Annotated in this window: 48 protein-coding genes and 1 pseudogene (1 of these 49 cut by a window edge); 20 read left to right on the top strand and 29 right to left on the bottom strand. The window is 36.6% G+C overall.

Features of this window, described 5'->3' with window-relative positions:
- The coding region (locus BW724_RS22070; protein WP_205160379.1) for a hypothetical protein at positions 1–602 on the top strand (602 nt) is incomplete at its 5' end.
- 5 nt (positions 603–607) lie between these two features.
- Here the strand turns inward: BW724_RS22070 and BW724_RS22075 are convergent.
- On the bottom strand, positions 608–1,960 hold the full coding sequence (locus BW724_RS22075; protein ID WP_088077238.1) for an aspartate kinase: 1,353 nt from the start codon (positions 1,958–1,960) through the stop codon (positions 608–610).
- 283 nt (positions 1,961–2,243) lie between these two features.
- On the opposite strand from BW724_RS22075, the gene BW724_RS22080 reads away from it, so the two are divergent.
- From BW724_RS22080 to rnz, 5 genes are all read left to right on the top strand, one after another.
- The gene (locus BW724_RS22080) at positions 2,244–2,825 is read left to right on the top strand and encodes a kinase (protein ID WP_235849045.1); all 582 of its coding nucleotides are present in this window, start codon (positions 2,244–2,246) and stop codon (positions 2,823–2,825) included.
- 36 nt (positions 2,826–2,861) lie between these two features.
- Positions 2,862–3,416, top strand: a complete 555-nt coding sequence (locus tag BW724_RS22085; protein WP_088077242.1) for a hypothetical protein — start codon at positions 2,862–2,864, stop codon at positions 3,414–3,416.
- Positions 3,417–3,508: 92 nt separating this feature from the next.
- Complete coding sequence (locus BW724_RS22090) at positions 3,509–4,246, top strand: alpha/beta fold hydrolase (protein ID WP_088077244.1); 738 nt, start codon at positions 3,509–3,511, stop codon at positions 4,244–4,246.
- 103 nt (positions 4,247–4,349) lie between these two features.
- The gene (locus tag BW724_RS22095) at positions 4,350–4,859 is read left to right on the top strand and encodes a phosphoribosylanthranilate isomerase (RefSeq protein ID WP_088077246.1); all 510 of its coding nucleotides are present in this window, start codon (positions 4,350–4,352) and stop codon (positions 4,857–4,859) included.
- A gap of 123 nt (positions 4,860–4,982) precedes the next feature.
- Positions 4,983–5,903, top strand: coding sequence for a ribonuclease Z (gene rnz, locus BW724_RS22100; RefSeq protein ID WP_088077248.1), 921 nt, complete (start codon positions 4,983–4,985; stop codon positions 5,901–5,903).
- 2,014 nt (positions 5,904–7,917) lie between these two features.
- Here the strand turns inward: rnz and BW724_RS22105 are convergent.
- A complete protein-coding gene (locus tag BW724_RS22105; RefSeq protein WP_088077250.1) occupies positions 7,918–8,718 on the bottom strand; it encodes an RDD family protein in 801 nt (266 codons plus the stop codon).
- A gap of 139 nt (positions 8,719–8,857) precedes the next feature.
- Here BW724_RS22105 and BW724_RS22110 point away from each other — a divergent pair, with 139 nt between their 5' ends.
- Positions 8,858–9,841, top strand: a complete 984-nt coding sequence (locus BW724_RS22110) for a stage II sporulation protein M (protein ID WP_088077252.1) — start codon at positions 8,858–8,860, stop codon at positions 9,839–9,841.
- A gap of 170 nt (positions 9,842–10,011) precedes the next feature.
- Here the strand turns inward: BW724_RS22110 and BW724_RS22115 are convergent, their stop codons facing one another.
- The 5 genes from BW724_RS22115 to BW724_RS22135 form a co-directional block, all read right to left on the bottom strand.
- A complete protein-coding gene (locus BW724_RS22115; RefSeq protein WP_235849046.1) occupies positions 10,012–11,370 on the bottom strand; it encodes a DUF58 domain-containing protein in 1,359 nt (452 codons plus the stop codon).
- Positions 11,321–12,298 carry an AAA family ATPase gene (locus BW724_RS22120; RefSeq protein ID WP_088077254.1) on the bottom strand — a complete coding sequence of 326 codons (978 nt, stop codon included), beginning with the start codon at positions 12,296–12,298 and terminating at the stop codon, positions 11,321–11,323. Before BW724_RS22120 ends, BW724_RS22115 begins: the two co-directional genes overlap by 50 nt.
- The gene (locus BW724_RS22125; protein WP_088077256.1) at positions 12,250–13,380 is read right to left on the bottom strand and encodes a DUF4350 domain-containing protein; all 1,131 of its coding nucleotides are present in this window, start codon (positions 13,378–13,380) and stop codon (positions 12,250–12,252) included. The genes BW724_RS22120 and BW724_RS22125 overlap by 49 nt, the downstream gene beginning before the upstream one ends.
- An 11-nt stretch (positions 13,381–13,391) precedes the next feature.
- Positions 13,392–14,036 (bottom strand): DUF4129 domain-containing protein, encoded by a 645-nt coding sequence (locus BW724_RS22130; RefSeq protein ID WP_088077258.1) that lies wholly within the window; start codon positions 14,034–14,036, stop codon positions 13,392–13,394.
- Positions 14,037–14,591: 555 nt separating this feature from the next.
- Positions 14,592–15,512: a hypothetical protein gene (locus BW724_RS22135; protein WP_088077260.1), complete on the bottom strand. Its 921-nt coding sequence runs from the start codon at positions 15,510–15,512 to the stop codon at positions 14,592–14,594.
- A 225-nt stretch (positions 15,513–15,737) separates the two neighbouring features.
- Between BW724_RS22135 and BW724_RS22140 the strand changes: the two genes are divergently transcribed.
- The 3 genes from BW724_RS22140 to BW724_RS24190 all read left to right on the top strand — a co-directional run bounded on the left by BW724_RS22140 (position 15,738) and on the right by BW724_RS24190 (position 18,814).
- Positions 15,738–17,375, top strand: a complete 1,638-nt coding sequence (locus BW724_RS22140; RefSeq protein ID WP_235849047.1) for a putative polysaccharide biosynthesis protein — start codon at positions 15,738–15,740, stop codon at positions 17,373–17,375.
- A gap of 216 nt (positions 17,376–17,591) precedes the next feature.
- On the top strand, positions 17,592–18,125 hold the full coding sequence (locus BW724_RS22145; RefSeq protein WP_088077262.1) for a YcxB family protein: 534 nt from the start codon (positions 17,592–17,594) through the stop codon (positions 18,123–18,125).
- 278 nt (positions 18,126–18,403) lie between these two features.
- Positions 18,404–18,814 carry a VOC family protein gene (locus BW724_RS24190; RefSeq protein WP_088077264.1) on the top strand — a complete coding sequence of 137 codons (411 nt, stop codon included), beginning with the start codon at positions 18,404–18,406 and terminating at the stop codon, positions 18,812–18,814.
- Here the strand turns inward: BW724_RS24190 and BW724_RS24490 are convergent.
- Positions 18,810–18,854, bottom strand: a pseudogene (locus BW724_RS24490) (hypothetical protein); the annotation flags it as partial. The gene BW724_RS24190 and the pseudogene BW724_RS24490 sit on opposite strands and share 5 nt — an antisense overlap.
- 163 nt (positions 18,855–19,017) lie before the next feature.
- On the opposite strand from BW724_RS24490, the gene BW724_RS22155 reads away from it, so the two are divergent.
- Both BW724_RS22155 and BW724_RS22160 read left to right on the top strand, forming a co-directional pair.
- A complete protein-coding gene (locus BW724_RS22155) occupies positions 19,018–19,701 on the top strand; it encodes a hypothetical protein (RefSeq protein WP_088077266.1) in 684 nt (227 codons plus the stop codon).
- Positions 19,702–19,745: 44 nt separating this feature from the next.
- Positions 19,746–20,036, top strand: a complete 291-nt coding sequence (locus BW724_RS22160) for a hypothetical protein (protein WP_088077268.1) — start codon at positions 19,746–19,748, stop codon at positions 20,034–20,036.
- A 220-nt stretch (positions 20,037–20,256) separates the two neighbouring features.
- Here BW724_RS22160 and BW724_RS22165 read toward each other — a convergent pair whose 3' ends face one another.
- The gene (locus BW724_RS22165) at positions 20,257–21,870 is read right to left on the bottom strand and encodes a mannitol dehydrogenase family protein (RefSeq protein WP_088077270.1); all 1,614 of its coding nucleotides are present in this window, start codon (positions 21,868–21,870) and stop codon (positions 20,257–20,259) included.
- Positions 21,871–22,328: 458 nt separating this feature from the next.
- Here BW724_RS22165 and ahpC point away from each other — a divergent pair, with 458 nt between their 5' ends.
- The 3 genes from ahpC to rluF all read left to right on the top strand — a co-directional run bounded on the left by ahpC (position 22,329) and on the right by rluF (position 26,442).
- Positions 22,329–22,892, top strand: a complete 564-nt coding sequence (gene ahpC, locus BW724_RS22170; RefSeq protein WP_088077272.1) for an alkyl hydroperoxide reductase subunit C — start codon at positions 22,329–22,331, stop codon at positions 22,890–22,892.
- A gap of 12 nt (positions 22,893–22,904) precedes the next feature.
- Entirely contained in the window at positions 22,905–24,461 is a 1,557-nt protein-coding gene (gene ahpF, locus BW724_RS22175; RefSeq protein ID WP_088077274.1) for an alkyl hydroperoxide reductase subunit F, read from the top strand.
- A gap of 1,273 nt (positions 24,462–25,734) precedes the next feature.
- A complete protein-coding gene (rluF, locus tag BW724_RS22180) occupies positions 25,735–26,442 on the top strand; it encodes a 23S rRNA pseudouridine(2604) synthase RluF (protein WP_088077276.1) in 708 nt (235 codons plus the stop codon).
- Positions 26,443–26,497: 55 nt separating this feature from the next.
- Here the strand turns inward: rluF and BW724_RS22185 are convergent, their stop codons facing one another.
- Both BW724_RS22185 and BW724_RS22190 read right to left on the bottom strand, forming a co-directional pair.
- Positions 26,498–26,704, bottom strand: a complete 207-nt coding sequence (locus BW724_RS22185; protein WP_235849048.1) for a hypothetical protein — start codon at positions 26,702–26,704, stop codon at positions 26,498–26,500.
- A 120-nt stretch (positions 26,705–26,824) separates the two neighbouring features.
- Positions 26,825–27,706 (bottom strand): LysR family transcriptional regulator, encoded by an 882-nt coding sequence (locus tag BW724_RS22190; RefSeq protein WP_088078166.1) that lies wholly within the window; start codon positions 27,704–27,706, stop codon positions 26,825–26,827.
- A gap of 127 nt (positions 27,707–27,833) precedes the next feature.
- Here BW724_RS22190 and BW724_RS22195 point away from each other — a divergent pair, with 127 nt between their 5' ends.
- Entirely contained in the window at positions 27,834–29,024 is a 1,191-nt protein-coding gene (locus BW724_RS22195; RefSeq protein ID WP_088077278.1) for a coenzyme F420-0:L-glutamate ligase, read from the top strand.
- A gap of 78 nt (positions 29,025–29,102) precedes the next feature.
- On the opposite strand, the gene BW724_RS22200 is transcribed toward BW724_RS22195, so the two are convergent.
- The 11 genes from BW724_RS22200 to BW724_RS22245 form a co-directional block, all read right to left on the bottom strand.
- A complete protein-coding gene (locus BW724_RS22200) occupies positions 29,103–32,006 on the bottom strand; it encodes a glycosyl hydrolase 115 family protein (RefSeq protein WP_088077280.1) in 2,904 nt (967 codons plus the stop codon).
- 1,258 nt (positions 32,007–33,264) lie between these two features.
- Positions 33,265–33,999, bottom strand: coding sequence for a glucosamine-6-phosphate deaminase (gene nagB, locus BW724_RS22205; protein ID WP_088077282.1), 735 nt, complete (start codon positions 33,997–33,999; stop codon positions 33,265–33,267).
- Positions 33,990–35,174 carry an N-acetylglucosamine-6-phosphate deacetylase gene (gene nagA / locus BW724_RS22210; RefSeq protein ID WP_088077284.1) on the bottom strand — a complete coding sequence of 395 codons (1,185 nt, stop codon included), beginning with the start codon at positions 35,172–35,174 and terminating at the stop codon, positions 33,990–33,992. Before nagA ends, nagB begins: the two co-directional genes overlap by 10 nt.
- Before the next feature lie 39 nt (positions 35,175–35,213).
- Positions 35,214–36,053, bottom strand: coding sequence for a MurR/RpiR family transcriptional regulator (locus tag BW724_RS22215; protein ID WP_088077286.1), 840 nt, complete (start codon positions 36,051–36,053; stop codon positions 35,214–35,216).
- A gap of 18 nt (positions 36,054–36,071) precedes the next feature.
- A complete protein-coding gene (locus BW724_RS22220; protein WP_088077288.1) occupies positions 36,072–36,971 on the bottom strand; it encodes an ROK family protein in 900 nt (299 codons plus the stop codon).
- 65 nt (positions 36,972–37,036) lie between these two features.
- Positions 37,037–38,317: a TRAP transporter large permease gene (locus tag BW724_RS22225; protein ID WP_268876166.1), complete on the bottom strand. Its 1,281-nt coding sequence runs from the start codon at positions 38,315–38,317 to the stop codon at positions 37,037–37,039.
- Positions 38,318–38,785, bottom strand: coding sequence for a TRAP transporter small permease (locus tag BW724_RS24195; RefSeq protein WP_216943359.1), 468 nt, complete (start codon positions 38,783–38,785; stop codon positions 38,318–38,320).
- 25 nt (positions 38,786–38,810) lie between these two features.
- The gene (locus BW724_RS22230; RefSeq protein WP_235849049.1) at positions 38,811–39,812 is read right to left on the bottom strand and encodes a sialic acid TRAP transporter substrate-binding protein SiaP; all 1,002 of its coding nucleotides are present in this window, start codon (positions 39,810–39,812) and stop codon (positions 38,811–38,813) included.
- 121 nt (positions 39,813–39,933) lie between these two features.
- The gene (locus BW724_RS22235) at positions 39,934–40,803 is read right to left on the bottom strand and encodes an N-acetylneuraminate lyase (RefSeq protein ID WP_088077290.1); all 870 of its coding nucleotides are present in this window, start codon (positions 40,801–40,803) and stop codon (positions 39,934–39,936) included.
- Between the two features lie 22 nt (positions 40,804–40,825).
- Positions 40,826–41,527: an N-acetylmannosamine-6-phosphate 2-epimerase gene (locus BW724_RS22240; RefSeq protein WP_088077292.1), complete on the bottom strand. Its 702-nt coding sequence runs from the start codon at positions 41,525–41,527 to the stop codon at positions 40,826–40,828.
- A gap of 344 nt (positions 41,528–41,871) precedes the next feature.
- Positions 41,872–43,794, bottom strand: a complete 1,923-nt coding sequence (locus BW724_RS22245) for a right-handed parallel beta-helix repeat-containing protein (protein ID WP_088077294.1) — start codon at positions 43,792–43,794, stop codon at positions 41,872–41,874.
- A gap of 119 nt (positions 43,795–43,913) precedes the next feature.
- On the opposite strand from BW724_RS22245, the gene BW724_RS22250 reads away from it, so the two are divergent.
- Complete coding sequence (locus BW724_RS22250; RefSeq protein WP_088077296.1) at positions 43,914–44,669, top strand: AraC family transcriptional regulator; 756 nt, start codon at positions 43,914–43,916, stop codon at positions 44,667–44,669.
- A gap of 226 nt (positions 44,670–44,895) precedes the next feature.
- On the top strand, positions 44,896–45,804 hold the full coding sequence (locus tag BW724_RS22255; protein ID WP_088077298.1) for a nuclease-related domain-containing protein: 909 nt from the start codon (positions 44,896–44,898) through the stop codon (positions 45,802–45,804).
- Between the two features lie 1,068 nt (positions 45,805–46,872).
- Here BW724_RS22255 and BW724_RS22260 read toward each other — a convergent pair.
- Positions 46,873–48,630, bottom strand: a complete 1,758-nt coding sequence (locus BW724_RS22260; protein WP_088077300.1) for a restriction endonuclease FokI recognition domain-containing protein — start codon at positions 48,628–48,630, stop codon at positions 46,873–46,875.
- 175 nt (positions 48,631–48,805) lie between these two features.
- Positions 48,806–50,896: a Dam family site-specific DNA-(adenine-N6)-methyltransferase gene (locus BW724_RS24015; RefSeq protein ID WP_205160380.1), complete on the bottom strand. Its 2,091-nt coding sequence runs from the start codon at positions 50,894–50,896 to the stop codon at positions 48,806–48,808.
- Positions 50,897–51,026: 130 nt separating this feature from the next.
- On the opposite strand from BW724_RS24015, the gene BW724_RS22275 reads away from it, so the two are divergent.
- Together BW724_RS22275 and BW724_RS22280 are read left to right on the top strand one after the other, a co-directional pair.
- Positions 51,027–51,569, top strand: a complete 543-nt coding sequence (locus tag BW724_RS22275) for a hypothetical protein (protein WP_088077302.1) — start codon at positions 51,027–51,029, stop codon at positions 51,567–51,569.
- A gap of 212 nt (positions 51,570–51,781) precedes the next feature.
- Positions 51,782–52,825 (top strand): flavin-containing monooxygenase, encoded by a 1,044-nt coding sequence (locus BW724_RS22280; RefSeq protein ID WP_088077304.1) that lies wholly within the window; start codon positions 51,782–51,784, stop codon positions 52,823–52,825.
- Between the two features lie 306 nt (positions 52,826–53,131).
- On the opposite strand, the gene BW724_RS22285 is transcribed toward BW724_RS22280, so the two are convergent.
- The 5 genes from BW724_RS22285 to BW724_RS22305 all read right to left on the bottom strand — a co-directional run.
- Complete coding sequence (locus BW724_RS22285) at positions 53,132–53,995, bottom strand: DegV family protein (protein ID WP_088077306.1); 864 nt, start codon at positions 53,993–53,995, stop codon at positions 53,132–53,134.
- A gap of 342 nt (positions 53,996–54,337) precedes the next feature.
- Positions 54,338–55,348: an LLM class flavin-dependent oxidoreductase gene (locus tag BW724_RS22290; protein WP_088077308.1), complete on the bottom strand. Its 1,011-nt coding sequence runs from the start codon at positions 55,346–55,348 to the stop codon at positions 54,338–54,340.
- A gap of 305 nt (positions 55,349–55,653) precedes the next feature.
- Positions 55,654–56,055, bottom strand: coding sequence for a hypothetical protein (locus tag BW724_RS22295; RefSeq protein WP_088077309.1), 402 nt, complete (start codon positions 56,053–56,055; stop codon positions 55,654–55,656).
- A 415-nt stretch (positions 56,056–56,470) separates the two neighbouring features.
- Positions 56,471–56,947 carry a CarD family transcriptional regulator gene (locus BW724_RS22300; protein WP_088077311.1) on the bottom strand — a complete coding sequence of 159 codons (477 nt, stop codon included), beginning with the start codon at positions 56,945–56,947 and terminating at the stop codon, positions 56,471–56,473.
- 362 nt (positions 56,948–57,309) lie between these two features.
- Positions 57,310–57,671: the end of a MocR-like pyridoxine biosynthesis transcription factor PdxR gene (locus BW724_RS22305; RefSeq protein WP_328588743.1), read on the bottom strand. It continues 721 nt past the right edge of the window; 362 of the gene's 1,083 nt are visible here — the last part of the coding sequence; its start codon lies beyond the right edge, outside the window; it ends in the stop codon at positions 57,310–57,312.

Raw genomic sequence — 57,671 nt, forward strand, 5'->3', positions numbered from 1 at the left:
CCTTGCTCTATTCGACAGTTTTGCGTTTTCATACATCAAATCTGTCGGTATTCCTTGCTCTATTCGACAGTTTTGCGTTTTCATACATCAAATCTGTCGGTATTCCTTGCTCTATTCGACAGTTTTGCGGTATCATACATCAAAACTGTCGGTATTCCTTGCTCTATTCGACAGTTTTGCGTTTTCATACATCAAATCTGTCGGTATTCTGGTATGAGTTTGGGGATTCCAAGATTCTCATACCTGATCAAGGGCTAATCTGGTATGAGATTAGGAATTTCTTGATTCTCATACCGGATCAAGGGCCGATCTGGTATGAGATTGGGGATTCCAAGATTCTCATACCTGATCAAGGACCGATCTGGTATGAGATTAGGGATTTCTTGATTCTCATACCTGATCAAGGACCGATCTGGTATGAGAATAAGGTTTTATTAAATCTCATACCTGATCAAGGGTCAATCAGGTATGAGATTGAGGAATTGATGAATCTCATACCCGATCACGGTGTTCAGTCCCCATTCCAAGAAAATGGAGACTCAACTCGAGTTTTCCAAAGAGTTCAGTCCCCATTCCACAATCATGAGCATCAAGTGATTTAATTAGATTAATTAAAATAAATGCTATATAAGCTTTGTACGGCTAAATCTACATGTTTACCCTCTACCCCAAACATCATGCTCACTTCAGATGATCCTTGGTTGATCATTTTAATATTTACACCTGTCTCGGCAAAAGCAGCTGTCGCCTTTGATGCTACGCCTACTGCCTGCGCCATACCTTCACCAACAACCATGACAAGAGCAAGGTTTCTTTCAATGTTTACATCATCGACCTCTAGCTCTTTCCTAATCCTTTCAATGACTCTTTCCTCTTTACCATTAACCAACTGGTGCTCGCGGATAATGATGGACATGGTGTCAATTCCCGAAGGCGTGTGTTCATAGGATATATGCTCATCCTCGAGAATTTCTAATAGATGCCTTCCAAAGCCAATTTCTCTGTTCATTAAGTATTTAGTAAGGTTAATGCTGCAGAAGCCTTTGTCACTAGCGATACCTACTACAGGTTGCTCTGCTGGCTGACGCTCTGCCACGATTCTAGTACCTGGCGCTTCAGGACGGTTTGTATTTTTTACAACAACAGGGACCTTCTTTTTAAAAACAGGTTCCAGTGCTTCGTCATGGAAGACTGAAAAGCCAGCATAAGCTAATTCTCTCATTTCTCTATAAGTGAGCTCCGTGATCTCCCGCGGATTGGAAACGAGATTTGGATTCACACTGTAAATCGAGTCTACATCTGTGAAATTCTCGTACTCCTCTGCCCCAATGCCTGCTGCCAAAATCGCACCAGTAATATCAGAGCCCCCTCGTGGAAATGTTACAATATCTCCTTGGTGGGAGTACCCAAAGAACCCTGGTACTACGAGAACGCCATCTCGATTTTTGAGTTCAGCTATTTTTTCATAAGACTCTTGTAAGATTCTCGCATTTCCCGGTTGAGCTGTTACGAAAAGTCCCGCTTCCTTCGGCGAAACATAATGAGCTTTTTCCCCTCGGCCATTTAAGTATGCAGCCATCAGCTTCGCATTATTATCTTCCCCGCTAGCCTTTAAAGCATCCATCAATCTTTCCTCGTCATCCTTATATGCATTGATTAGAGTGAGTAAAGAATCTTTAATGTCCTCTATCAAGCCTTCCTGTGAAAAATCTAGTCCCGTAATAATTTCCTCGTAACGGTCCAATACAACGCTTAAAGCCTCTTCTACTCCATCTTCCTTCAAAACACAACTTGTTAAGTTAATTAAGAGGTCAGTCATCTTTACATCTTGCTCGTGTCTTTTCCCCGGTGCAGACACTACGACAACTTTTCGATCCTTATCTGACAAAATAATGTTTGCTACCTTTTTAAATTGTGTTGCATTTGCTAAAGAGCTTCCTCCGAACTTTACAACTTTCATATCAGTACCCTTCTTTCTCTAACTGTTTCCACACAGTGTACATTTGTTTGCATTAGTATACTAAAATGTACTCCAATTGTCATTTTAATTTTTTCCAATAAGGGCGTGCTGATTCATATGTTTGGTAAAGAGGTGATCTTTGATATCAATTTAATAATAGTTAATACAAAGTGAGTAAGTTCGCACTGGATATTTATGTTAAAATTTGAGGTGAGGGAATATTCAGATGTTATTAGTGCCCTTAGGGAAGTTTTGCAGCTATTAGAAGTTGGGAGGCCTTTTGTTGGAAGAGTTGTTTGATAAGAATTCTAACTTTGAAAAAGGTAAGATATTCATTCTTGGGATTGACGGATTAAGCCGTTCTGGAAAAACTACATTTGTTAAGAAACTTATAAATCACCTCAGTGAAATTGATATTCCAATCTGCATTTTTCATATCGATGATTATATTGTGGAGAAGAAAAGGCGTTACAACACTGAATATGAACAGTGGTATGAGTACTATCATTTACAATGGGACGTCGAATATTTAAAAGAAAACTTGTTTATGAAGCTAAATAAATCTAGTGAGATAAATTTATATAAATATAATTACAGCACTGATCAACAGGAGTTACAGGTGGTGAAAATACCTAAAACCTGTTTCATTATAATTGAAGGGGTTTTTATTCAAAGGGGTGAATGGAGGGACTTCTTTGATTATATAATTTATTTAGATTGCTCTAGAGAAAAAAGGTTTTGTCGTGAAAGTGCCGACACTCAAAGCAACATTGAAAAATTTAAAAATAGGTACTGGAAAGCAGAAGATTATTACGAAAAGGTCGTAAAGCCAAAGCAACAAGCTAATTTAGTTATAGAGAATTGACATTAAATAGGGCTTGTGGATAGTTAGGGGGATATTATGAGGACTTCACTCAAAATTTTACTATTACTTTTCATTTTTTCCATATCAACAGCTTGTTCAAGTGATGATGCTGCAGAAGATCATATTATAGCAATCAAAGATGATGATGTAGTAGCTGTTGTGAAAGGGAAAGAAATTACATTAAAAGATATTCGTTCATTGTACTTTGTAGAAGATGAAGATATACCGATAATGGTGGAAAAGTTTGTACAAGAAGAAATCATGGTATTAGAAGCAAAAAGTATTGGAATTGATGTATCTGAAGATCTTGAATGGAGTATGGAATTAGTATTCCCACTTGGTAACAGTGGTAATAATGAGGAGTTTTTTGAAATTCAGGCAGATTATTTAAATATTACTGTTGAAGAGTATTACGATCAATACTTTAAGGAAAAAATTGAACGAGATGCTTATGTAAACCAATTAATTAACGAGAGACTAGATTTTTCAAATTATGATATTGATGATTCAGATTTAATAGAAAAAGAAATTTACGACTTTATTGCTAGTCTATTAGAGGAATATGAAGCGGATATAGAGATACTACTATAGCAAAATTGCTATGTTATGTTAAGCAGCCCACACTGAGAATAGTTTGAACTATAGATGATATTGATATTTAACATCTGAGAGGAACGAAGTAAATGTCAAAGGAAATGTTTGTGAAAATAAATAGTGAATATAAACTATATGCAAATTTTTTGGGAGAAAATCACGACGGAAAGCCAACAATTATAATGGACGCTGGTTATGGAGATGATTCGAAAGCTTGGGGTTCAGTAATTGAGGATATTTCAAAGCTTTCTAACGTACTCATTTATGATAGAGCTGGACTAGGGAAAAGTGAATCAAGTTCAAAGCCTAGAACTAGCTTTGAGATGGTACAAGATTTGAAGACGCTACTAATTGAGGCTAAGATTCATCCGCCCTACATATTAGTGGGTCATTCATTTGGTGGAGTTAATATGCGAATTTTTGCAACTGAATATCAAAAAGATGTTAAAGGTCTCGTCTTGATTGATTCTACACCAGAAGATTACAGAAAAAGATTTCTCCCGACCATGCCGCAAGATTTTCAACAAGCATACAACAAGCAATTCACCTCTGAATGTAATTATGATGATTTTATGGAAAGTTTGAAGCAGTTAAAAGAAACAAAAATAGAATTAAATATACCTCTTATTGTTCTTTCAGCAGGCAGCAAAACTCATTATTCACAGGAATCACAAAAGCTATGGAATGAAATGCAGAGAGAGATTCTTGAAATATCATCTGAAGGAGAATTGGTTATTGCAGAAAACAGTACCCATTATATACAAAATGACCAACCGGAAGTGGTTATCAGTGCAATTAAAAGCTTAATTGATAGTGTTGATGATTAGGTTGCGTGAGTTTCACTTCAATGAGGATTTCAGAAACAGGTTAGGATTAACAGTGTTTATATTTTGAAGTTCTTGTTTTGAATAGGAAAAGGTGGAAGATCACATGCATAATAATAAGTTTGATGAATTTATAAAAATAGCTAAAAAGCTCAATGGGATCAATATAGTTCCATTGTTAATGGGTTCAGTTGGTTTAGAGCTAGTTACAGGGAAGAGTTGGAATGCCCAAGACTTAGATATTCATGTGCCAGGTGATAAGAGAGGATGGGAAGTACCACCGGAACTATCTATATTTAACTGGAATGAAATAATGCAACTTATGGATTCGATGGGATATAGCCTGATAGATTTACATGAGCACGAGTTTTTCAAGGAAGGCTTATTTTCAGTTGAATTTGGTATTATTGATACTTTGCCAGACTTTGCGGGAGTACAATTAGAGGATCTAGAATTACACCGAAAGGGAGAAGTAGAGTATTATCTGCCAAATCCTGAGCAATATCTAGCTGTTTACAAGTCTTCATCAGTTGATAGTTATCGAGCCAATAAGAACAATAACAAAGACTTACTTAAAATAGATTTCTTAAAAAATATGATCGCGAGTAACATGTAAAGGCACGGAAATCTCCGTGTCTTTTTTATTGATTGTTTTTCCATATCTAATATAACTCACTTTGCAATTTACTTTTCCCTTCCCTAATATGATAGGTAGGATTATTAACAGGAGGGGTATGCGATGAAAATCACTTTTCTCGGGACAGGTTCAGGAGTCCCAGCCAAGCATAGAAACGTTTCATCTTTCGCATTACAATTAATGAACAAAACGGGATCCATCTGGTTATTCGATTGTGGAGAAGCAACACAGCACCAAATTTTACATACCCCAATAAAAACACGAAGAATTGAAAAAATATTCATTACTCATCTCCACGGAGATCACATCTATGGCTTGCCAGGTTTATTGGGAAGCCGATCTTTCCAAGGCGCAGAAGAACCATTAACCGTGTATGGTCCACGTGGAATTGAGGAATTCATCCAAACCTCATTAAACGTTAGCCAGACTTGTTTGAAGTATCCATTAGAAATCAAAGAGCTGCGTGCTGGGGACATTCTGATGAATGACGAGGAGTGGTGTGTACGCTGCGAACAGCTTGAGCATGGCATACCATCCTTTGGGTTCAGACTCGAACAAAAGGATACACCAGGTCCACTACTTATTGAAAAAGTGAAGGAAGCAGCCATTCCCACTGGGCCCCACCTCAAACTTCTTAAAGAAGGAAAAGACATTACGCTAGAGGATGGTAGAGTGATCCGTGGCAAGGATTTTGTTGGTCCCCCTAAGCCTGGGATGATAATCGCCGTTTTAGGAGATACGAGATTTTCGGAAAAATCTATTCAGTTCTGTATCGGTGCCGACCTAATTATCCATGAAGCCACCTTTAGAAAAATGGACGAGCAGCTCGCCAACGATTATTTCCATTCCACCACTGTGCAAGCTGCTGAAGTGGCTCTGAAGGCAGATGCGAAGATGCTAATCCTCAACCACATTAGCTCAAGATACCAATCACCTGATATAGAAGAACTCCTTCATGAAGCAAGGGAGATCTTTCCAAATACTTTCATTGCAGAGGACTTTAGTACTTTTAATATAGGTTGATGAAAATTAGTGATTAGTAAATTAGTAACGACAGTTTTGATCCTTCAAAACAAAAAACTGTCGATTAGAACATGGATTATCGGCAGTTTTGATCCTCGATAACGCAAATCTGTCGATTAGACCATGGATTATCGGCAGTTTTGATCCTCGATAACGGAAAGCTGTCGATTAGACCATGGATTATCGACAGTTTTGATTCTCCAAAACAAAAAACTGTCGATTAGAACATGGATTATCGGCAGTTTTGATTCTCCCAAACGAAAATCTGTCGATTACAGCATGGATTATCGGCAGTTTTGATCCTCGATAACGGAAAGCTGTCGATTAGACCATGGATTATCGGCAGTTTTGATCCTCGATAACGGAAAGCTGTCGATTAGACCATGGATTATCGGCAGTTTTGATCCTCGATAACGGAAAGCTGTCGATTAGACCATGGATTATCGGCAGTTTTGATCCTCGATAACGGAAAGCTGTCGATTAGACCATGGATTATCGGCAGTTTTGATCCTCGATAACGGAAAGCTGTCGATTAGACCATGGATTATCGGCAGTTTTGATCCTCGATAACGGAAAGCTGTCGATTAGACCATGGATTATCGGCAGTTTTGATCCTCGATAACGGAAAGCTGTCGATTAGACCATGGATTATCGGCAGTTTTGATCCTCGATAACGGAAAGCTGTCGATTAGACCATGGATTATCGGCAGTTTTGATCCTCGATAACGGAAAGCTGTCGATTAGACCATGGATTATCGGCAGTTTTGATCCTCGATAACGGAAAGCTGTCGATTAGACCATGGATTATCGGCAGTTTTGATCCTCGATAACGGAAAGCTGTCGATTAGACCATGGATTATCGGCAGTTTTGATCCTCGATAACGGAAAGCTGTCGATTAGACCATGGATTATCGGCAGTTTTGATCCTCGATAACGGAAAGCTGTCGATTAGACCATGGATTATCGGCAGTTTTGATCCTCGATAACGGAAAGCTGTCGATTAGACCATGGATTATCGGCAGTTTTGATCCTCGATAACGGAAAGCTGTCGATTAGACCATGGATTATCGGCAGTTTTGATCCTCGATAACGGAAAGCTGTCGATTAGACCATGGATTATCGGCAGTTTTGATCCTCGATAACGGAAAGCTGTCGATTAGACCATGGATTATCGGCAGTTTTGATCCTCGATAACGGAAAGCTGTCGATTAGACCATGGATTATCGGCAGTTTTGATCCTCGATAACGGAAAGCTGTCGATTAGACCATGGATTATCGGCAGTTTTGATCCTCGATAACGGAAAGCTGTCGATTAGACCATGGATTATCGGCAGTTTTGATCCTCGATAACGGAAAGCTGTCGATTAGACCATGGATTATCGGCAGTTTTGATCCTCGATAACGGAAAGCTGTCGATTAGACCATGGATTATCGGCAGTTTTGATCCTCGATAACGGAAAGCTGTCGATTAGACCATGGATTATCGGCAGTTTTGATCCTCGATAACGGAAAGCTGTCGATTAGACCATGGATTATCGGCAGTTTTGATCCTCGATAACGGAAAGCTGTCGATTAGACCATGGATTATCGGCAGTTTTGATCCTCCAAAACGAAAATCTGTCGATTACAGCATGGATTATCGGCAGTTTTGATTCTCCAAAACGAAAATCTGTCGATTACAGCATGGATTATCGACAGTTTTGTTCCTCGATAACGCAAATCTGTCGATTAGACACACGCAATAACGACATTACTAGTTCTTCTTGCTTCGGTTTTGTCGTTAAAACACTCAAACTAACAACTTTATTAGATTAGTTGCTATAAAATCCCCCAGCAAACATAAAAAAGCTGATCTAAGGATAGGAAAGCATCACACCTCAGATCAGCCGTCAGCCTTTAGCTGTCACCCATCAAGCACCAGCCAAAACACATATCAATATCAAAACCCCATCAACCAATTACCCTACCAACCAATTATCCCATCAAAAATCCCTTCTTCAACAAACCGCGCCTTCTATAAATCGTATTCCCACTCTTCCCTCATTCTCAAATAAAGAGCTAACAGAGTGTTTTCCAACTCTTCAATACTTTTCCCTTCATACACAAGACCGATTTTTTCAAAAAGGACCTTAGCCATCTTATTGGTAAATTCCCATCTTTCCCCAGTAGGTAGCTGACAAAAGCGATCACTATATACTTTCAGAAGCTTCCATTCCTTTGAACCGAGTGATTTGATCGCCCATTCGTCCACTGCAATGTCATCTTTAGTTATTCCTCTGCGAGCGATCTCTAGATCTAGTTTGGATTCCTTCTTCACCTTCTGTTTACCACGCTCGTGCACGACTAATGTGCCCGCTACAACGTCACCAAGTCGTTTATGGTCTGGGTGGAAAAAAATCATTAAAATCCCTAACAAATAGGAGGTTGGCAATGAATCTATGAGTCTCATGAAATTACGAATGAAACTCGATAATAGGGTGATGCTATGTCCATTGTCTTGGATTACTCTTATTTTCAGCACCTTTTTTCCGACTGTTCTGCCACCTGTATAATATTCTAAAACTAAGAAGTAACCAACATTAATAAGAAAAATAAGTATAATTGCAATTGCTATAGGTACAGCTGGTGGTGCACCGATCATGAGGCTTTCTAGAGCCGCCATGGAAGCAAATGCAAGTAATAATACAATAATGCTCAAGACAATCATGATCACTTGATCAATCATGAAAGCTAAGGCTCTGCTGCCTAACCCTGCAGGTTGAAACTGCAAAGATACATATTCAGGTGTTTTAATCGAAATATTCTTATCTTGCATTTATTTGCACCTCAGTTATTGGATAATATTTACTACAGTGGTAGTATAATAGTATCACAGACTTATATAATAATTAATATATGTAACGACTTCACCACAAAGCACAAACATACCAATCTTAATTGAAGGAGGACTATTAGTGAACGTTAGTCAATTTGTTAAGAACCATCGCGAAGATTGGAATCAATTAGAAGACTATATCTCCACGCTACATAAAAGAAAAACCAACTTAAGTGGTGAAGATATTGATACATTCCATAAGCTTTATTTAAAAACAGCGCAACATTTATCTTACAGTCAAACTCATTTTAAAGAAGAAGATGTGACTGCATATTTAAACGGACTTGTTGCTAAAGCGCATAACCTTTTATATAAAGATCAAACGACTAGTATGAAACAAATGAGATACTTCTTTAGTACAAAATTCATTGGGTTGCTTGGTGCCCAATGGAAGTTTTCCGTCACGGCCATGCTCTTGTTCATTCTCGGTGGCGTTGGAGGATTTATATCCGTCATGATAGATCCACTTCATTTATATTCTGTTGTACCTGCTGAAATGGCACAAGGCGTGGTGGATCCTGAACAGCTTGGAGCAAATCACGACATGATTGATGCCTCTCTTATGTCCACGAGTATTATGACCAATAATATACAAGTAGCTATCTTGGCTTTTGCTGGAGGAGTAACCTTTGGCCTGTTAACCGTCTATATACTCATTTTCAATGGACTATTAGTAGGTGCCTTAGCAGCCCTTTTCTGGCACTATGACATGACATATGAATTTTGGGCATATATTGTTCCCCATGGCATGATAGAACTTGTTGCGATTTTTATTGCTGGAGGAGCAGGCTTGCTAATGGGATATAAGCTATTCGTACCTGGATCATATTCAAGAGTTTACCAATTAAAGGAATATGGAAAGCGGTCCGTACAATTACTTTTAGGTACAATACCGCTCTTCATCATTGCAGGTGTCATTGAAGGATTTATTACCCCTGCTTCCATCTCCCTTGAAGCAAAATATATTGTAGCTATTTTAACCGTCGTTGGCCTGATCCTTTATATTGCCTTAGGATATGCCTTTTTGAAAAAAAATCAGATAAAGGAAAATATCGATTTTTGAATCATGTGATTTTTTGTGAAAGGTACGAGACTCCTGCGGGATGGAAGGCAAGGGTGAGACCCCACAGCTGCGAAGCAGCGAGGAGGCTCACCAGCCGCCCGCGGAAAGCGAGTACCTGTAACAAAAAATCAACACCAAATATAGTTAAAATAACCTTTTAAAAAGAGAAGCTACAGTAAACCTCGATTCATAGTATCGATATAGTGGGAAACTGCTGTGCTAGCAAGCTTCTCTCCTTTGGCCTCCAGCATATGGAGGCCTTGCTTTTGCCACCTATTTTTTTCCCGCATGATAAAAAGCAGTTGTTGCTGTGCAATGCTTTTCACCATTGCTGAACGAACTTCATCAGGAGCGCTCTTCACTTTCTCCCTCAACATTTCGTCTTCGATACCTATCATTAAAAACATATGTCGCTTTCTCAATCGTTGCAAATAGGCAAGTGTACTATCCTCATATAAGAATGTTTGAATATCACTAAATAATAGTAGTAAGCTCCGTTTGTTTTGTACGGATTGCAAATAATTTAATACTGCTCCATAGTTTGACTCAACTGGATCCACTTGCAGGTGATAGATAGCCTGCAGGATTGTTTGAAGATGGTCCATTCCTTTTGCAGGAGGGACATACACTTTCACTTCTTTCGAAAAAGCAACGACTGATACGTAGTCTCCATTTTTCAAGGCAGCTGCCGTGACCGTTAATGCCGCTTCTAGCGCCTTTTCCAGTCGGTTACTCTCTTTTAGTTCTGCCCCCATCATACGTCCACAATCTACTAAAATCGTAATATACTTCCCACGCTCTGGTTCATATTCATTTGTCATTACTTCCTGTAGCTTTGCCGTTTGCCGCCAATTAATTTTTCTTGGGTCATCACCAACGACATAGTTACGGACCTTCGCAAATTCGCCGACTCCACTATTTTGTTTGCGAATTTTTACACCTTCATGTAATAAATACTGCTGTGCATTTTTTAAGTAATCCTTTACAGAGCTTAGATCGGGAATAACCTTTACCGTTTCTTCTAAATGGAATGAAGTTTGCTTTTCCCACAAACCAAATCCACTGCTGTAACGGAAATACAACTTATTAATCTCATACTTACCTCGAACAGGCGCTTTTGTTTCATAAGTAGCCTCTTCTTGAGACATAGCTTTCGCAGCACCTATGAAAGGGAAGGGCCTCATAAATGACTGTGGGATACCATCTATAAATCTATAATTCATAGAATGATCCGAGTCATTTTTTACGACTACCTTTACGTCATACGCCAGTCCCCGTTCCAGCTCACTAGGTATGATTCTCTCTACATGAAGATCCTTCCTTTTAGGTATATAGGCTAGATCTATGAGACTTACTAGGAAAACAACCACATTTATAATGAAAATAAACGTCCATGATACACCTAGAAAGGCAGTAATGAAGAGAAATCCGGAAAATGCTAACATGAACAATACTAGCTTTTTTGTTGGAATGATCCCCCTATCTCGGAACAGGAACCGCTCCCACCAACTCATTGATGATTTGGTCAACAGTCGCCCCCTCCAATTCCATATGTGGAGATAATTGTATTCTGTGTCTTAACGCAGGCTTAGCTACCACTTTTATATCATCTGGAGTCACATAATCTCTACCATCTAAATATGCCCATGACTTTGCTGCTTTCCCAATTGAAATGGCTGCCCTTGTACTTGCACCATAACGAATCGACTCGTTTTCCCGCGTTTTTCTCACAATGCTCATAGTATAGTTTAGAATATCATCGCTTACGTTTACGGCTTCAATATCGTTTCTAATCTCTAGAAAGGTATCTAAATCAACGACTGCCTCTTCGTCATTACTTCCAACAGCCATCGTGTTCTCCAATACTTGCTTCAATACATTTTGCTCTTCCTCAAAAGTTGGAAATTCAATATCCAATTTAAATAGGAAACGGTCCTGCTGTGCTTCAGGTAAAGGGTATGTTCCTTCAAATTCAATTGGATTCTGTGTTGCGACAACGAAAAATACATCGTCTAACTTGTATGTTTCCCCTTGAATAGTCACCTGCTTTTCTTCCATTGCCTCTAGTAGCGCTGCTTGCGTTTTAGCAGGCGTACGATTAATTTCATCAGCCAATAATATGTTTGTAAAAATTGGACCCTGTATTGTTTCAAATGTACTATCTTTCATGTTGAATATTTTACTTCCAGTAATATCACTTGGAAGAAGGTCTGGCGTAAACTGTATTCGGTTGAAAGTCCCCCCAATAAGTGTAGCTAAAGTTCGTACCATTTGTGTTTTCCCAGTACCTGGTACACCTTCGAGAAGTACATGGCCCCCAGATAATACGGCAGCAAGTAATAATTTTAAGTTCGTGCTTTGTCCTAATATTTTTTCTTCATAGCTTGATAACAAGGATGTAATTTGATTCACCCTTCTTCCACCCCTTTCCTTAACTGTTCCAATTTTTTCGACCATAATAAGTATTCTTGTTTACTAATGCTTTCCTTCCTCAACACATTTTCTAGACCTATTAAGAAAGGTTCAATTTCACTTTTTGGCACGGTGGTCCATTTTCTTTCTAGCTGTTCTTTCATATCTAGCCACTCTGTATGCGTTGGAATTCTCCAGTGCTCTTGAAGCAACATTTTTATATATTGAGCTTGCGTGTTCAAGGAGTCTGTTAAACCCTTTTCTCTTAATCTTAAATACCAAGCAGCTAAAGCAGTAATTCTCTCATCACTAAATCTTACAGTCTCTTCCCTTGCTTGTAAGATAGGGCCAAATCTTTTTCCACGGTACCACAGCCATAATAAGGTTACAAATGCGCCCTGTAACAACAACACTAAAAAGCTTTTTGGATATAGTGTTGTAATGGATGGTGTTGCTCCATGAATGTACTCATCAAAGATGATTTGTCCCCCATCCTCTAATCCTGTACTTAATAGTTCTAGGATAAGTGGGACATGGTCATAATCTAATATCACATCATTCATTAGCCATTCCGGAGTGTTCGAAATGATCAGACTCCCGTCACCAAGGGGGCGCTTTACTGCTATCGCACCATATTCATCTTGTAACAAAACTTCATCTTCTGCTTCTAATTGAATCCTAACATCTGAATAAAGTGTCGCCTGATACTGTGAACCGTCTATTGATTCTAATTCGGCCTCTTCTTGACTCAGACCACTATATTCAACTTTTACATCAAACATCCCCACAGGATTATTACTAAAAAGCAATATCGTATTCCCTGCATTAATATAGTCCATATAGCTAGCCATTTCCTGTTCAGGTGGAACAAAAAATGGTTCAACCATTAGTAAAAGATCACTTTCCCCTTGCAATAAGAATGGTTCATTCTCCCATCTAGTCACATTTCCATACTCGTTTTCTAAATATGTATAGATAGCCTTTGTTCCACTTTGGGAAGGAGACTGTGAGACATATGCCGGGTACTCCTGGGGCTGGTTTGAATGACTGATATAGTTACCTAGTATGAATAATAGAAGGATAAGGACCCATATCCAAGTCCATCTATTGATCAATTTTCCCTTCAAAGCCTTCCCCCCTATTTAATTTCAACTTTCTTCCTATTTATTTCTAACCATTGAACCGCCTGTGATTGGTAGGACATGTATTCCTCTTTTGATATTTGTCTCTCCCCATATGTGATTTGATCAAAAATAAGGACAAACTCATAGAAAAACTCTGCACTATCTTCGTTTACTTTTCTTAGTTCCTCATAGTACTCCCAATTTGTTTTCCAAATCCTTGCTTCAAGCCAATTTATATCATGAAAATACAACAAAAGGGCTAAAAACAAGTGCCTTGCCGCTTGTGAATAATCTCCGAGCTCCTCCTGCTTTTTCGATTCACTCAAATGCATGTCAAACGACCAGTTCTTTTCTTTTCTATTTTGAAGTGGTTTATTGTCACGGTATAACCTTTTCCGATTAAGTGTCCGCACTGTGAAAAATAAAACCACACCAAGAATAAGAATAATAGCTATTATAATCAAAATAAATATGATGCTAGATACCGTTGTTGACGTTTGGATAGCAGGGAATAGTCTCGCTAGCTGCTCCATGACCCATGTTTGAACAGTATCTATTAATCTCGTTAAAAAACCTCTTGTATCCTCATAATATATTTGATATTCCCTTTGATTGAGGATTTCCTCGAGCTGTCTTCTTGCTTCTTCAGGTTCGCCCAATGCTTTCACCTGCCTTTCAATCTCGATCTTTACAAAAAATATTTTTTTCTGCTATTTCATAATATTAAATTGACTCGATTTGTATTTAGGTGATGACTAAATATGAGCATAATCAATACAAGGGTTGATGAGACCTGCGCAAACTCCCTTTCCTCGGGCGGCTGGTAAGGCGCTTCGAGCTTCGCTGTGCAGGGTCTTACCTCTGCCTTTGATCCCGAAGGAGTCTCCCTTGCTCCGGTCTCATCAACTTCCTTAAAGATAGGACATTACCAAATTTGAATTATTTTTTGGCTCTGTTAAACTTAGATGTTGATTTTTTGTTACAGGTACTCGCTTTCCGCGGGCGGCTGGTAAGCCTCCTCGATGCTTTGCATCTGCGGGGTCTTACCCCTGCCTTTAATCCCGCAGGAACGAGCATAAACATCACGAGTATGCTGCGAGTTGTCTCGACGGATACGCTACGAAGCATTTGCTCGTAGAGGAAGAGACAGGTGTACCTTCCACAAAAAATCAAAAGTGGTAAATTCAACATTATCCTTTAACAGAATTGTTTTTTTAAAGCTTTGTTTGCTCGTTATTGTAATCATCTAGTAGTTCTTTCAAATCATCCGCTTCATGCCGTGCCTTTAAATCTGTATACATAACAGAGAATCCTACGGAAAATATCATCGTAGTAAATATTAATACGAGATTACTAATGAGGAGAAACAACACACTATACCCCAGGATAACTCCAAATGAAAGTTCCACAGCAGTTGAAATGAAGCCGATAATCACATAAAAAATAATGTACAATCCGAACGACGCCCATGTTCTTCCCTTAGATAAGTTCCAACTTCTCCCTAAACCTGGTGAAACTTTGTCTAATACAACGGAACCTATATAAAAACTCCAGCGGGTAGTCAACAGTCCAAGACCTAATATGACACCAAAGAACATGATAAAAATCAAAAGGACACCGAAAATAGGGTGAATCGCGACACCAATAACACCTGAAAATCCTGCTGCAAAAACTGTGGCCAGGATAAGCCCAAAAAGGATGAGAAAGAACAATAGATTACTTAATAATAGGGGCCAAAAGCGAGAGAACGCACTTTTAATTACGCCACCAACCGTATATTCTTCTCCTTTTCTAATATGATTTACAGCAAATAGGATTGCAGCATGGGCAACAGGATAGAGGAGTAACATTAGAAAAGCCATAATGACAATCCAAATATCTGCTGCCGTTGTAGATATAGCACTTCCTGCATCTTCAAATCCTGTTAATAGTCTCTCAAACCAATTGGAACCACTACCCGTTTGACGGAAAAAACTCATCCCTAATGATAGATTAATAATGGCGTCCAATATGTAAATTGGGGCAATAAGAAGGAAATAAATCTTCATAAAGTTTACAAAGTGACTCTTGCTTAGTTTAAAAGTCACATCCAAAATTTCGCCAAAATATTTTGGACGATTTAACATGTTATTCATCTGAGCACCTCCGCATTTTTTACGCATGATATGTATACTGAACATTTTAACATTTATTAGGAATTTTTTGACTAATTAAGATCAATTCCCACAAACTTAATTTTTATTTATTGAAAAAGCAAGATTGGATACAATAGTTGGATGGACTTTTGAACTTGAAAGTGCTGCCTTATCATTTATATGCTAAAATACATACAGTAATTAAACTTTAATACGCTAGGAGAAATGATCTTGGATAAGAACTTACTTAGGGGTACTGCTATTCTTACTGCAAGTATTTTCATCTCAAAAATTCTGGGTATCATATACATTTTCCCATTTCAGGCGATGGTAGGGTTAGAAGGACTTGCACTTTATACTTATGGATACAACCCGTATACCATTTTCCTTAGTTTATCAACACTTGGAATTCCAATCGCTATATCGAAATTCATATCAAAATATAATGCTTTAGAGGACCATCAAACTGTGCAACGGCTTTTCCGATCAGGAATAATAGTCATGTCTATTACAGGCTTAGTAGCATTTTCACTCTTGTTTTTCCTGGCCGAGCCAATTGCCCGTCAATTCTTAAACACAGATGATTTAGGGAGTAACTCCATTTCAGATGCGGTATTTACCATTCGAATGGTGAGCACTGCATTACTGATTATTCCAATCATGGCTTCCATTCGAGGATATTTCCAAGGCTTTGGAATGATGGGACCTACTGCGATCTCTCAAGTCATTGAACAGCTAGTCCGCATCGTTTTCATATTAGTACTATCTTTTTTAATTCTAGAAGTTTGGAATGGAGAAATTAGTAGTGCTGTCGGCGTGGCCATGTTCGGAGCATTTGTAGGTGCTGCTGGCGCGTTAATCGTTCTTATTTTATATTATGTAAAAAATAAAGATAGCCTCATAAAAATGAATGAGACTGCACCAGCTAAAGAAAAAATACCTTTGAAAAAAATGTATAAGGAGCTCCTTTCCTATGCATTGCCAATATCCTTTGTGGGACTCGCCATTCCACTTTATCAATGGATCGATTTAACTTCATTTAATAGTGCCATGACCCAGGTTGGATATGCCATGGAGGAGGCTGAAATGTACCTTGGTGCCTTTACACAAGCAGTGCACAAGCTCATTTTAATTCCTGTATCCATTGCAACAGCCATGTCGTTAACGATCATACCAACTGTCACAAAAGCATTTACAACAAAAGATTACGACACGCTTCAAAAGCAAATTACGCAGACATTTCAAATAATATTATTCTTTGCCCTACCAGCTTCTGCTGGGCTAATCTTACTGTCTGACTCTGCATATGGATCTTTATATTCCCTTTCTGATATTCAAATTGGGGGAGAATTACTAAGATATTATGCACCAGTCGCCATTCTGTTTTCCCTCTTTGCAGTATGTACTTCCTTACTGCAAGGGATCGACCGCCAGAAGTTTTCTGTGATTGCATTATTTGTAGGTCTCTTATTCAAATACTTGTTTAATACGCCTTTTATTACATGGTTCGGTCCAATTGGTGCTGTCCTAGCGACAGGAGTAGGTTACAGTCTCTCGTTGGGCATCATTCTATGGACAATTGGAAAGTATGGTCCATACAACTACAAATTTATTTTAAAACGCCTTTTATTGATAGGGATGTTTACGGCAATCATGGGGATTGTTGTTATATTGATTCGCAATGGCTTAGGTATCTTCTTACCACTTGAAACAAAGGTGAATGCTTTTACCATTCTGATTGTATCAACCACAGCTGGTCTTGCCGCATACATGTTTTTGACCATCCGATCAGGTCTAGCAGGTCAAATATTAGGACAGCGATTTAACTTTTTGAAAAAAAAGAAGCAGCGCGCAACACAATAAGTCGTTTTCTCTTAGGTAGTGAACTAAAAACTAAACAGAAAACGAATCTAATTCACTACAGAATTTGTCTCGTTTTTAATTTTAAAAAACACATCAATTTTTCTTTTACCTTTACTTAATCTTATGTATTATTAGTTACGTGAAGCTGCTTTTAAAGTCTAATATAATAGACTTCTAACTAAGGGTGAATTTTAATGAATAAAAGGGAGAGATTTTTTGAGTAATAAGAAGGAACTTTCAATTAAAGGAACGGTAAGATTAGAAGACTTTACAAAATATAATGATTATCATTCTAAAAAAACTACCAATGCCTATTTTTTCTTATTCTTCTTTTGTTATTGGGCAATTTTGCTCCTACTAGAGCTGTTAATGCAGGATAATTTTTTGTTTTATATTCCTAAGTGGGTTCTAGCATTGATTATGTCCCTAATAACCATTTATAGTGTTAAGAAAAGCATTAAAAAGCGAGCGATTAAAGAGTATGAAAGTGACCAACGTATTAAAAATGAAATCAGTTATACGTTTAGTAACGAGGGGATCAATCAACATGCAGGATTATCAAACAACTTTTATGAATGGCGTGAAATTTACTTAGCAAAGGAACATGAAAAGATGTTTCTTTTGTACACATCAAAACATAAGGCGATCATTTTACCGAAACGTTTCTTTGAATTAAATGATGATATGGATTTATTTAAGATGATTGTCTCTAATAATATAGTAGAGTCAAGTAAAATGAAGCTTAAATGATGTTCTTCCACAAAAGGGGAGCTTTAGACAGATTATGAGTTGCGATGATGCAGCTCATTTTTATATACCTAGAATTGGAAAACGGTGGTATAATAATGAATGTAATTTTTCAAATATTCGAAAAACAAGAACCTAATTGACTAACAGGGAAAAATGAAGAGCTAATTTAGATCCAGCAAATATTATCAAAAATTTTATTTTTGGGATTTGGAATGAAATAAAATTAGAGTTCATGCATTTATATATTAGGAGAATGGTGTAATAGAGGAGGAGTTCTTATGGAAAAAGGTAATATTACGGGAATTGCAACGACTATGGTAGTCAAGGATGTAAAAGAATCCGTTGAGTTTTACAAAAAACTTGGGTTCAAACATGAAGTCATTGGCTCTAATCCAGCACATCACCATGTTCATAGAGACAAACTTACAATTATTTTTCACCCAACTAATAAAGAAGAGGAAATTCGTCCTGGTACATCATATGTGGACAGTGAATTATATTACTTTGATATTTATTGTTACGTGGACGGATTAGATTTACTAGTAAATGAGATTAAATCCAACGGAATAGAGATTGTCCGTGGTCCTAATTATTCTGAACATTGGAGTGAGATAACCATAAAGGATATAAACGGATATTGTATAGCATTTGGAGGCGGAATAGCAGACAGACAATTACTAAAATTTTGACTCTGTTAAAGGATAATGTTGATTTTTGAACATTATTGATTTGTGTGAAAGGTACGAGACTCCAGCCGGATTAAAGGCAAGGGTAAGACCTCGCAGATGCAAAGCATCGTGGAGCCTTACAGCCGCCCGCGGAAAGCGAGTATCTGTAAAAAAATCAACATCAAAGTTTAACAGAGCCTATTGAAAAAGAAGGAGAGAACGACATGAAAAAAGTCATAATAGGAACTATTTTTGTGTCGGTGATGACTTTATTATCTGTGAGTATATATTATTCGTTTTTTTCTTGGGTTAGGTATAATAATAAACCGCAATTCGTTCCTGATTTCTATTTTTGGGGTATTGTGTTGTTTTTTATAGTAGTAACCTTTTTATTTGGTAAATACGTTTTGAAAATCAAAAAAAGTACTTCGGTAGTTACTGCTGTATTGCTTGCGACATCTATTATTTATGCAGATTCGAAAATAGACGACGAGTATGGACATATATTCAATGATTATTATCAGTATTATCCAAATGAAAGTTTATTGAGTTTCGGAAAATATACAGAAATAGAAGGTAATTTTTTTACTATTATTCGAACGTTAAATGCTGATGGCATTTCTGTGGAAAAAATCAGCGGGAACAATGGAGACCAACAACTAGGTAAGCAAAAAATTTACTTGGTAGATGGTGAATATTACATTGTTTTTGATTGGGAAGAACTAGTGGTAACGGAAACGGCAAATAAAAAGGAAATATCTGTTATTCTAGAAGAACAAGTAGGTGAAGAAATTTTATCGATAATAAAAATGCAAGGTAATTTTCTAACAGCTAGGTTGGGAACGGGTCAAATAAAAAATTACTCGCTTAGAGTAAAAAATAATCAGATTGAATTGAATCCAATCTAAAAAAGGCAATACATAAGTGACCTAAAACGAGGAGTCGTTGCTGTGTGTCAATAAAAATGGAGTTTCATCTTGAGTCTGCACGTGCTGAGAAAAATTACGAAGCGACAATGGTATTGAATGAACTTGTTTCCGATGAAACCAGATCAATAAGAAGAGGAGAAGAATTCATTCTTTCATTATTGGAAAAAGAACTAGAGGAAATTTCGAACGCACTTTGGGAGTTATTAAAAAATGCCAGCATCGAAGAAACAAAGAAAAATGTCAATGAACTTTGCGATGAAATCGACAAATTGAATAATGCAGTAAAAAGATTTTCGGCGCTTTTATTGGATTGATTTGTTTTATAAAACATTTACCAAAGATATTTCCATGGAAGCGAAGGAACGGTTAGCTACAACGCCTACACGTGTAAGTAAATATAAAGGTGTTCCTCCGCATTTTGCAGAAAATGTTCATTTTTATGAACTTGTTTTTCGTACAATAACAAAGGCTAAAAAACGAATAGAATAGGCTAGGACATTGAACTGCTTTTGTCCTAGCCTCTTATTTATAGTTTTAGCCTACGTACTTTTCGAGTGTTTTACGTACTGCACCTGGGCCCGCAAGCATTTCGTAGAACATGCCTTCAATTTTTTCACCCAAGCCGATTTCGTAAAGGTTCACTCCACCGAAAATAGACTCTCTAGATAAGATATCTTTCACGTTCGAACTTGTATCTCCTAGTTTTACCCCTTCTAAAGAAGCTTGTAAAGTCTCAAGTAATGGGTCTGGGCTCAATGTGAATTCATTTCCTTCATCGTCCACACCTAGAAGATATCGGCACCAAGTGGCAATCGCCAATGGAATCGCAGTTAATGATTCTGGGTTTAAATCTTCACGCTTCACATAAGATTTAATTGTCTCCCCGAAACGGATTCCTACTTTTTGTGAAGTGTCAGTAGCAATTCGCTGTGGTGCATCTGGAATGTATGGGTTAGCAAAGCGCTCGTTTACTACTTCGTCTAAAAATTCTTTCGGGTTAATAATACCTGGATCAACTACTACCTCAAGACCCTCATCATAACCGATTTTTTCAACGAGTTTCTTTAAGGTTGGGTCCTTCATCTCATCTGCTATCAGCGTGTATCCAAGTAGGCAACCAGATACTGCCAGAGCAGTGTGAAGTGGGTTTAGACAAGTTGTTACTTTCATTGTTTCAATGTTATTAACAGTGTCTCTATCTGTAAAAATGATTCCTGCTTTATCTAGAGCTGGTTTTCCATTTGTAAACTTGTCCTCAATAACGAGGTATTCACTCACCTCAGCGTTTACAAACGGTGCTGTATATGTGTTTTTAGAAGTAACGATGACTTCCATATCCTCAATGCCTAGTTCTTCCAAGGATTTTTTGACCGTCTCAGAAGGGCGAGGTGTGATTTTATCAATCATAGATAATGGGAAAGTAATCTTACTTTCATCCTCTAGATATGAAACAAAGCCTTCTTCAACAAATCCTTGTTTCTGCCATTCCTTCGCCATTGTTAACACGGATTTTTTAAGGATATCTCCATTATGTGAACAGTTATCCATGCTCACAAATGTCATTGGATATTGTCCTTTTTTATATCTGCGATAAGCGAGACCTGTCACAACACTCATGGCATGAATTGGACTTTCTGGTCCATTTTCAATATCCTTTTCTACGATTCCTAAGTATTTGCCTGTTGGGTCTGTTAAAGAATACCCTTTTTCAGTAATTGTAAAGCTTGCCATTTGAAGACTAGGATTTTCAAAGATCTCTACTAGGCGATTAACATGTGCTGGACGGTTTTGGTCAGCTGTAATCCCTTCTACAATACTGTTTACTACCGTTTTTTCAAATTCGCCATTCGCTTTCATTGTAACTAGCAATGTTAAATTATCATAAGGCTCATACACCTTGTCAATCATTTCAAAATCAAAAGTTTCAGCAGCAACGATACCAGTGTTAGCATGTTTTTCATTCAGTAACTTTTGATGTGCATTTGCTACGAACCCCCTAAAGATATTACCAGCACCAAAATGTACCCATTCAGGGTTTTCCTTTGTATTTTGTTGAACTTCTTCTACATTAAACTGTGGTAGCTCAACCCCTGCTTTTTCCCAAGCAGCTGTATCTTTGGTTATGCCTTCTTTCGTTAAACGTAACATAGTTTCCAACCTTTCTTCTCAAACTAATTTCATACATTTCTGTACGATTTAATTAACCGTTTACATCCTTATATTATATCTTAAAAAAGCATATAACGGAAAAAAATATTGTAACTGTTTTAACAAGTCCCTCAATTCAAATCATGTTGCGGATCTGTTGTTGAGAATATGAAAAGTCAATTGAGAAATGAAAATACTTAGAATATATGTTTTTTTCTTTGTAAAACAGGCAACAATGGTAACAGCAAACAATTCAAACGTTATTAAGTGGCTAAAATACTCTAAATTCAATGTAAACCTTTTCACATTAGCGACACAATTCGTTTCTCTTGACAAAGAATCGACACTATACGATAATGAGTATCGAATTAGAATTATTATCATAAATAACTTTTCAGTTTTTGCTTATACTGAAAAGGTATTTCATAAAAGAACATTATTTTAGGAGGAGTTTTATTATGTCAATCATTGGTACTGAAGTACAACCATTCAAAGCACAAGCATTCAAAAATGGAGAGTTTATCGAGGTTTCTGAAGAAAGCTTTAAAGGTCAATGGAGCGTTCTTTGCTTCTATCCTGCTGACTTCACTTTCGTATGTCCTACAGAACTTGAAGATCTACAAAATGAGTATGCAACTTTAAAAGAGCTTGGTGTAGAAGTTTACTCTGCATCTACTGATACTCATTTCACACATAAAGGCTGGCACGACAGCTCAGAAACAATTGGAAAAATTACTTATGCAATGATCGGTGACCCATCACAAACACTAACACGTAACTTCGATGTTTTAGATGAAGAGTCTGGTCTTGCTGATCGCGGTACATTCATTATCGATCCAGATGGTGTAGTACAAGCTGCTGAAATTAATGCAGGAGGCATTGGCCGTGATGCAAGTACATTAGTAAACAAAATTAAAGCTGCACAATATGTACGTAACAATCCAGGTGAAGTTTGCCCAGCTAAATGGGAAGAAGGCGGAGAAACACTTAAGCCAAGCCTAGATCTAGTAGGTAAAATCTAAGGAGTGCGTTAAATGGTACTTGATAAAGAGATAAAAGCACAATTGGATCAATACTTGCAACTTATGGAAGGGGAAATCCTTCTTAAAGTAAGTGTTGGTGAAGATAAAGTTTCACAAGACATGCTTGAGCTTGTGAATGAGCTTGCTTCCATGTCTTCAAAAATTTCTTTTGAGAAAGCAAATCTCGAGAGAACACCTAGCTTTAGCGTAAATCGTATTGGGGAAGATACTGGTGTAACTTTCGCTGGAATTCCTTTAGGACACGAATTTACATCACTAGTTTTGGCACTTTTACAAGTAAGTGGTAGACCTCCAAAAGTGGAGCAAAGTGTGATCGATCAGATTAAAAGCATTGAAGGCAACTACCATTTTGAATCGTATATCAGCTTAAGCTGTCATAACTGTCCAGACGTTGTACAAGCTCTGAACTTAATGAGTGTTGTGAACCCTGGCATTTCCCATACGATGATTGATGGTGGTGCATTTAAAGAGGAAGTCGAAGCTAAAGACGTGATGGCTGTTCCAACTGTGTTTTTAAACGGAGAGCCGTTTAGTAGTGGAAGAAAAACTCTTGAAGAAATCTTAGCTGAAATTTCTGGTGGAGCAGATGCATCAGAGCTTTCTGAAAAGGATCCATTCGATGTTTTAGTAGTAGGAGGTGGTCCTGCTGGTGCCAGTGCAGCAATTTATGCAGCACGTAAAGGGATCAGAACAGGGATTGTCGCTGAACGCTTCGGTGGCCAAATTATGGACACTTTAAGCATCGAAAACTTTATTAGCCAAAAGTACACTGAAGGTCCTAAGTTAGCTGCAAGCCTTGAAGAGCATGTAAAAGAGTATGATATTGATGTCATGAATCTTCAACGTGCTAAGCGTCTTGAGAAAAAGGATTATGTTGAAATTGAACTTGAAAACGGCGCTTTGCTAAAAAGTAAGAGTGTCATTATCTCAACAGGTGCTCGCTGGCGTAATGTCGGTGTTCCTGGTGAACAAGAGTTCAAAAATAAAGGTGTAGCATACTGCCCACACTGTGATGGTCCTTTATTCGAAGGAAGAGATGTTGCAGTAATTGGTGGCGGTAACTCTGGTATTGAAGCTGCTATTGATCTGGCAGGAATTGTGAATCACGTAACAGTGCTTGAGTTCATGCCTGAATTGAAGGCTGATGAAGTCCTTCAAGATCGTTTATACAGCTTACCAAACGTTACTGTCGTTAAAAATGCACAAACAAAAGAAATCACAGGCGATGACAAAGTAAACGGTATTACTTACATCGATCGTGAAACAAAAGAGGAACACCATGTTAAACTAGCTGGTGTATTCGTTCAAATTGGTCTAGTACCAAATACTGAATGGTTAGACGGTGTAATCGAGCGTAACCGCTTCGGTGAAATTGTAGTTGATTCCCACGGTGCGACAGATGTTCCTGGAGTATTCGCTGCTGGAGACTGTACAAATAGTGCATATAAACAAATCATTATTTCTATGGGATCTGGAGCTACAGCTTCACTAGGTGCATTCGACTATCTCATTCGCCACACAACAGAAGAAACAGTAGCTGCGAAATAGGCATAGCAATAGCATGTGAAAAGCATAGGCATGGCGACTTGCATAATATTCAGCACAAAACCGGGGAAGGATTCTCGGTTTTGTGTTTTTTTGTTTGGGGTATTTTTTAGTGGTGTTGCTGTATGAAGTGGTGTTTTGTAAAAAAGCTAATATTTGTTTTGTTTTAAAAGCTCTCATTTTTTTAAAACTCGTGGATAAGGTAATTAAAACTTGTTTTTGTTCGAACCCGCTTTATCGACCGTTTGCTCTGCTTAAACTTCTAAACTGTCGGTATCAACTCCCTTTATCGACCGTTTGCTCTGCTTAAACTTCTAAACTGTCGGTATGAACCTGCTTTATCGACCGTTTGCTTTGATAAAACTTCTAAACGGTCGGTATCAACTCCCTTTATCGACCGTTTGCTCCGCCCAAACTTCTAAACGGTCGGTATGAACCCTCTTTATCGACTGTTTGCTCTGCTTAAGCTTCTAAACGGTCGGTATGAACCTGCTTTATCGACCGTTTACTTTGATAAAACTTCTAAACGGTCGGTATGAATCTGCTTTATCGACCGTTTGCTTTGACAAAACTTCTAAACTGTCGGTATAAACCCCCTTTATCGACCGTTTGATCTGATAAAACTTCTAATCTGCCGGTATGAACCTGCTTTATCGACCGTTTGCTCCGCCCAAACTTAAAAACGGTCGGTATGATCCCACTTTATCGACCGTTTGCTCTGCTTAAACTTCTAAACTGTCGGTATGAACCCACTTTATCGACTGTTTTATCCGCTCAAAATTAAAAATAGTCGGTATGAACCCACTTTATCGACCGTTTTCTCTGACAAAACTTCTAAACTGTCGGTATGAACTCGCTTTATCGACTGTTTTCTCTGCCCAAAATTAAAAACGGTCGGTATCAACCCCCTTTATCGACCGTTTACTTTGACAAAACTTCTAAACGGTCAGTATCAACTCCCTTTATCGACCGTTTGCTTTGACAAAACTCCTAAACTGTCGGTATGAACCCTCTTTATCGACCGTTTTCTCCGCCCAAACTTAAAAACAGTCGTTATTACCATGCTTCAAACAGTTTTTTACATAAAGGGGACTAGTTCTTGTTCATCGTAGCTTTCAAGCTTGCCCATTCTACAAATCAAATCAAAAATCAAATACGCGTACTAACAGCGCCTATTGTAAGCTGTAAGATGGACCACAGCGCAGTTAGATTTTGAATCCACCAAAAAATTCATGTAGTATATAGTTACCATAAAAGAACTAAGGATAGTGATCATATGCGAATTAATAAATTTATTAGCTCATCAGGGAAAACTTCACGTCGTGGTGCAGACAAATTAATAGAAGAAGGAAAAGTTACCATTAATGGGAAACGCGCTGAAATTGGGAGTCAGGTTGAACCTGGGGATGAAGTATATGTGAATGGGGAACTTATACGAGTAGCAAGGGATCTTGTCTATATCGCATTAAATAAACCAGTTGGCATTACAAGTACAACGGAAAAGAAAGTAAAAGGAAATGTCGTTGATTTGGTGAACCACCCACAGAGAATCTTTCATATTGGCCGGCTTGATAAGGATTCTGATGGCTTGATACTTATGACGAATGATGGGGACATCGTTAATGAAATATTGCGTGCAGAAAATAAGCATGAAAAGGAATACATCGTTACTGTAGACAAGCCTGTGACGGCTGAATTCCTTAAGGGAATGTCACAAGGCGTTGAAATACTAGGAACAAAAACCCTTCCATGTGAAGTAGAAAAGCTATCTAAATACGTATTTAAAATTATTTTAAGACAAGGATTAAACCGACAAATTCGCCGAATGTGTGCTGTGTTCGACTATCAAGTACTTCGCTTACAAAGAACTCGGATTATGAATATTCATTTAGGAAATCTTGCTCCAGGACAATGGAGAGATTTAACAAAGAAGGAACGCAATCAATTATTTAAGGACCTTAATTACGAACCAAAGGCTTGGTAACTTAGTCCACATCATCACAGGGCGCGTGCAACATCTTATTCTTCTACTTAACAAATTAACTGTATAGCTTGTTTAATAAAGCCTTTAATTCTTTTAAAAATAAGAGTATCAATACGAATATCATAAGAATAATACTCAAAAAGTAAGGTACGTTAACCATTGTATCAGCACGAACAGTTCCGAATTTCCCTGGTGGGGTGCTCACCCCTCCCATGTTTGGAACATAATTAGCTATTGCAAGATGGACCATTCCAAATAACAATATAGAAATCCACCACTCGCCCCTAAAAAAGTCAGTTTATTCTGTTTATTTATAGTGTTTAGTTTAACATAAAAACCCATTCACTTCTCTCACGGGATAAAATCCACACCAAAATACACTTTACTTCACTATAATTTCTACAAATTTGGTTGATGCAGGAGATAGGGGGACAGTTTTCAAGTAGCAGACACCTATGTGCCTTTCTGGTATTGCTTCGAGCAATGGCACTTCATACACTAATCCATTGTTTAAATAATCCTGGGAGAATTCTTTGATCACACATGCGATTCCTAAATTAATTTTTGCAAACTCTAGTAGTAAGTCATAGGAACCTATTTCAAACTCTGGAGAAAGTTTAATGCCTTTCGTTAAGAGGAAGTCCTCTACATACCTTCTTGAATTGGAATTAGGCTCAAGAAAAATTAATGGCATTTTCATCAATTCTTGAAAACTCACTGGCTTGGATAGAATCCGCTTATATTTTTCCCCACAAACAAACACATCGTGGACTGCTCTGCTTGGAATTACTTCCAACGCTTGATCCATGACCGGTAAATTACATACTGCGATATCCACTTCACCAGACTTTAATAAGGCACATAACTCTATCGTAGTTCCATTAACAATTTTAAATTTAATATTTGGATAGTTTTTATAAAACTTTTCTAAAAAAGGTAGTAGAAAGTACTTAGAAATAGTGTCACCAACACCAATTTTTAACTCACCAGTAGTTAAATTCTTAAATTCCAATATCTTCTCTTCCCCTGTGCTGAGTAAATTAATGGCCGAGTGAACATACTCATACAGAAGACTGCCTTCATCCGTTAAGGTTACCCCTTTAGGAGTTCGGTTAAATAGTCGTGTATCTAGTTCTTTTTCTAGCTGCATAATGGCTTGACTTACAGCTGGCTGAGTCATGTAAAGACTTTTTGCTGCTTTAGAAAAACTTTGATTTTTTTCTACTGTCAAAAATATTCTATACAAATCAAGTTTGCTAATCATCATATAATTACTCCTTATATCTATCATTACTTATATTAATTTTACTTATATTTATGGCCTGTTGTATAGTTAAAATATCATATAATAACTTTGCAAAAACAAAGTTATACATTAAGGAGCGATTTTAGTGGAAAGAGTCGTTGGAACTGTTGTTAGAGGTTTACGTACCCCAATTATTAATAAGGGAGATCAAATAGAAGATATCGTTGTTGATAGTGTGTTAAAGGCTTCTGAAGTAGAAGGCTTCAACATTCAAGACAAAGATATCGTTACAATTACAGAATCAGTCGTTGCTCGTGCACAAGGTAATTATGCGACAGTCGATCATATTGCGAAAGATGTTCAATCAAAATTTGGTGAAGATACAGTTGGCGTTATTTTTCCAATCTTAAGTCGTAATCGTTTTTCCGTATTACTTCGCGGTATTGCTAAGGGTGCGAAAAAGGTTGTTATCATGCTAAGCTATCCTTCCGATGAAGTTGGTAACCACCTTGTGGACCTTGACCTTCTTGATGAAAAAGGTGTGAATCCTTGGACAGATGTTTTAACAGAAGCACAGTTTAGGGAGCATTTTGGATACAATAAGCACACTTTTACAGGTGTAGACTATATTGATTTTTACAAAGGCATTGTGGAAGAGGTTGGAGTAGAGTGTGAAGTTATTTTCTCTAATCACCCGAAGTCTATTCTTGAGTATACGAAGCAAGTTCTTGCTTGTGATATCCATACGAGAGCGCGAACAAAAAGGATATTAGAGGCGAATGGTGCAGAAAAAGTTTATACCTTAGACGATATTTTATCCAGTTCCATTGACGGTAGTGGGTTTAATGAAGAGTATGGCCTTCTCGGTTCAAATAAATCAACGGAAGAAACAGTAAAGTTGTTTCCTAACAATTGCCAGCCTATCGTTGATGCCATTCAGGAAAAGCTTAAAGGGAAAACTGGTAAAAATGTAGAAGTGATGGTTTATGGTGATGGTGCCTTTAAGGATCCAGTAGGGAAGATTTGGGAGTTAGCAGATCCAGTAGTTTCTCCAGCATACACAAAAGGTCTTGAAGGAACGCCTAATGAAGTAAAACTTAAGTATCTTGCTGATAATAACTTTGCTGATTTAAAAGGGGAAGAGTTACAAAAGGCTATTTCAAACTATATTGAAAATAAGGACGAGGATCTTGTGGGAGCTATGGAAGCGCAAGGAACAACTCCAAGAAAACTAACTGATCTAATCGGATCCCTTTCTGACTTAACCTCTGGTAGTGGAGATAAAGGAACACCAGTCATTTATATTCAAGGCTATTTCGATAATTATACGAAATAGAAATTCGGACGAAAAAACTCACTCAGTGACTCGAAGTTTATGAACTTCCTACTGAGTGAGTTTTTATTTTTTGTAAAATTATTTTCCTACATAATATGTTTCTGTTGGGCCAAGGTAACTATCAGCAGGTTTCTTGCCTTCAGGATAAATTACGAGTTTTTCTAAAACAAAGCCTGGGCTCACTGCATAGATTCTTAATGTATTTAAGCCTTCTTTGCAATTTATTTTACTAGTATGTGTGCGAATGTTATCAAGAACGCCTACTTCCCAATACTCCCCGTCGACACGATATCCTTCAGGAAGTGTATTCACGATGTTAACATCTTCCTCATTTACTTGGAGGCCACAGAAAATTTTATTTTCTTTCGTCACTGGGTTAGATGGTTGCATATAGAAATCAACCTCATAAGTACCAGCTTTTTGTACGACGAATTGATATTCAACGTAAGGTGCATCTTCACCGACAGTAAAAAATTCTGTTGTTGGGAATGCTTTTACGGCAGATAATGTTTTCCCATATCCCTCAAGTACTTCAAACCTACTCACATTAGTATTATTCCCTGATGCTTCTTGTTTTGACGCAAAGTGCTCGGCTTCAATGGAAATATATCCATTTGTATCAACAAAGGTCATTTCAGAAAGACCACTTACGTCCACTGGCTTGGCATTTACGATAATCGTGACTTTACCAACTGGTGTTTCCACTTCAATACTGCCTTCTGTTTCTCCATTCATGGCACTGCGGTCAACCTTTAATTGAATAACTTCCTCTGCTTTTTCCAACCCATCTAGGCTACCACTCGTTTTCGAACATGTAAGCCATGGCTGATTGCTTGTGATCTTATAATCAGCTTCAAGGTCACTGATGCTTGAAATTGTAAATGACGCTTCCTCAACATTTGGCTGTAAAAAGTCATCTAGGAATAGCTTATTTTTGTGCCATGGGCTACCTTCACTTTTTTGCTCCGTTCCATCAATCGTAACGACCAACCTTGGCTTATTAGCTGGCATCACGTTCATTAGAATTGGATTCTGACATTCGTCTTCGTTCCAATGAACAAAACCGATATGCTCTGAAAGTCCCATTCCATACCATTTACCATCTTCTATCGTATGATAATGATCGACTAACTCCCTATCTCTGATCAGACACTCTTTCATTTGTTCAGTAAGTTTGTTAGCTTCCATTTTGCCAAGCTTAGCAGCATAATGGTTTTTTCCAGCTAATAACCAAAGCTTTTGTAGATTGAGATTTCCGACAGCTGGATAATAAACTAAGGCAAAGTACTCTGGTAAGTTTTCAGTGGCAACACTGTTATATAACTCATCTGCTGTATTTAAAAGGTTGTCAATTTGCTTTAACAAATTGTCTGTTTCTTTATAATTTACTGGGTGATATACATTTACATTCATATGCTCTGGTCTACGACTATGGGCGATCTTTGTATAACCATTTATGAGGTCAAACATTTTCTCCATATCACCTTCTTGGAACACGGCGCCAAATTGCTTTTTAATCCATTGCTTCGTATAATCATCTGTTTTGTTTAAAGCATTCGTACCCCATTTTTCAAAATCATAAGCTAAATCTAGGAAATAAGATAATGGGAATTCCTGCGTTGCAACATCACCAACGTTAACGATCCAGAGGTCTCTAACACCGAAATCGTAAGCCTGACTCATTTGCTCCCAAACCTTTGGAAGGTAAGAGCTATTTACCCATTCATAAGAGATTGGCCCACCATGATAATCAAAGTGATAATACATACCATAACCACCTGAATGATTACGCATTTCTTTAGTTGGAAGTGTGCGTAGGTTTCCATGGTTATCATCACAGAGCATAAGGATAACATCTTCTAGCTCTTCGGAATTCATGAGCCCTTCCGTATTCTCATCTCCGTAAAAAAATGGTTCCACCTCTTTATATAAAGCAAGCATTCTTGGCACTTCTGAAAGGTTAGAATTTACATTTTCTTCGATCAACTTGTTTTGTGTCTGCAATACTTCACGCAATAGTTGGATATTATCCGCAAGTGTAGCGTCTTTCCCCATAATGGACGTGTCTTGTTCTCCACGCATACCGACAGTAATCACATTCTCGAACTTACCACCGCGCTTCAGACCATCTTCCCAAAACTTTGTAATTCCTTCTTTATTAGAGATGAAGTTCCAAGCATCTCCGTATTTAGAATCTTCTCCGCGTAAATAACGGTACTCCTCACCATAGCGTAAGCAAGGCTCGTGGTGAGAAGCTCCCATAACTACACCATACTCATCTGCTAGCTCAGCATTCCCTAAGCCTGGTCCCTCGTCAAAAAATCGAGCTGACCACATAGCAGGCCACATGTAATTACCTTTCATTCTAAGAAGCAACTCAAAAATATGCTCATACATTTGCGCATTAAAGCCACCGAACCTCTTCATCGTCCAGTTTCCAAATGCTGGCCACTCATCATTGATAAAGAAACCACGGTAGCGTACAGATGGCTCTTTAGAAACATATTTCATGTCTCCACTTAAGGAAAAGGATTCCCTTCGTTGTGGCTTCACGCCTGCCCAATCCACCAAAGGAGATACATTAAGTAGCTCTGATAAGTGGAATAGACCGTATATTGTTCCACGCTTATCGCTTCCTGCAATGACAAGTGCTTGCTCTACACCTTCAAATGGACTTTCAACCACTTGGAATAAAAATACTTCTCTTTTCCCTTTAATTTCAGAGAGGTCAATTAGTTTTTTCTCATCAAGCTCCTGAAGTATCGGACTTTGACCAACTGTCCCATATAAAACTGCTGTTTTTCCTAGGTTATTTCTGTTAGTTGTAGATGCTGGTGCATGTCCGAAAACCAACTCAAGGTCATGCATCACTTTTTTGGCAATTTTATTTACACCGCTGAAGGCTTCCTTCTCTTGAAAAAATAAGGAACCTGTCGTTGATGAATTTTTTAACAACGTTTGATTTATTACGTATTCTAACAAAACAAAACATCCTTTCTCATTGAAGATTTGATTAACATTGAATTATTATTACGCTCATTTATGTACCCTGTATTTCTTTTATGACTTATCTATTTCTTAGTGTGTCCATTTTCAGAAATCTATTTAAACACGACAACTACAGAGGAGACAGACGAGTTTAAAAAATAATGAAAACGTTGTTAATGTAATCTGTGTTAAATAGCAAAGTTGTAAATGGGTTGGTATTGGTGGCTCTTATCGACAGATTGCTGTGTTCTAGCTTCAAATCTGTCGGTATTGCTGGCTCTTATCGACAGATTTGCGTTTTCTAGCTTCAATTCTGTCGGTATTGGTGGCTCTTATCGACAGATTTACGTGTTCTAGCTTCAAATCTGTCGGTATTCCTCTTCCTTATCGACAGATTTGCGTGTTCTAGCTTCAAATCTGTCGGTATTCCTGGCTCTTATCGACAGATTTGCGTCTCCAAACTTCAAATCTGTCGGTATTCCTGGCTCTTTTCGACAGATTTGCGTCTCCAAACTTCAAATCTGTCGGTATTCCTCTTCCTTATCGACAGATTTGCGTCTCCAAACTTCGAATCTGTCGGTATTACTGGCTCTTTTCGACAGATTTGCGTTTTCTAGCTTCAAATCTGTCGGTATTCCTTGTTCTTATTGACAGTTTTCCATTTTCAAGCTTCAAATCTACCGGTATTCCTTGTTCTTATTGACAGTTTTCCGTTTTCTAGCTTCGAATTTGTCGGTATTGCTGGCTCTTATTGACAGATTTGCGTTTTCAAACTTCAAATCTGTCGGTATCCATTGCTCTTATCGGCAGATTTGCGTGTTCGAGCTTCAAATCTGTCGGTATACAAACCTCTTATCGACAGATTTACGTGTTCTAGCTTCAAATCTGTCGGTATTCATACCTCTTATCGATAAATTTCCGCCTTCAAGCATCTATCATTAACTGAAAGCATAGATACACACGATATCTATGCTAACGAAAGGAACCTAGTTCGTCAACCAATCGTAATGTCAGCTCAGCCCTATAATCCTCTAAATAAGACTATGAAATCCACTTGGGGTAGATTTTTCATATTAAACTAGCACTATTTCATATTTTTACTTTTAGTTTGAGCTGATAAGCAACACAAATATGGAAAAAAGGCATATTCAAACTGGCATTATTTCTTTTTCTATTCATCTTCAAACAAATAGAGAGGCATAGGAATATGTTTGATATCCTATGCCTGAACCTTATATACTTCACCTTTTATTCATTTTGAATTTAGTGCCACGAATGCTGATTTATCAGCAATTATTGTAACATTTGGGTGTTTTTTTAACATAGACGCAGGAAAATCTTCCGAGATATTACCATTTATTAATCTAGCTAACGGCTCTGCTTTATTTTCACCTGAAACAAGCAAAAGGATTTTTTTAGAATGCATAATCGTGGTTAAGCCCATTGTTATCGCTTTCTGGGGAACTTCATCCATAGAGGTGAAAAAACGAGCATTTGCTTTTCGAGTAGTGTCGTCTAACTCTACAACATGAGTACTACTGGAAAAAGGAGTCCCAGGTTCATTAAAACCTATATGGCCGTTCAATCCCAATCCAAGTACCTGTACATCTATGTATCCAGCTTCTTTAATACTTTTTTCGTAGTTTTCACACTCTTTTTCTAAGTGTTGGACCGTTCCATTTGGAATATTTACATTCTCCATATTTATATCAAGATGTTTAAAAAGTTTTTCTTTCATATAATAATGATAACTTTGAGGATTACCTTTACCTAAACCGACGTATTCATCAAGGTTAAAAGTTGTAACATCTTTAAACGAAAAGACATGATTATTATATTGATGGATCAACTCTTGATATAGCCCTTCAGGAGTAGATCCAGTGGCTAATCCTAGTACAGGGCTTTTCTTATGTTTAATTGTATTAATAATAATTGTGCTAGCAGTTTGGCTCATTTCACTATAATTTTCTACTTTTCTTATTTCCAACTTGATCCTCCTTTATAGGCAATTTCGCCTCTACAAATGGTATAAAAGATATTAAAATCATGGTCAACAAGTAAAAGATCAGCATCTTTACCAACAGCTATACTTCCTTTTTTATGAAAAATATTGAGTTGTTTCGCAATATTTACAGAAGTCATTTTAATAACATCCTCAAATGTAACTTTATTTATTTTTAGCATCAATTTAACAGCATCAATCATCCTTAAAACACTACCTGCAAGGATGCCATTTTCTAAAACGGCTCGCTCTTTTGAAACTTTCACCAACTGTCCTCCAAGCTCATAGTCTCCGGGGGAAAGTCCTTTAGCACGCATAGAATCTGTTATTAAAATCAATCTATCGCTACCTATATTATGAAAAACTAAATCTAGCATTTCCTTTGAAACATGTATTCCATCAGCAATAATCTCTGCTCTTAATTCCTTCATTTTAAAGGCAGCACCCACAGCACCAATATCACGATGATGGATACTAGTCATGGCATTACACAAGTGAGTTAATTGCCGGACACCACGTGACACGGCAAGCTTCATATCATCATAATTAATATTTGTGTGACCTGCCGATATATTTAAGGACGACTTATGCAAAGCAGTTAAAAATGAACCATCTACGTCAAGTTCAGGTGCAACAGTAATCGTCTTTATTTTATTTCCCGACACGCCTTGCCATCTGTTGAATAGTTTCAAATCTGGTTTGATTATATACTGTTTCGGTTGAGCGCCTGCTTTTTCTTTTTCCACAAATGGTCCTTCCAAATGAATTCCTAACATTTCAGCATGCTTCCTTTTATTCTCATACCATTTTAGGTTGGTTAATGCTTTATCAAGATTCTTTGTAGATTGTGTAATCGTTGTTGCTAAAAAACTTGTGGTGCCTTCACTTGGTAGTACTCCTGCAATAGTATCAATAGATTGTGGGGTGGCATCCATTACATCAGCACCATTTGCCCCATGAATATGACCGTCAATAAATCCTGGTACAGCACATAAACCCTTTCCATCCAACAACTTCACATGACCAGGTATTAAAGAAGGTGTATCAACGTATACCTTTTCAATCTTTCCTCGGTTCAAAAATAGAGTACCACCTTTTATTATTCCTTTTTCCGTATAAATATCTAAATTGGTTACTAACAACGATTGTTGAGGTTCCATTTTCAAAAACCTTTCTGCCTATAATTTAGACAAAACATATTAATAAAGCTTACTGGCTATGTTATCACTAACATCTCTCTTAATTTTCTCTGCTTTATCGTAATTTTTAATAGTTAGCCCCGTGCATATAAGATCAATTAAAAACAACTGTGTCACTTTAGATACTAATGATCCGCTATCTAAAGGGTTTTCCTTTGCTGAAGATAGTAACACGTAATCTGAATACTTCGTTAGGGGTGACTTCACATAATTCGTTAAGGCAACTACACTTGCATTTTTCTCTTTGGCATATGCAACACTATCAACGACATCTTTAGTACTTCCTGTTAAGCTTATTGCAATAACAACTGTTTTTTCATTCATAGATGCCGTACGCATAGTTTGAAAATGGGGGTCTGTTATGACACTAACCTGCTTACCAATACGCATTAACCTTGTTTGCATATCTAATGCGGCGATACCAGAAGACCCTATTCCAAATAAAACAACATCACTTGAACCTTCAATTAAATCTACACATTGTTGTAAAATATCCATATCAACAATGTCGTAAGAGTCCTCAATCGCTTGAACCATATTTTTTTTAATTTTTTCCATATATGTTTCGTCATTGTCATTACTGCCTTGAACTGTTACCTCTTGCGCAAACAAGAATTTAAAGTCTTGAAATCCTTTAAATCCTAATTTACGAAAAAATCGTAAAACGGTTGCTTCTGCAACACCACTTGCTTCTGATAATTCAGTTAATGAATGGTATAACACTTGCTGATTGTTTGTTTGAATATAATCGTAAATTTTATTTTCTGATTTCGTAAAATTAGGTTTATACTGTTCCATAGTAATTGATGGTTTCACTAGATTGTTTTGATTACTTACCATACGATAAATCTCCTCCCCTTACTTACTGGAAATAAAATGTTTAGTAGCTCCTAGTAAATTGGCTTTATTAGCATTATATGCTAATTTTATATATAATTTTCTTTTATGATTAGGCATAATTTTTTCATATAAAGACTCTTGAATGGCTTTTAACAAAAAATCACCTTGTGAAGATACTCCCCCGCCAATAATAATTGTATCTATATTTATTAAATGTACAACGGATGCAAGTCCTGTTGTAATATCATTAATCCAATGATTGAAAATTTCTATACCTAATTTATTTCCATCTCGAGTAATTTGAAAGAATTCCTTTAGCCCATATTTCTTATCCATTTTTTCAGATATGAGAAATTCAAGTGCCTTACTCGATGCATACTGCTCGAAGCAACCTAATTTACCACACGCACATTTTTTTCCGCCAGGATATAATGTAAGGTGACCAATTTCCCCAGCAGCATAAGAGGAGCCTCTATATAAACTACCATTTAGATACAAAGCACCACCAATACCTGTTCCAATTGTTACACATAAAAAATCACTTAGACCTTGGGCATTCCCTTTCCAAGATTCTCCGATTGCAGCACAGTTTACATCATTTTCTGCTCTGACAGATAGACCTGTATGCTTTTGTATTTCTTCTATTAAATTAATCCCAGTAAATCCAGGTATATTGTCATTAGCATAAATTACCAGTCCCTTATTAGTGTTAATCTGTCCTGCACTACTAACTGAAATACCCTTTATATTCCATTTACCCTTTAATTGTATCGCTTTTTCAATTACTTTGTTAACTACATACCTTCCTCCCATTATGGCATTCGTAGGATAAGAATCTTCCTCTAATATTTCTCCCAAAGAACTTACAATTCCATATTTAACAGATGTTCCACCAATATCAAAAGCTGCAATCAACATTCAAATACACCTCTATAAGAAAAATTGAAAAGAAAAACCTACACTTAGGTTTTTCTCTCCATTGATTACGGACTAAACAAATTCGGTAAAAATAGCACAAACTGTGGAAACACTGTGATGATAAGCAATGTTATAATTAGTGGTATTAAAAATGGTATAACACCTCTTGTAATAACATGCGTTGGTATGTTTCCTGTTTTTGACACGACAAACAATGCCATACCCATTGGGGGAGTTAATATTCCAACCATTAAATTCAAGATAACAATAATACCAAAATGTATTGGGTCAATTCCTGCAACTAAAATAACAGGTACAAGCATTGGTACTAATAAAATAAGTAGTGCTAATGATTCTATGAACATACCAAGTAAAATTAGCATAACATTAATTAATAGTAGTAATATTATTGGATTCTCTGTTACTGATAGGAAAAAGTTAGAAATTGATATTGCAATACGTTCATGAGCTATCATTTGTCCAAAAAATTCTACTGCCATAATCATTAATACGGCTACACCCGTCAATTTTAAGGAATTTACCACATTTTCATAAAATTTTCTAAATGTAAGCTCCTTATATATGAAGAACCCAAGAAACATGGCATAAACAGTTGCAACCACGGCAGCCTCAGTAGGTGTAAACATTCCCGAAAATATCCCCCCTATGATTAACAAAGGGGTTAAAAGTGCCCAAAATGCCCGTTTAAAATGATAAAAACGTTGTTTAATTGTTGCCTTTTCCTCCTTAGGAAATCCTCTTTTCTTAGCAAATGAATAAGCAACTATCATTAAACTTACAGACATAATTATCCCAGGAATTACTCCCGCTAGAAATAATTTTGCAATTGATTGATCTGATACTACACCATAAATGATTAGGGGAATGCTTGGTGGAATAATAGGTCCGATGATTGCAGAGGCTGCTGTGAGACCACCAGAGTAATCATCGTCATACTTTCCATCACGCATTGATTTAATTTCCAATTGTCCAAGTCCACCCGCATCCGCTAAGGCAGATCCAGACATCCCCGAGAACATCAAACTAGCCATAATATTTACGTGACCTAACCCTCCAGTGTAATGACCAACTAAGGATTTGGCAAAACTGAAAATTCTTTCTGTAATTCCTGAAGAATTCATTAAAGATCCTGTTAAAATAAAGAATGGTACAGCAAGTAATGAAAAAGTATCAATACTATCAACCAGCTTGGCACCTGTAAAGAATACTAAACTCCAATCATTAGTGACAAAATAGAGGAAAGTTGCAACTAGTAGTGTAAATCCAACTGGCATACCTAATAACAGTAGTATTATCCAAATAAGGAGAATGAAAAAGACATCCAATTACTCCATCCCCCTTTTCTGTCTAAACTCTTTAACATTTCTTTCAATTAATCTATATAGCATTAGAAGTGATAATACTGGTAGTGCTACGTACATATAACCATAGGAAAAATTAAGTGATACAATCTCTACTGGAAGTTTTCTCATTGTCATAATGTATCCAAGATATATTAGTAAAATAAGAACTATTCCCATGGTTATCTGAAATATATAGTGTAGGATAGTACGAATTTTTACAGGTAACTTATCAAAGAAATATTCAATTCTAACATGCCCATCATTTTTTATCTCCAAGGAAACGGCAAGATAGGCTACATATACAAACAAGAATCTTGCTAATTGTTCGGACCATATTATTGGATCATTCAGTACTTTTCTTGAAAAAATCTGAAAGACTAGTACAATTAACATTACTATAAACAATGATCCCCCAATAATTTCCTCTAGTTTATTAAACAATTTTCCCATTCTATTCACCTAAATTTGTATTAGATTATCTAGCATCGGCAATTTGTTGTAGATATGCTTCGCCGTCTCCCTCAATGTCTTCCAAGTATTTAGGATAAGCCTTTGATACTGCTTCCCTAAATTCTTCAAGGTTAGGTTCTGTCACCGTCACACCTTCAGACTTAAATTTATCTACTAAGCTAGCTTCTTCTTCTATAAATAGTTTAGTATGCTCTTCTGCTGCTTTTTGGATTCCATCCTCAAGAATTTTTTGTAAGTCTTCAGGAAGTGATTCAAACTTTGCATTATTAACAACATAGTTTGCATCATTTACTACGTGATTAGTTAGAGCTAAGTAATCTTGTACTTCGTAAAACTTTTGTGCGTCAATTGTTGATAGAGGATTCTCTTGTCCATCGACTGAATTTGTTTGTAGTGCTAAGTAAACTTCTGTAAAGGCCATTGGAGTTGGGGAGGCACCACTATATTCAGCATAATCGAGTAATGTATCAGCCTCTGGAACTCTTAATTTCAGTCTCTCCATATCTTGTAGTGATTCAATTGGACGGTTAGAAGTGGTTTGACGAGTTCCATTGTAAGCTGTCTCCGCTATCATCCAATTGTAATCCGCTTTTAATTCTTCATGAAGCTCTTTACCGAAATCAGTTTCATAGATTGCACGTCTAAGATGGTCCATATCATCAACAATGTATGGTAATCCGTATAAGGAGGCCCTTGGAACCCAGATTCCGAAACGGCCTGTCTCGGCAAGAGTGATGTCCAGTGCTTCTTCCCTAACTTGTTCAAGCATTGCCCGATCATCACCTAGTTGAGAATCAGCATAAATATTTATTATTAATCTTCCTCCACTTTCCTCTTCCACATAATTTGCAAGAACTTCTGCGGCTTTATATTCGTTTTGCGCAGTACCTGCAACCATACCAAACTTGAGTTCATAACTCTCTTCAGTTGAAGCAGATTCATCGTTGGAACAAGCTACCAATGTTAAAAGCAAGACAATTAAACTTATCAATAGTTTTTTCATCATCAGTTCCTCTCCCTTAAAATAATTTTCAAAACGCTTTCATTGTTTGAATAGTATCATTAGTGATAATAAACTGTCAATATTTAATTTTAAAATGATTGTTTATTGTCATCATTGATAATCTTCACTGTAAATATCTTTTTCCTATAGTATTGGCTACCTCTAGTTTTTCCGTTGCTAGTGGTTTCATTGGCTTCCTGCATACCCCTGCATCCACTCCTTTAGATTGTAAAATTTGCTTTATTGTTTGATATAATCCATTTTCTAAAACCTCAGAAATAAGATCATTCGTAACCTTTTGTATGGCAAGTGCCTCTTGTAACTGACCTTTCTGTACAAAGTCAAATATCTGTTTTGCCCGTTGACCATTAATATTAAATGTACTTCCAATTGCCCCATCCACGTTTAAAACACTAGCAGAAAGGAGCATTTCATCAAAACCTGAGTAAATGAGTTTATCTGGGAATGTATGTCTTATTCTTTCTAGCAAATAGAAATCTGGAGCTGTAAATTTCACGCCAATAACTTTACTATTATTAAATAATTCTGCAAACTGATCCAAATTCATATGAACCCCAGTTAAAGCTGGTATGGAGTATATTATTAATTGATTATCTACTTCTTTTAAAATAGTGTCATAATAATCTTTTATTTCTTCAAAATTAAACTTATAATAAAATGGTGTAACTGCAGAAATTGCATTATATCCCATGCCCGTTACAAATTTCCCCAAATCTATAGCCTCATCTATATTTAGTGAACCTATTTGAGCAATAAGCGGCACTTCTCCACCAACTTCGTCATAAACAGTTTCAAAAATTTGTTTCTTCTGTTCAGTTGAGATTAAAAAGTTTTCACCTGTGCTCCCATTTACATACAGGCCATCTACTTTACATACGTCCAGATTATAGCGAATAATTTCTCGTAGTCCTTTTTCATTAACATTACCCCTTTCGTCAAAGGAACACATAAGCGCTGAAAATATACCTTTCATAATAAATAACCCCTTTCAAAAATTAATCTTTCTTACCCAACACCTTTTCATTATCTTTTATTGCATGTACAAACTTTTCCGTTATTGACTTGGGCCGTGTTATGGCACTACCAACAACGACAGCATGAGCACCTAACTCGAGGGCCTTTTTAGCCTTTTCAGGTGTATCAAAGTTCCCTTCTGCAATAACAGGAATAGAGATGTGGTCTACCATTTGTTTTAGAATTTCTAAAGGTTCTAATTCCTTCGAATAACTGGTATATCCAGATAAAGTTGGTGCAACCACATCTACACCGGCTTCTTCAGCACCAATTGCCTCTTCTAATGTGGAGACATCTGCCATAAAGAACTGCTTTGGATACTTTCTTTTTACTTCATAAAAGAATTCGGGAAATAGTTTTCCATTTGGTCGTATTTGTTTAGTCGCATCCAATGCAATAATGTCTACTCCTTCTTGATGGAGTTCGTCAACCTCTTTCATTGATGGTGTTATAAACACATTGTTGTTTACATATTGCTTTTTAATTATGCCAATAATCGGAAGGTCTACTTCTTTTTTTATAGCCTGTATATCCTCAACCGTATTGGCACGAATTCCAGATGCGCCACCTAGTTTAGCCGCTAAAGCCATCCTGCCCATAATATATGGATCATGTAGTGGTTCATCTGCTAACGCCTGACAGGAAACGATTAGTTTCTTATTGATTTTATCTAATACGTTCATCCTTACACTCCTTACATTTTGACAATCACAAGAACTGGGAAACTTTGAAAACTATTTAAATTAACTATACTTTTATGACAACTAACTGTCAATATTTAATTTTATTTTGATTTATAATTATCATAACTGGTGTTTTTCTGAGCGAGATGAATGAATTCCGCTAGTCACTGGGTGTGGGAGCTAAACCATATTCCTGGTGATGAAAGGATGTATAAAATCATTCCTTTTAACAAAAGAAAAACACCTTGGGCTTTATTAACAGGCCCAATAGGTGCTTTTCATTTATTACCTCCCATTCCAGCATGAGATTTTTGCACACTGGTTGGCAGGCTAAGTCTATTTATTTATCCCCAAACTTTAATGTGGTTGCTGCCTTTTTTCAACTGACTAATTGGTCCTAAGACAGTGTTACCTTGTTTTTGGTTGCCCAATAGATCAGTATCAATGATGACTTTACTTCCATCTGGGTTTTCAAAGTCTGCATCTACAATTCGAACTCGTTCTAACGTATCTGTAGAATGAACCTCTCCTTGTAATGTTTCAAAATCCTCTGGAAGGTCGATGGATAAGTATACTTCGTTGCCTTCTTCAATGATGCGAATATTTGGATTGAACTCGTCAGAAACGATATTTTCTTTTTCCCTCTCAAATTGTACTGCACCATTAAAGTAAGCATTTTTATTAATATAAACAGGCTGTTCTACTTTATTGAATACGTCATGATCCCCATCTTCTTGGTGCACCGTCTCAATATACTCTTCAAGAGACGTCGTATATCCATTAAAATGTGAAGTCCCTACACGATCAAGCCCTTCATCACCTATGAATATATTATTGTAAAAACGATCATCACCGCCATATACTGGAGCGAATCCTGCCACTTCTGTACTGTGTGGTTCATGGTAAGGCGTTGCACGATCTAGCATTTTTAAATGCACCATTTTTCCACGAATGATGTTATTGATGTATGCGCCACCCTGTGCATGATTATCAAAAGCATAATCGGCAGTAAGAATATTGTGATCAACAATATGTGGGCCGCTAGTTACTTCGATAAATAAGTCCCTATTATTTCGGTAATAAATATTTCGGCTGACCCTTGTACCTTGAACTTGCCAATCTAGCCAAGTCCCTAGGGAGCAATCATGGATTCGATTGTCGTAAATTTGTACATCAATTGCTGCATGTAGCTTAATGCCAGCTATCTCATGTCCGTAAAACTCACGCTTTAATGCAATATTATAAATATGGTTATTATAAATTTCACTGAAAACACAGCCTAAGTGTCCAACAATACCGTTTTGTCCGCAATCATAAATCGTATTATTACGTATGATATGTGAGCCAATTTTTTCTTTACTCCATCCAACTTGTTTCGCCTTAAATACTGATTCCAGCTGATATTGATAACCAGGCTTATCTTTGCGAATTGTACGGAAGTTGTGTCCTGTTGATCCTTCCTTCCCGATACTGATTGCGCTACATTTGGAGTCATGGATAATGTTATCCTCAATGATCCACCCTTTACTCCAATGTGCACCAATTAAACCAGGTTGGTCTGCTGTAGGAGGCGTCCAAGGAGTTGCAGCTTGCGCCATTTCAAAGCCCCTAACAGTAATATAGTTGATCCCTGTTTTTTCAGGATAAAAACAGCTCTTACGCACATTAATTTCTACTAATTCTTCATTCGGATCATAGTCATGGAAATTAGCAAAGATGGTTGTGTTTTCTTCATCTACTTCTGTAAACCAGACATATTTCGTCTGTTCTGGATCATGACTTGGAACGACTGTCCTCGTCCAATGGTCTAACACTTCCGTTACTATTTCAGGGTTTACTAATTGTTCATACGTTTCTTTTTCATAAAAGGACTTTCCATTTAAATAAACATCACCTAAATGTCTTCCAGGATTGTATACGACCCAGTCACCGAAGATCTCTTCCTTGTATGGATTATACTCACCAAAGAATTCGTTAGGTAATACGGTTTTCCAAATGCTTCCCTCAACTTTTTCCCAGCTTTGGATACGCTCGGAACCTTTAATAATTACCTTTTCTCCCTCAGCTGCTTGATAAGTGATCCTTCTATGGTCACTTATTCCCCCAAACTTAGGTTTTACCCATTCACGATATTCACCTTCATGGACAATAACTGTATCACCTGCAGCCGCAACCTCTGCCGCTTGACTGATTGTTAAAAATGGGGCCTCTTTCGTTCCCTTCCCCTGAGTTGATCCTTGCTTTGATACGAAGTATGTATGAGCCATTCTATTACCTCCCTGAGTTTAAACTATATCTATTATAGGGTTTTAAAACGCTTTCTTTCTATACGAAATATAGTATAATTTAGGACAATATTAGTGTTTTAAGATAGGAGGCGTGCGAATTGTTTTTCTTTGAACACCATGGCGTTGATGAAAAGGAGTCTTTTCTTTTTTCACACTTAACAGATTATTCCTTCCCGCTACATTTTCATCGTGCTTACGAGTTTATTTATGTCATTGATGGGGAATTGTCCGTTTCCATTGATAAAAATGAATATACCCTCCGAAAAAATGATGCTGCTTTTATTTTTCCGAACCAAATTCATGAATTTAAAACGATAGATCACTCCAAGATTACTATCGTTATATTCTCACCGGAATTAGTCGGACACTTTTATATGAATTATAAAGGTGTTGTACCTGAAAATAATGTTTTTTCAATGGCCGCGTTCCCAGACTTGGACTTGTTCAACTCAATTTATAAAAAGAAGAGCTTCTTATACGATTTATGTAGTAGGTTAGAAAGCAGTACTCCGTTCGTTCCAGTCGAAAAATCTACGAGAATGAGAGTTTTATATAAGATTCTTCTTTATGTTGACGAGAATTATATGAATGATTGCACGTTAAAAACGGTAGCTCAAAGCCTCCAATATGATTACGCATATTTGTCCAAACTATTTTTCCAGACAACCAATATGACGTTCACTGATTACTTGAATCGTTATCGTATCTTACAAGCCTGTTATCGTTTAAAAAATAATCAAGAATCTATTTATGAAGTGGCTCTTAACTGTGGATACACCAATCTTAGATCTTTCAATCGTAATTTTAGAAGAATTATGAATCAGTCTCCTCGGGAGTATAGGGAAGTGGTGTAGGGGTTGGGGTTCGGAATGGAGGTGGGGGTAGTGTTAGGGCTGATGCTGGGTGGGGGGGTGATGCTGAGCATGCTTAGTGCTGGTGCTTATTAATAGTATTTTTTCGACGTTATTTACATTTTGAAAAACTTATGCGTTCAATAAAGTTAACAGTTTATTCACATTTTGAGAAGGAGAACTTGAGAAACTTCTATAATATATATAGAGATAAGAAAGGGAGTGACATATGTTATTGAAAGAAAGAACTGAATCAGATGAATTGCTCATCATGCGTTACTTAAATAGGCGAATGAAGCTTGATGAGAAGGAAAAGTTTCGCTATATGAATCTTGAAAAAGGCTATGAAGGTGAGGTGAAATTTGATGAACTACTGGAAAATCTTCAAGAAGAAAGGTTTGTTATTAATGATTTGCTACTAGAGTTAAACAACTCCTATTTTCAAATTGATACATTGATTATTTCACAAGGAATCATTCACCTAATTGATATTAAGAATTTTGAAGGTGATTGTTACTTGGAATCGGACAAGCTTTTCTCCGTAAAAACCGGCTGGGAATATAAAAATCCCATAAATCAGTTAAAAAGAAGTGAAACACTCTTCTCTCAATTGCTAAAAAAACTAAAATATACTTATCTCATTAAATCCTCCGTTGTCTTCATCAATCCCGAATTCACCTTATACCAAGCTTCAATGGACCAACCTATAATACTTCCATCTCAAGTCAATCGCTTTATTAAAGAATTAAATAACACACCTTCCAAACTAAATTATAGTGACAAAGAACTCGCACAAAAATTAATCTCGTTACACCAGCCAAAGAATCCTTTCCACCGTCTACCTAACTTTAGTTATGAGCAACTTCAAAAGGGTGTTTATTGTAATCATTGTTTTTCCTTTCTTATGTTAATTAAAAATCATAGTTTTGTATGTAAAAACTGCGGTAATCATGAAAAAATAAAAAAGGTAATTTTGCGTCACACAAAGGAATATCAGCTGCTGTTTCCAGATCGTAAAATTACAACAAACAATATATTTGAATGGTGTAATGTAGAGTTAAACCAATCGACTGTTTATAGGGTATTAAAAGAGAACTATACTGCTTTTGGAAAGAAAAAAAATACGTATTATGAATAAGTGATTTATGATTTAGTCAATCTGATTTGGGTGCGCGTGCAGGTGTCGTTGCTTTCTTCTTCGTTCATTAGTGTTGCTAATAATGGCTTTTAAAGAGTGTTTTCTGTGTTAGATTCTAGAAACTAGCTATATTGGTTTTGCATTAGACAGTTTTCAGTTTAGCTTGCTGAAAACTGTCTTTATTTTTTTGCTCTTATCGACAGTTTTTCGTCTTCTTGCTTCAAATCTGTCGGTATCCTCTGCTCTTATCGACAGTTTTTCATTTCCTTGCTTCAAATCTGCCGGTATTCTTTGCTCTTATCGACAGTTTTTCAGTTCCTAGCTTCAATTCTGTCGGTATTCTTTGCTCTTATCGACAGATTTCTGATTTCAAACTTCAAATCTGTCGGTATTCATACCTCTTATCGACAGATTTCTGATTTCAAACTTCAAATCTGTCGGTATTCATACCTCTTATCGACAGTTTTGCATTTTCAAACTTCAAATCTGACGGTATCCTCTCCTCTTATCGACAGTTTTTCGTTTTCAAACTTCAAATCTGTCGGTATTCTCTGCTCTTATCGACAGATTTCTGATTTCAAACTTCAAATCTGTCGGTATTCTCTGCTCTTATCGACAGATTTCTGATTTCAAACTTCAAATCTGTCGGTATTCTTTGCTCTTATCGACAGATTTCTGATTTCAAACTTCAAATCTGTCGGTATTCATACCTCTTATCGACAGTTTTGCATTTTCAAACTTCAAATCTGACGGTATCCTCTCCTCTTATCGACAGTTTTTCGTTTTCAAACTTCAAATCTGTCGGTATTCTCTGCTCTTATCGACAGATTTCTGATTTCAAACTTCAAATCTGTCGGTATTCATACCTCTTATCGACAGTTTTGCATTTTCAAACTTCAAATCTGCCGGTATTCATACCTCTGATTTACACATTTATACAATAAAGTAAAAGGGTTCCTCATTTTATTATGAGGAACCCAAAATACCAAACTTCCAACTTTCCAACTCACTAACCCACCAACCAACCGCCTATTCCCCCCCACTCCACTGCAGCCAGCAAAAAGCCAATCAAAAAACTATTTCATCATTATTGAATTTAGCAGCAACATCTTCTAATGTTATACTGCCGTCTTTAATTTTTTCTCCACCCAACAACAATTGCTCCACGCTCAAGACTGCGCCTTTACGCTTAGTTAGGTTACTTACACGTGTCAATTGCTTTTTGGTGTCACCCTTAAAATAGCCACTTACGAATAAAAACTTAAAGTCCGAAATAGAACTAGGATAAACCTTCCACCATTCGTTAGGGTTTATGATAGCATCACGCTTATTGTTTTCATCTACATATCGTTGCATCTCATCTGCCTGGGAGATTGGTAAACTATAACCGTCTTTGTAAGCCTTCGTATCTAATATTATTCCATGATCTGCTCCTAAACCTTTCGTATAGAGAGCACCATCTGGTTTACGACTCCCCCCAAGGTGCTTTCCATGATAGCCATACACTTCTTTAAAAAACTCGACTACCTTAAATTCCAGCAAACGATTTTGCTTGGAATCCTGTGCAATCTCTATTAACTCAATATATTCATGTGGCACATGTTTTAGCTTATGACGTAATTCGGCTTTCTTTTTCTCCATCTCACCTTTAACTAATCGTTCAGTCACGCCAAATTCAGGGATTTCAAATGGATGAATAGTATCTTGGAGTTGAAAACCTTTCTTCGTCAAACTAATAAAAATACCAGAATTAATGAATCCTTTAACATCGTTCTCAATTGTTTCTTCCAACTCTTCAAAACCTAGTTCCTTTAATTTGCTTTGCATTTGAGCAGCTGTTATTGCTGAAGAACTTTTCATTAACAATGATAGTGTGTATGCACGCCTTGTCCTTACGTAGACTCTATCATTAATGTTGGTAGCTAACATTTCCCAGTGTACACGCTTTGGTACTCGTACATGTTTACTTTTACCTTTTGCTCTCCTTAATACATCAAGACCTTCTTTTGTAATTTTAAACGCATGAGAGATATGCTCTTTTCTTGCAGAGCCTCCCACAGTTGAAACATCAAAGCTTTTGCGAGCTTGTGAAACGAGCCCCATCTTAGCTAGCCAGCCGGCAATCATTCGCGCATATTTATCTGCAGAACCTTCCCAGTCAGCACGAATTGAGTTTTTAGCTGAAGGTGGTGATGAAGGTGCATTGGCTAATGCATCTAAAAACAAGTTCTGTGGTAATGAAGTGAAACCACTTTCTCCACTAAAACCTAATTGCTTACCTAAATCAAATTTAGTTAAATGCTCGCCGTTTTCAAGCAATGTCAAAATTCGGATTGCAGGTGGATATGATGACAACGCATCAACAAGAATCCTTTTTTCAGTCTCTGAATCATCCTCAGACTGAGAATATTCCAAACCTATATCTGTAAGAGTGAATGAATCTGATGCCGAATCATATTCAAGAAAACCTAATGCATGTGCCCAGCGAACAAAACCATCTGAAGACCAGTTATCAATATACCCTTTTTTATTCCCTTGGTCTTGAATTGCTGCTTGAATAATAGCATCACAAGGTGCGTTAGCTCGGACAGATGTACCAGTACCAACTAACTCTTTATAGGAGTATTTCAATTCTGATCGGTTCATAGCACTAGATAAAGTATGAAGTACTTCTTTGTTTTTCACTAGATTAGGAATTTTTATATCCTTAACCTCTTTATATACGTTTGCGTTTTTATCGAAAACTTGGACGGTACGTTTTAAATTCTCAAATTTTCCAGGATTCTGTATCCAACCAAATGTACGAATCACTCGTCTTGCCGCCATATAAATCACCTCTTCTTTATCAGGCTACCCTGAGTATAGATTTTGTTGTTTACTCCAACAAATAGAACTAATAAAGTAATTTCATGCCCTATGGTGCCGATTAAATAAGCATGGAAGGACCTGTTATTTTTTAAATATTAACACATCATGTTTGAAAAAATCCGACTGACTTAGGTCAATCGGAATAGTTCGTAATAAGGACTTCTTCACTTTCTCCTCGAGTCGTATTATGACTAGAGTTAGCATAATCATAATTTAGATAGTTGATATGGTATTTTTTCGCCCATTCCAATAAAATGTGGTTTGTTTGTCCCTTGTGTTTCAGCACATTTGATAAGGCAAACCGGACTCCATTACCGTTTAAATCATCTAGTATTTGTAAAAGCTTGTACTCTTGGTCTTCATTCCAATCTTTAAAACCTCGATTGCCATCGTTATATGAGCCCGTTGTAATTAAGTAAGGGGGGTCACAATATACGAAGTCACCTTTACTTAAATGATTATAATGAAATAAATCAAACTCTTCTGTTGAGAATTCAATGTTTTTACTATGAAGTGCTTCAATAAACCTTACTAATTTTAACTCGAGAGCTGGGGAAAACTGACTACGATTCCGCCCAAATGGGTTGTTATATTCTTGATTATTATTAAATCTAAATTGGTAATTAAATGAGTAGCAAATTAAAGTATATAAGTCTAAAGGGTGCTTCGTTTGATTATAGTAATCTCGAAACTTCTTAAATCCTTCTTCATTTTCTTTTGAGAGATTGTACTCCTGTATCCTTTTGTGGATATGCTCTAAAACCTCATCAACGCGAAGACTTGCCATTTCTTTCAGGACACCAATTACAAAAGTATTAATATCATTTGCGATAATGCTATTTGCTTTTACATTAATGCCAACATTTAGGCCGCCTGCAAATAGGTCAACGAAAGTGTTTATATCCTCAGGAAATAAAGGGATTATTTGCTTTAAAAGCTTGTACTTCCCTCCAATATAATTTAGAGGACTTTTAATATATTCCTGTGCAGGGTATTTAGCTACCCTAACTGGAGGTCTCGGCAATGTTGCAACATTAGTAGTTGCTGAACCCGCGTCCACTTTAATTCCATTCATGCTAAATAGATCTAACTCTGTGTAGGATAATTCCGTCTGCTCAGAATGAATTTCCTCATTAGTATTGGCAGCACCTTCATTTTGATAAGCAGTTTCAAAAGCTCTATTACTTCTTACTAAAGGAATATCTTTCTGAATATAGAAAAGTAATTCATTAAGGTTTGATTCCTCTTGTTTATGTTTACTCTTGTACTTTCGATATGGTATTTTGGCTAATTTATAGGTATCAGCTACACCGTGTTTCTTTAGTACTTGTTCGATGTCATCAACTGACATAAGGCCTTCCGTACTATAACTTACAATGATATGGCGAAATTTAGCTTTTTCAATAAGATCACTAAATACACCTAAGACGTCTCTTTTTGAGCAGTATGCTGACTTGGCGTGTTCGTATGGTCGCAACCCTGTTTTTCCATAAATCTCTGGGTAATCATACCGCGCTATCGTTTCAAGTAAATGGTAATTAGAGATATATTGTCTGCTATTATATGGCGTATCAATATAAAGGACATCACCACGTACTCGCTCTATCACATCATTTGCATCTTCATTAAAACTTTTATTTGTGTAATAATTATCAGTCACTTCTAGTCGCTGTAGCTTTAGGTTACTTAAGGCTCTTTTATCCCAGTGCTTCAAGTAAGCTCCATAAGTCCCAGAAATGTTCGAGATAAATGGTATTGCTTCAATAAGTGTTGCTAAAATGTAAGCAAACTCTTTCTCATTGATTAAATTACTTTCTTTCCAACTATTAATTTGCTGACGAATGAAATCAATTCTACTAGCGTTTTCTACAGAAAAATACATTCGTTCACAACCATTATATGGTGAATAATGATGTGTAATAAAATAATCTGGTTTAATCGTAATCTCTGCTGTTTCTAAATATTCTAGTGGGTCTGATATCCCATTCTGCTTTAGTTTTGAAAACTTAGGGATTTGGTTATTTTCAATACGGGCTTTTTGTAGAATATAAGAGAAATATAAACTATCATTAGAATATATACAGTAGTCTTTTTTAAAATATTCCGCTACAGTACCTGTTCCAGAAAACATGTCCATAAATACAGTAGGTGAATCCGTAATGTTTTCACTAATAAAGCTTTCTATGTTTGATAATAAATTTACCTTACTACCTATAAATCTCATTTTTTCACATCCTATAACATCCTTATTACATTTTGCTTTATCACAATATAAAATGCAAGGATTTTCTATAAAGTTTTATAGTAGGAATAATTTGTAGGATATCGTTTCTTAAATTAAAGGGGGGTATCAGTTGCGAATACAGCAAGTATATCAATTAACTGAGGATTTAATAGAAGAAGCTAGACAGTACGCGGAATTATCTAAGGAGTTTACTTCGAACCGCCATGATTTTCATGAAGGCGGGTTAATTAATAAAAAGAAGAAAATGTACGAAGGTAAACTAGGAGAAAAGATATTTAAAATGTTTTTGTTGGAAAACAAAATAAACTTTGAAGAGGATAAAAGTAGTCATGAAGAAGCTGATTATTATGATTTCCTCTTACCTAATGGCTATAAAATTGATGTAAAAACACGTACTAAAGATTTTCATATACGTACATTAGAGTTAGTAGAACAATTTCAACAAAAACCTAAGGAAATATATGTATCAGTAAGACTATTTGATAATTTGAGTACCGGCAGTATTATTGGCTGGGTCTCAAACAATGATATTCTTAGGATAAACAGGATAGAGAACCATGGTTATTTAGATAACTATACTATTTATGATAGAGAGCTTAGAGATATGAAGCAACTTTGGGACTTATGTCTAGTAAACTATAAAAGCAATTGACTTTTAAAAAGGTATGCTGCTCCCCCAGCACGATGAAATTTCACCGTGCTGGGGATTAGGAACTTTAAATCTAAGTTTGGAGTCACAAGAATGGCTAATGGAAACTGTGATGAGACTGTCAGTCGTCTCCTTTACTCATTAAGGATTGACATCTAAAATTAACTATCATAATATGAATATATGTTCATATATTAGCTTTTGGAGGGGATATAGTGAAATACGATATCGTTGTCATCGGAGCTGGCCAAGCTGGACTATCAATGGGATATTATTTAAAGCAAACCGATTTCTCATTTTTAATTATTGATAAAAATGATGAAATAGGTGAAGTATGGTCAAATAGATATGATTCTCTAAAACTATTTACACCGAATGCTTATAATAACTTACCAGGTTTAGATATTGGAAATAACTTAGACGCGTATCCTACAAAAGATGATATAGCATATTATTTAAAAAGATATGTTCAGCATTTCTCATTACCTGTTCAATTGAGTACTGAAGTTTTATCTGTATGTCCGAATGAAATTGGCTTTAAAATAGTTACGGACCAGGGTGAATTAGAGGCAAAGAATATTGTTGTAGCTACAGGTCCATTTCAAAGTCCCTTTATACCTGATTTTGCTAATGAGTTGTCAAAAGATGTTTTACAACTACACTCATCACAATATAAAAATTCTAACCAGCTAATAGACGGTCCAGTTTTAGTAGTGGGCGGTGGAAATTCTGGTGCGCAAATTGCTGTGGAATTAGCTGAAGAACGAGAAGTTTATTTATCAGTTGGTCAAAAGATTAGATACTTACCTCAAAATCTTTTTAGTAAAAGTATTTTTTCATGGTTTGATAAATTAGGTATTTTATCTGTTGATGCCGAATCGAAATTAGGTCAATTTATTAAAAAAAAGCCTGATCCAATTTTTGGATATGAATTAAAGTCTCTAATCAAGAATGGGAAAGTGATGGTTAGACCAAGAACGAGGTCAGCAAATAACACAAACATTGAGTTTGAAGATGGAAATCATTTGAAAGTGACTAACATTATATGGTCAACAGGCTTTCATGCCGACTATTCTTGGTTAAAAATTGATGATCTCTTTCATGAGAAAGGAATTCCAAAGCACCAAAGGGGGATTACTGACATAAGAGGACTTTACTTCTTAGGATTGCCTTGGCAGTATAGAAGAGGTTCCGCATTATTACAAGGTGTTGGTTATGATGCGAAATATATATTTCAACATTTAATAAAGCATTATTAAATATTTCAATGATAAATAACAGTATCGCATGTTATAGAAGATTACTATTTAACCTTTTACAAACATATATCAATTCTTTACTATCATTTGATACTGGCGTTGTAAATAAATTTAATGTTTATCAAATAAAAATTTACCATATATACTGGTTTTATATGTTGCGCAGTATAGTTAAATATGAAAAGACGATCACTTTGATTGTAATCGCCTTAAATGGTTATTGATCTGCAGTATGTTTGTAGCACATTTTAAATGAATTACTTTTCTTCATGCACTTTATTCGTAGCTCAATCAGAAATATTGAACTTATTTTTCTACAAAAAACATAGAAATAGCGCCTAAACCCACATGGGTCCCAACCGATACTCCCATTTGCATAATATATATGTCTCCTGAAAATTCAGTTTCTAATTGAATTCTCGCTTTTAGGTTTTCGGCAACTTTAATATCTGATGTATATCCTATAATAATAAAGTCTGTCATCTCTTTGTTGTTTCTCTTCATAAACTCCTGTGTATAATGCTTTAGAACTCTTTTCAATCCCCGCTCCTTGCCAACTATGGCTCCTTTCCCATCCTTCATAGACATAATTGGCTTCAGCATGAGGATCTTACCAATAAAGGCACTTGCATTAGTAAGCCTGCCGCTCTTTATTAGATGGTCTAAATCATCTACAGATAGGAAATGTTTGATTTTTTTCTTATACTTTTCATTAAAAGCGACTATTTCATCAAACGTTGCTCCCTGTTCCCTCATCATCGCACTTTTTAAAACTAGCCAACCACTTCCATGGCTCATACACTTTGAATCAACTACATGTATCTTAACGTTTGATTCTGGACTTTCCTCATAAAAATAATCCTTAGCTAGTATTGCTGAATGATATGAACCGCTCGTACCACTAGACATACAAATACATAAAATTTCCTTAATACCATCTTCAACAGCCTCATTGATTATTTTCAAATACTCGGCTGGGCTTGGCATACCTGTGGTCGGAAACTCAGCCAGTGCTTCCATCATTCCATAGAAATCATCTGGTTGGATATCGATCCTGTCTTTATATGTTTTACCGTCTATATTTATGGTTAGAGGTGCTAAGCTGATATCGTACTTTTCCAGCACTTCATCAGACAAATCACATGTTGAATCAGCCATAATTTTTATCATGTATAAACCTCCAAGAATATATTGATTTATTTAATGATCACTTCTATTCGAGATAAATCTCCTTGTGGATGTTTATGAGGCAAAAAATTAAGTATAGGAATGAAAAGTATATTTCCAATGTCTTAACTATATTCTTATATATAAAGGGGTAATGAGCTTAACTATAAAATCAATTACTGTTTGTTTTATTGTTGTCATAAACTAAATTATTAATCGATTTTTCTAACTAGCTCTTGTATCTTCTTGTAAAGGTGATGATGTTCGCTAAAAAAAGACCTACAGTCCAATTGACTGAAGGTCTTTCACTAATGATCGAAGTTGCAGCGGATTTCTTCCCTGACATTATTTCCCCACTATTTCTGCCAATAGTTGGTGGGAATGGAGGCGTGCTTTGTGATCATAGACCATTGTACTCACCATGATCTCATCTGCCTTCGTCTCATCTAAAAAGGACTGTAACTTTTTCTTTACATTGGTTGGATTTCCAATGATCGTAGAGCCTAGTTGTTTATCTAAAACTGCCTTTTCATAAGGACTCATCATCTCATCCAAATCCTTTACTGGTGGTTGTAACTGTGTTGGTGTGTTTCTCATCATGTTTAGAAAGCTTTGTTTGATCGAAGATGCTAGGAATTCTGCTTCCTCATCTGTATCTGCCACAATAACATTTACTGCTACCATGGCGTAAGGCTCTTTATACTCCTCCGACGGCTGAAAGTTCTCGTAATACAATGCCAGAGCTGGTAATGTGTTTTCAGGAGAAAAATGACTGGCAAAAGCAAACGGCCTCCCAAGTTGTGCCGATAATCGGGCACTAAAACCACTAGAACCTAATAACCAAATAGGGACATTTGCTCCTTCCCCAGGGATGGCTCGTACTGCTGCAGAACCTTCAAAATAGGCTTGCAACTGTTCTAATTGTTCTGGGAAATCATCACCATTGGTATAGTTTGCCCCACGAAGGGCATGGGCTGTACGTTGATCAGTTCCAGGTGCTCGCCCTAATCCTAAATCAATTCGACCTGGGAACATAGCTTCGAGTGTTCCAAATTGCTCGGCGATAATGAGTGGAGAATGGTTAGGAAGCATAATTCCCCCGGATCCTACACGAATAGTAGAAGTATGTGCTGCTATATGGCCAATCACTACGGATGTTGCTGAGCTAGCTATACCAGGCATATTATGATGCTCCGCTAACCAGTACCGCTTAAAGCCCAGTTTTTCTGTTAACTGAGCTAACTCTATTGAATGCTGGAACGATTGACTAGGCGTCCCCCCTTGTATGATTGATGCAAGGTCAAGGATGGAAAAGGATATTTCGTTAATTAATTTTTTCGGTCTAGTTATTAGCATGGAATATCCACTTCTTTCTTTTTTATATACTAGTTGGAGGTGGACTCAATGTGCTTGATTAGTATCTTTTTATGCACTCTCCTCCATACAAAAGGTTAATACATATTAGTTCGTTATTATCATAACAGGATGAATTGATGATTTAAAATGAGGTGACTTACGTTCGTAAATGATTCCTGCCCCCCCCTGTGCAATAATACTTTATTGTACTGGGGGCAGACGCTTTAATCAGTGGCTAGAAACACCTTAAATACAAAGCGCAAAGGACTCCCTCATTAAATGACGGGAGTCCTTTAATTCCATTATTAAAATAAACTTACAAGAAAAAGAGATACAATAAACACACCTAAAAACACAACCGAATAAACCTTATTAACGATTGTTTGCTCTTTTTCCATAGTGGATTTATACTCCAACCACCCATCTATCAACTCCATAACAAGCAAAACAAAAAACGGTATTAGAAAAATGAATGGCGATAAATACCCTCCAGAGATAACAAAATATAATATGCAAGTGATGATAAAAATCAGTATTTTAATTACTAACCCCAAGTCTTCATTTTCTCTAAAAAAACGAATGTTCTGAAATTGAATTCTTTCTTTTTCATATTCCTTATCATACCTCGCTTGATAATGAAGCCTAGCTAAGTATGCCATAGCAATCGAAATAATAAGCAATACTGGCATAGCCTGGTGAGATAACATGATATCCTCCTTACAGTTTTTCCACATCAAATATCACATTCAAGTGGATTTTTCTCGCTTATTAATACCAGTTGGGGAATGCATCGTAAGTTTTTTTTCAAAAAATCATTTATTCCTTTATCCTTAGCCTTTTCCAGTTACCCCAACACTTCTTTCTAAACATGATCTGCCTTAATTTTAACACACATTTTTTAACAATATTAAATAACGATTCCGCACCACTATACTTACTTAGTGGCACTTTAATCCTCCTCTTTTATCTCCATTCCCGAGAAACAGCTCGCGCATGACAAAGTGCCTGACCCCCGGTACTGTAAAGTATTACAGCACTGGGGGTCAGGCACTTTAATCCATAATTTCACCATAAAAAAGTGCTAAGAAATATCTCTCAGCTACTTACATTATCTATATAACCTTAACAAAAACTTTCTATTTGGTCTTCCGTAATCCCTTTTATTAATCTCAGTTCACTAATCAAAAATTGTTGTGCGTCATCAAACAATTTTTTCTCACTTGAATTAAGTGCTTTCTCATTCTGCATACGCTTTAGGTCACGTACCACTTCCGCACCTTCTTGCATTTTGCCCGTTTTAATTTTGTCCGAGTTCACCTTATACCTTTGTTTCCATGGAAGTAATTTATCTGTCTCGCATTGATGGAAAATGTGTATGATGTTTTTTAATGCAACAATGTCAGTAACTTGGCGTATATTTGAACTCAATATCTTACCTTTAGGAATCATAACTTGCATATTACTGTTCAGCATTTTAATTACAAAATACTGTTGCTTTTTCCTTAAAATTTCCTTTTCTTCTATGTCTATAATAGTACCTGCCCCGTGCATTGGATAAACAATGTTATCGCCAATTTGAAACAAAGAACCCACCTCCATATGTGGTAACCTTATTAAGCATAACATAGGTACAGTTTTTTATCAAATTTTTAATAATATCACAAAAATACATGGGTAGTCAACTACTTTTTTTACACAGAATTCTATTAAAACTAATAAAAACCTCCCTGCATTTGGGGTTTGAGGATGGTTAATGTAACCAAACTTAACATAACTAAGTATGAGTGTTCCGTATTTTTGTATTTTTTCTTAAGAAAAATAAATATAAGTTTAAGAACTTTCATTCACAAAGGCACCTTGAATGAGGACTCATGTTGCACAGTATAAAGTAAACTAAATAATAAATAAAGCGCTTATCTATGTTACAAGATAGCTCCAGTACCGCGGGTCAGGCACTTTATTTATTCCGAGAAACAGCTCGCGAGCAATTTGATTCCATTTTCAATTTCTTCAATTGATAAACCACCAAAACCCAACATGATATAGGAATTAGCCTCAGGGGGTGGTTGAAGCCAAAACTGTGATGGGGAATAAACGTTGACTCCTCTCTTGAGACTCTTTTCAATAAGCTCTATGGCTGTTATACCTTTTAGTTTTAATAAAATGTGTAGGCCAGACTTTTCCCCTACGATTGTTACATGAGTGCCCATATAGCGTTCAATACTCATTAGCAAAGTCTGGTGATTTCTTTGGTACACCTTTCGCATTCTTCTAATATGCTTTTCGAATTCTCCCGATTGCATAAACAAAGCGATGGCCCGCT

It is taken from the genome of Litchfieldia alkalitelluris, assembly GCF_002153425.1.
Classification (GTDB): Bacteria; Bacillota; Bacilli; order Bacillales; family Salisediminibacteriaceae; genus Evansella; species Evansella alkalicola.

Excerpts from the sequence above, each read along its gene's own strand:
- BW724_RS22075 (WP_088077238.1), bottom strand. The coding sequence starts at position 1,960 with ATGAAAGTTGTAAAGTTCGGAGGAAGCTCTTTAGCAAATGCAACACAA.
- BW724_RS22085 (WP_088077242.1), top strand. The coding sequence starts at position 2,862 with ATGAGGACTTCACTCAAAATTTTACTATTACTTTTCATTTTTTCCATA.
- BW724_RS22090 (WP_088077244.1), top strand. The coding sequence starts at position 3,509 with ATGTCAAAGGAAATGTTTGTGAAAATAAATAGTGAATATAAACTATAT.
- BW724_RS22095 (WP_088077246.1), top strand. The coding sequence starts at position 4,350 with ATGCATAATAATAAGTTTGATGAATTTATAAAAATAGCTAAAAAGCTC.
- rnz (WP_088077248.1), top strand. The coding sequence starts at position 4,983 with ATGAAAATCACTTTTCTCGGGACAGGTTCAGGAGTCCCAGCCAAGCAT.
- BW724_RS22105 (WP_088077250.1), bottom strand. The coding sequence starts at position 8,718 with ATGCAAGATAAGAATATTTCGATTAAAACACCTGAATATGTATCTTTG.
- BW724_RS22120 (WP_088077254.1), bottom strand. The coding sequence starts at position 12,298 with ATGGTCGAAAAAATTGGAACAGTTAAGGAAAGGGGTGGAAGAAGGGTG.
- BW724_RS22135 (WP_088077260.1), bottom strand. The coding sequence starts at position 15,512 with ATGAATAACATGTTAAATCGTCCAAAATATTTTGGCGAAATTTTGGAT.
- BW724_RS22140 (WP_235849047.1), top strand. The coding sequence starts at position 15,738 with ATGATCTTGGATAAGAACTTACTTAGGGGTACTGCTATTCTTACTGCA.
- BW724_RS24190 (WP_088077264.1), top strand. The coding sequence starts at position 18,404 with ATGGAAAAAGGTAATATTACGGGAATTGCAACGACTATGGTAGTCAAG.
- BW724_RS22155 (WP_088077266.1), top strand. The coding sequence starts at position 19,018 with ATGAAAAAAGTCATAATAGGAACTATTTTTGTGTCGGTGATGACTTTA.
- BW724_RS22165 (WP_088077270.1), bottom strand. The coding sequence starts at position 21,870 with ATGTTACGTTTAACGAAAGAAGGCATAACCAAAGATACAGCTGCTTGG.
- ahpC (WP_088077272.1), top strand. The coding sequence starts at position 22,329 with ATGTCAATCATTGGTACTGAAGTACAACCATTCAAAGCACAAGCATTC.
- ahpF (WP_088077274.1), top strand. The coding sequence starts at position 22,905 with ATGGTACTTGATAAAGAGATAAAAGCACAATTGGATCAATACTTGCAA.
- rluF (WP_088077276.1), top strand. The coding sequence starts at position 25,735 with ATGCGAATTAATAAATTTATTAGCTCATCAGGGAAAACTTCACGTCGT.
- BW724_RS22190 (WP_088078166.1), bottom strand. The coding sequence starts at position 27,706 with ATGATTAGCAAACTTGATTTGTATAGAATATTTTTGACAGTAGAAAAA.
- nagA (WP_088077284.1), bottom strand. The coding sequence starts at position 35,174 with ATGGAACCTCAACAATCGTTGTTAGTAACCAATTTAGATATTTATACG.
- BW724_RS22215 (WP_088077286.1), bottom strand. The coding sequence starts at position 36,053 with ATGGTAAGTAATCAAAACAATCTAGTGAAACCATCAATTACTATGGAA.
- BW724_RS22220 (WP_088077288.1), bottom strand. The coding sequence starts at position 36,971 with ATGTTGATTGCAGCTTTTGATATTGGTGGAACATCTGTTAAATATGGA.
- BW724_RS24195 (WP_216943359.1), bottom strand. The coding sequence starts at position 38,785 with ATGGGAAAATTGTTTAATAAACTAGAGGAAATTATTGGGGGATCATTG.
- BW724_RS22230 (WP_235849049.1), bottom strand. The coding sequence starts at position 39,812 with ATGATGAAAAAACTATTGATAAGTTTAATTGTCTTGCTTTTAACATTG.
- BW724_RS22235 (WP_088077290.1), bottom strand. The coding sequence starts at position 40,803 with ATGAAAGGTATATTTTCAGCGCTTATGTGTTCCTTTGACGAAAGGGGT.
- BW724_RS22240 (WP_088077292.1), bottom strand. The coding sequence starts at position 41,527 with ATGAACGTATTAGATAAAATCAATAAGAAACTAATCGTTTCCTGTCAG.
- BW724_RS22245 (WP_088077294.1), bottom strand. The coding sequence starts at position 43,794 with ATGGCTCATACATACTTCGTATCAAAGCAAGGATCAACTCAGGGGAAG.
- BW724_RS22255 (WP_088077298.1), top strand. The coding sequence starts at position 44,896 with ATGTTATTGAAAGAAAGAACTGAATCAGATGAATTGCTCATCATGCGT.
- BW724_RS22260 (WP_088077300.1), bottom strand. The coding sequence starts at position 48,630 with ATGGCGGCAAGACGAGTGATTCGTACATTTGGTTGGATACAGAATCCT.
- BW724_RS24015 (WP_205160380.1), bottom strand. The coding sequence starts at position 50,896 with ATGAGATTTATAGGTAGTAAGGTAAATTTATTATCAAACATAGAAAGC.
- BW724_RS22285 (WP_088077306.1), bottom strand. The coding sequence starts at position 53,995 with ATGATAAAAATTATGGCTGATTCAACATGTGATTTGTCTGATGAAGTG.
- BW724_RS22290 (WP_088077308.1), bottom strand. The coding sequence starts at position 55,348 with ATGCTAATAACTAGACCGAAAAAATTAATTAACGAAATATCCTTTTCC.
- BW724_RS22295 (WP_088077309.1), bottom strand. The coding sequence starts at position 56,055 with ATGTTATCTCACCAGGCTATGCCAGTATTGCTTATTATTTCGATTGCT.
- BW724_RS22300 (WP_088077311.1), bottom strand. The coding sequence starts at position 56,947 with ATGGAGGTGGGTTCTTTGTTTCAAATTGGCGATAACATTGTTTATCCA.